Raw genomic sequence first — 40,961 nt, 5'->3', positions numbered from 1 at the left:
GGAGGGGGAGGGACCCGACGCTCCCGCGCCCGTCAGCCTCCTGCCCCTGTTCGCCTGGCTCACCCCGTCCTTCCCCGTGGGGGCCTATGCCTATTCCCACACCCTCGAATGGGCGGTGGAGGCTGGGGATATCCGGGACGAGGAGAGCCTCGGCGCCTTCCTGGGCGATCTGCTCGCTTTGGGATTCGGGCGGTCCGACGCCATCCTCGCCGCCCATGCCCACCGCGCCGCCGCGGGCGGGGATGGGGCAGCGCTGGCGGAGGTGAATGCCCTTGCGGTGGCGCTCGCCCCGTCCGCCGAACTGCGGCTGGAGACCTGCCAGCAGGGCCGCTCCTTCCTGGATGCGGTGCGTGCGGCCTGGCCTGCGCCGAGCTTCGAAAGCTGCGCGTCCGCGCTCGTGGGCGAAGTGGCCTATCCCGTTGCGGTGGGGCTCGCCGCCGGCGCCCATGGCCTGCCGCTGGCGCCCACGCTGGAAGCCTTCCTGCTGGCGAGCGTGCAGAATCTCGTCTCCGCCGCCGTGCGCCTTGCACCCATCGGGCAGACCGCGGGCACCCGCGTGGTGGCGCGGCTTGTCCCCACGGTTCACGCGCTGGCCGCGGAAATACCCGCGCTCACCCTCGACGATCTCGGCAGCGCCACCTTCCGCGCCGACCTCGGCAGCTTCCGCCACGAAACCCAGTACACGAGGCTGTTCCGCTCATGAGTTCCGGCAATTCTTCCAAAGGCGCCCCCCTGCGCGTGGGCATCGGCGGCCCGGTGGGCTCGGGCAAGACGGCGCTGATGGAGGCGCTCTGCAAGACGTTCCGGCAGCGCTACGACATCTGCGCCATCACCAACGACATCTACACCAAGGAGGATGCGCGCCTGCTCACCGTCGCCGGCGCGCTGGAGCCCGAGCGCATCCTGGGGGTGGAGACCGGCGGCTGCCCGCACACGGCCATCCGCGAGGATGCCTCCATCAACCTGCGTGCGGTGGCGGACATGAGCGCCCGCTTCCCAAACCTCGATCTGGTGCTGATCGAATCAGGCGGCGACAACCTCGCCGCCACCTTCTCCCCGGAGCTGGCGGACATCACCATCTACGTCATCGACGTGGCGGGCGGGGAGAAGATCCCGCGCAAGGGCGGGCCGGGCATCACCCGCTCCGACCTGCTGGTGGTGAACAAGACCGACCTCGCCCCCATGGTCGGCGCCGACCTCGCCATCATGGAGGCGGACACCATCCGCATGCGGGCCGGGCGGCCTTATGTGTTCGCCTCCATCCGCAACGGTGTGGGGGTGGATGTGGTGGCCCGCTTCATCGAGCAGGCGGGCGGGCTGGTGGCGGCGGCCTGAGGGCCGCCCGCTCGGCCCGTGGTCAGCTCTTTCTCAGCTCTTTTTCAGCTCTTTCTCAGCTCTTGGGCTTGCTGCAGGCGGTCTCGAACTTGGCGGCCGCCGGAGCGATGCCGGAGAGCGACACGCTGCGCTTGGCGCCCTTGACCTCGATGGTCAGGGTGCCGCCGGTTTTGGCGAGGGCCTTGAGGTCCGCAAGCTGGGCCGCGGCTTCCACGTCCACGGCGCCGCTTTCCTCATTGGCGATGCCCTTGCCGACGAGGCTCTTCTTGGTGCCGCCGGCGGTGAGGATGAGGCGCGTGTCGGCATCCTTCTCCAGCCCCTTCGAGCCGATCAGGGACTGCACCGTGAGGCCCGGCGTGCCGGGCTTGCACAGGAAGAAGATGGTCGCTTCGTCGGTTTCGGGCACGCCGAAGACAAGGGCGGCGCTGTCATCGGACTCCTGCGTATGCCAGGTCATCTTCTGCTGCGCGGCGGCAGGCGCTGCCAGAGCCAGAAGAGTTGCGATTGCGAGAGCGGGACGAAACATGGCGGGGGTCCTCGTTGCGGCGCGGATCATACCCACTGCGCGGCAAAGAGGAAGATGGGCGCACCGCACTGCGGGGTCGGGACGCAGGCAATCTTGCGGTTCAGTGAATCGAAACCGTCAAGTCATTGCGCTGTCGTGTATTTTGTACCGCCCTTGCCATGTGGGCGGGCAAGGGTGCCCACCGCCACCTTGGAGGCGAAGCCGCGTTCTATTGCCGTCTCGCAACGCAGACCCTGCGGAAGTCGCCCAGCTTGGCCTTGGCACCGGCGAGGGGATAGCTCTCGCTGGCGCCGGGCATGCGCACCACCAGCGTGTCGCCTTCGCCGAGGAGGTCGAGCACCCGGGCATCCAGCGAAACGGCCGCTTCCACCACCACGCGTCCCTCGGTCGCGGCCCGAAACGCCGAGGCGGCAAGCTCCAGTCGCCGCTTGCCGGCCACCAGGGTCAGGGCCACGCCGTCCCCGGCCTTGACCTTGCCCGACGCCGCCTCGACCGTGAACTGGATGAGCTGCGCGCCCGGCTGGCAGGCCATGGCGAACACCGGATCAGCCGCGCGCGGCAGGCCATAGCGCAGGACGAAGGTGTCCTCCGCCTTGGCCAGCACCCACACGCGCGGGTCGGGTTTCGCTTCCGGCTTCTTGGCTTCCGGCTTCTTGGTTTCGGGCTTTCTGGCCGTGGACCGGTTGTCATTCGGCGCGGCCGTCGCCGGCATCGCCGTCAAGGCGGCGAGCGCCATGGCCAGCGCCGTCGCCACCGCCACCCGCGAAACAAGCCAAGCGCCCATGGATCAGAGGTCCTTGCCCTTGAGACAGTGCCACCACGTTCAATCACGCACCGAGCCCACGGGATCGCAACAGACCTGAAAGCCGGTCCTGTCCAAGCGAAACCCCGCGGCCGCGGGGCGGCCGGTTGCCCATGGTTTCCGTGAAGACAGGTGTTTGCGTCCCCTGGAGCCTTCGCATATCACGGCCCCCGGCGGCCCGCGACCTTAGGCAAGGCGCCACACGGAAAAAATGGTGAAGACGCAACCCGATCCACAACACGGCAGCGCCGCTGCGTCCGCTTCCGGCGCGGCGCGGATGCGCATCGACCGCCTGCTGGTGGAGCGTGGCCTGTTCGAAAGCCGCGCCCGCGCGCAGGCGGCGCTGGCGGCGGGCCTCGTGCAGGTGGATGGCGTCGTGGTGGCGAAGCCGTCTGCCGAGGTGGCGGCCGACGCGCGGATCGAGGCGGCGGACATTCACGATTTCGTGTCCCGTGGCGCGCTCAAGCTCACGGCGGGGCTCGACGCGTTCGGCATTGATCCGGCGGGCAGGGTGGCGCTGGACGTGGGCGCCTCCACCGGCGGTTTCACCGAGGTGTTGCTGCGCCGGGGCGTTCGGCGGGTCTATGCGGTGGACGTGGGACGCGACCAGTTCCATCCCCGCCTCGCCGCCCGGCCGGAGGTCCACCTGATGGAGGGCACCGACATCCGCGCCCTCAGCCGCGACGGCGTCCCCGAGCCCGTCGATCTGGTGGTGGTGGACGTGAGTTTCATCTCGCTCGCGTTGGTTCTGCCCGCGGCGCTCGCCTTTGCCGGGAAAGAGGCGCATCTGGTGGCCCTGGTGAAACCGCAGTTCGAGGCGGGCCGCGCCGCCGTGCGCAAGGGCGTGGTGCGCGATGCCGCCGTGCACGAGGCCTGCTGCGTCCGGGTGGAAGGGGAGATCGCGGCGCTGGGCTGGCGTCTCCTCGGCCGCATTGCCTCCCCCATCGCGGGGGGAGACGGCAATCGCGAGTTTCTGGTGGGTGCAGTCCGGGAGAGCGGTGGGTTGTGACTGAATTTATGATTACCGGCATGGGCGCCCAGGGCGATGGCCTCGCCCAGGGTCCCGACGGCCCCCTGTTTGCCCCCTTTACGCTGGCCGGCGAGCGCGTGCGCGGGCACATCGACAAGGATCGCCTCGCCGTCGAGGCCATCCTGGCGCCGAGCCCCGAGCGGGCCGAGCCGTTCTGCCCCCATTTTGGAACCTGCGGGGGCTGCCTGCTCCAGCACTGGCAGCTTGAACCCTACTTCGCCTGGAAGCGGGCGCTGGTGGTGGAGGCGCTGGCGCGGGAGAGCATCGAGGCGGAGGTTCGCCCGCTGGTGGATGCCCACGGCGCCGGCCGGCGGCGCGTCATCTTCCATGCCCGCCAGCTGGGCGCGCGCACGGTGGTGGGGTTCGCCGAGCGCAAGTCCCACGCCATGGTGGCGCTCGATTCCTGCCCGGTGCTGGCGCCCAGCCTCGATATGGCCTTGCCGGCCGCGCGGGCGGTGGCGGCGGCTCTTGCGCCGCTGAAGAAGCCGCTGGACCTGCAGGTGGTGGCCACCGACACCGGGCTCGACATGGATGTGCGCGGCTCCGGCCCGCTGCCGCCGGCTTTGCTTTCGGAGGTGGCGGCCATGGCCGAGCGTTTCGGCCTTGCCCGCCTCACCCGCCACGGGGAGCTGGTGCTCCAGCGGGTGGCACCGATCCTCACCATGGGCCGGGCCAAGGTGGAGCTGCCGCCGGCTGCCTTCCTCCAGGCCACCGCCGAGGGCGAGCGCGTGCTGGCCGATGCCGTGCTGGCCGCCACCCAGGGTGCCCGCAAGGTGGCCGACCTGTTCGCCGGCTCCGGCACCTTCGCGCTGCGGCTTGCCGAGACCGCCCGCGTGTTCGCGGCCGAGAGCCATGCCGGCGCGCTCGCGGCGCTCACGAAGGCGTCGCGCGCCACCTCCGGCCTGAAGGCGGTGGACGGGGAGGCGCGGGACCTGTTCCGCCGCCCGCTCATGGCGGCCGAGCTTGCCGCCTTCGACGCGGTGGTGATCGACCCGCCCCGCCAGGGCGCGGAGGCGCAGGCGCGCGAGCTGGCGCAGGCGAAGCTGGCCCGTGTGGTCTATGTCTCCTGCAATGTGGCCACCTTCGCGCGGGATGCGCGCCTGCTGGTGGCCGGCGGCTTCCGCCTCGGCGCGGTGACGCCGGTGGACCAGTTCCGCTATTCGCCCCATGTGGAGCTGGTGGCCACGTTCGAGCGCGGCTGAGCGGGCCGGTTCTACCGCTGCGAAAGCTGGAGCGTTTTCGAGCGAAGTGGATTCCGGTTCGCGTGAAGAAAACGCGTTAAAACAAGAGTCTGGAGTGATTTCCGTGAGCCGGTGCGAACGGAAGGCGCTCTAGGCGTCGTGCCGGTTCTGCGGTTTAATGCGGTGCAGCATGGTGCTGGACCCGCCGGGGCTCGATGGCCCTGCGGGCCGGCCCGACCGTTTTCGAGGCTGCCCCGTGAAATCCCAATTGGACAAGGCCTTATCAGGAGTCGCCGGCGTGGATGAGCCCGCCGGCATCCGCGCCGTGGAGGCGCGTTCCCTCGAAGGGGCGCGCCTGCGCTATTACGATTACTGCATGGTGGCCTTTTCGGTCATCCTCATCTGCTCCAACCTCATCGGCGCCGCCAAGGTTTCGGTGGTTCAGGTGCCGTGGGTCGGGCCGGTGATCTTCGGCTCGGCGGTGCTGTTCTTCCCGCTGTCCTACGTGCTCGGCGACGTGCTCACCGAGGTCTACGGCTATGCCCGGGCGCGGCGCGTGGTGTGGGTGGGCTTCTTTGCCTCGGTCTATGCGGCGGCCATGGCGGTGGCCGTGGTGGCCATGCCGCCGGCCCCCGGCTGGCCGGCGCAGGAGGCCCTGACCACCGTATTCGGCCAGACGCCCCGCATCTTCGCCGCCTCCATCCTCGCCTTCTGGTGCGGCGAATTCGCCAACGCCTATGTGCTGGCGTGGATGAAGATCCTCACCGGCGGGCGGCACCTGTGGACGCGCACCATCGGCTCGACGGTGGTGGGGCAGGCGGTGGACAGCCTCATCTTCTACCCGCTCGCCTTCCTTGGCGTGTGGGAGACCCATCTGGTGGTGATGGTGATGATCTCCAACTACCTGATGAAAGTGGGCTGGGAGGTGATCCTGACCCCGGTGACCTACAGGATCGTCGGCTTCATGAAGCGTCGCGAGGGCATCGACGTGTATGACGTGGGAACGGATTTCACCCCGTTCCGGACCAAGGTGTGATCGGTTGCCCTTGCGGGTGAGGTATGCAGGGCACACCAGGCTTTATTTCAGCCACAGGCGCCGGTAACCATGACCGCCGTTCGGGCCGATCTCCGCCGCATTTTCAAGAGGGGCGAACGGTGGGGAGGGGCCGGATGGGTCGGCATGGTGCCGGTCCAGGAGCGGGAAGGTTCTGTCGGGAGACGCCGGCTCAATGGACAAACAGGTATCCGGCCGTGCCGAGCAGCCTCCGGCCGCCGTGCGTCGCAGCTGGCGTTCAAGACTGATTCCGGGTGTCGTTGCGATCCTCGCCATCGGTGGCCTCGGCGCCCTCTATTGGCGAGGCGGGCCATCCGCTCCAGCAGGTCCGGCGGGCCGGATGCCGCCACCGCAGGCCAGCGTTTCTGTCGGCACGGTGGAGCGCGGGGACATCATGGTCACCGTTCAGGCGCTCGGTACGGTGACCTCGACCTCCACCGTGACGGTGCGGCCGCAGGTCAGCGGGCAGCTCCTGAGCGTGAATTTCAAGGAAGGCCAGAGCGTCAGGCGCGGCGACCTCATCGCCCAGATCGATCCGCGCCCGTTCCAGGCCACCCTCGACCAGGCCAAGGCCCAGGTGGACCGCGACCAGGCCCTGCTGGAAGGCGCCAAGGTCGATCTCCAGCGCTACCAGGGCCTCTCCGCGCAGAATGCCGTGCCGCGCCAGACCCTCGACACCCAGAAGGCCCTTGTGGCGCAATATACGGCGACCATCGAGGCGGACAAGGCGCAGGTCCAGACCGCCGCCATCAACCTCGATTTCACCCAGATCCGCGCCCCGGTGGACGGGCGGACGGGATTGCGCCTCGTGGACCAGGGCAATTACGTCACGCCCGGCGACGCCAGCGGCATCGTGGTGCTCACCCAGCTCCAGCCCATCAGCGTGGTGTTTTCCGTGCCGGAGGATCGCCTGGCGGAGATTTCCCAACGCCTCAAGGCCGGCGCGAAACTCGCGGTGCATGCCTTCGACCGCACCGGCCAGAACCGGATCGCCGAAGGGCTGCTGGAGACCTTCGACAGCCAGATCGACCAGACCACGGGCACCATCAAGCTGCGCGCCAGCTTCCCCAATGAAGACCAGCGGCTCTACCCGAACCAGTTCGTCAACGTGACGCTGGATGTGGACACCCATGCGGGCGTCGCCATCGCCCCGACCTCCGGCATCCAGCGCGGCGTGCCGGGCACCTTCGCCTATCTGCTCAATGGGGACCAGACGGTGTCGGTGCGGCCCATCACCCTCGGCGTCACCACGGGCGAGAAGGTGGAGATCCTCTCCGGCCTCGCGCCCGGCGACCAGATCGTGGTGGAGGGGGCCGACCGGCTGCGCGACGGGGTCCATGTCACGGTGCGCCCGGGTGTCGCCCGCACGCCGCCCGCGGCTGGCGCGCCGCCGGGGCAACCGGGAGCACAGCAGGGCCGCCAGCCGGACCGCGCGGCGGCGCAATGAACCCGTCGCGCCCGTTCATCCTGCGGCCGGTGGCCACCACGCTGGCGATGGTGGCCATCCTGCTCTCGGGCGCCATCGCGCTGCTGTTCCTGCCGGTCTCCGCCTTGCCGCAGGTGGATTATCCCACCATCCAGGTGCAGACCTTCTACCCCGGCGCCAGCCCGGACGTGATGACCTCGTCCGTCACCGCGCCGCTGGAGGTGCAGCTCGGCCAGATTCCCAACCTCGCGCAGATGGCCTCCACCAGTTCGGCCGGCGCTTCCATGATCACGCTCCAGTTCAACCTCGCCGTGCCGCTGGATGTGGCCGAGCAGCAGGTGCAGGCGGCGTTGAACGCGGCCGGCAATCTCCTGCCCTCCGACCTTCCGACCCCGCCCATCTACGCCAAGGTCAATCCCGCCGACGCGCCGGTGCTGACCCTGGCCCTGACCTCGAAGACCATGAACCTGCGGGAGATCCAGGCGCTGGCCGACACACGGCTGGCGCAGAAGATCTCGCAGTTGCCCGGCGTCGGGCTGGTGAGCATCAGCGGGGGCCAGCGGCCGGCGGTGCGGGTGCGGGCTGACCCGCGTCGCCTCGCCGCCTATGGCCTGAACCTCGACGACCTGCGCTCCACCCTCGGCAACGCCAACGTCAACACCCCAAAGGGCGGCTTTGATGGGCCGACCCGCGCCTCCACCATCAATGCCAATGACCAGCTGCAGAGCGCCGCGCAATACGAGGATGTCATCGTCGCCTACCGCAACGGCGCGGCGGTGCGGTTGCGCGAGGTCGCGAGCGTGGTGGACGGGGTCGAGAACGACAAGCTCGCCGGCTGGATGAACGATGCCCCGGCCATCATCCTCAACATCCAGCGCCAGCCCGGCGCCAATGTCATCAATGTGGTGGACCGGGTGAAGGCGCTGCTGCCGCAGCTTCAGGCCGCCCTTCCCGCGCAGATCGACGTGGCGGTGCTCACCGACCGCACCACCACCATCCGCGCCTCGGTGCGCGATGTGGGCTACGAGCTGGCGCTGGCGGTCATGCTGGTGATCCTCGTCATCTTCGCCTTCCTGCGCAATGCGCGGGCAACCTTGATCCCCAGCCTGTCGGTGCCGCTCTCCCTCGTGGGGACGCTGGGGGTGATGTACCTGTTCGGCTACAGCCTCAACAACCTGACCCTGATGGCGCTGACCATCGCCACCGGCTTCGTGGTGGACGACGCCATCGTGGTGATCGAGAACATCACCCGCTACATCGAGGACGGCGAAAGCCCGCTTGAGGCGGCGCTGAAGGGATCGGAGCAGATCGGCTTCACCATCATCTCGCTCACCGTGTCGCTGATCGCGGTGATGATCCCGCTCTTGTTCATGAGCGATGTGGTGGGGCGGCTGTTCCGCGAGTTCGCGGTCACCCTCTCCACCACTATCCTGGTGTCTGGCGTGGTGTCGCTCACCCTCGTGCCCATGGCCTGCGCCAAGCTGCTGCGGCCTTACGCCGAGGCCCACGAGAACCGCTTCCAGCGGGCGAGCCGTCTCTTTTTCGATGGCATCATCCGCGTGTACGCCCGCGCGCTCGACGTGGTGCTGGCGCGGCAGGGCCTGACGCTGGCGGTCTTCTTCGGCACGGTGGTCCTCACCGGCTATCTCTATGTGATCATTCCCAAGGGGTTCTTTCCCCAGCAGGACACCGGCGTGATCCAGGCCATGACGCAGGCGTCCCAGTCGGTCTCGTTCGCGCGGATGGCGGATTTGCAGCGCGAGGTCGCCCGCATCGTCCTCGCCGACCGCGATGTGGAGAGCCTGTCCTCTTTCATCGGCGTGGACGGCGCCAATACCACGCCGAACATCGGCCGCATGCTCATCAACCTGAAGCCCCACGAGGTGCGCTCGTCCTCGGTCGAGACCGTCATCGCTCGGCTGAAGCATGCCGCGGCCGTGGTGCCGGGCATGGAGCTGTTCCTGCAGCCGGTGCAGGACCTCACCATCGACGGCGGCGTCAGCCGGACCCAGTATCAATTCGTGCTGCAGGACGCCAACGCGGCGGAGCTTGCGGAATGGACGCCGAAGCTCCTCGCCCGGCTCGCCAGCCTCCCGGTGCTCGCCGACGTGGCGAGCGACCTGTCGCAGACCGGGCTGGCGGTGCGGCTCGACATCGACCGTGACCGTGCGGCCCGCTTCGGCATCACCCCCGCCACCATCGACAACGTGCTGTACGACGCCTTCGGCCAGCGCATCGTCTCCACCATCTTCACCACGTCGAGCCAGCAACGGGTGATCCTGGAGGCGGACCCGGCGCTGAAGACCTCGCTTGAGGCGCTCTCCTCGCTCTACCTGCCGTCCGCCTCGGGCACGCAGGTGCCCCTGTCCGTGCTCACCACCACCCATGTGGAGACCGCCCCGCTTCTGGTCTCCCATCTCGGGCAGTTCCCGGCGACGACCATCTCCTTCAACCTCGCCCCCGGCGCTTCTCTGGGCGAGGCCATCGCCGCCATCCGCAAGACCAGCGAAGAGATGGGCATGCCGGCGAGCATCGTGGCGAGCTTCCAGGGAGCGGCCCGGGCGTTCGAGGCCTCGCTCGCCAACCAGCTGCTGCTGGTGCTGGCGGCACTGGTCACCGTCTACATCGTGCTGGGGGTGCTCTACGAGAGCTTCGTCCACCCGCTGACGATCCTCTCCACCCTGCCGTCCGCCGGCATCGGCGCGCTGATTGCCCTGATGATGGCGGGGGAGGAGCTGACCATCATCGCCATCATCGGGCTCATCCTGCTCATCGGCATCGTGAAGAAGAACGCGATCATGATGATCGACTTCGCCCTCGATGCGCAGCGCCGCGAGGGCATAACGGCGGAGGCGGCCATCCGCGCCGCCTGCCTGCTGCGCTTCCGACCGATCCTGATGACGACGCTCGCCGCCATCCTCGGCGCCCTGCCGCTGATGGTGGGCACCGGGGTGGGCTCGGAGCTGCGCCATCCGCTCGGCGTCTCCATCGTCGGCGGCCTGCTGCTCAGCCAGCTTTTGACCCTGTTCACCACGCCGGTGATCTATCTGTGGTTCGACCGGCGCCGTGGCCGTGCGCCCGCGCCGGACGGCCTCGCCATCACGCCGCCGGGCGTGGCGCCATGAGCCTGTCCGCGCCCTTCATCCGCCGGCCGGTGGCGACGACGCTGATCACCTTCTGGGTGTTCGCGGCCGGCCTCGTGGCCTATCCCCTGCTGCCGGTGGGGCCGCTGCCGGCGGTGGACTTCCCGGTGATCTCGGTGTCGGCGAGCCTGCCCGGCGCCAGCCCGCAGGTGGTGGCCGACACGGTGGCAAGCCCGCTGGAGCGCCATCTCGGCACCATCGCCGATGTCACCGAGATGACCTCGTCGAGCACCAACGGCTCGGCCCGCATCACCCTGCAATTCGGCCTGTCCCGCGACATCAACGGCGCCGCCCGCGATGTGCAGGCGGCGATCAACGCGGCCCGCGCCGACCTGCCGTCGAGCCTGCGCTCCAACCCCACCTACCGCAAGGCCAACCCAGCCGACGCGCCCATCATGATCCTGTCGCTCACCTCCGACACGCTGTCGCGCGGCCAGATCTATGATGCGGCGAGCACCGTGCTGGCGCAGCGGCTGTTCCAGGTGGACGGCATCGGCGACGTGACGGTGGGCGGCGGGTCGCTGCCGGCGGTGCGGGTGGAGCTGAACCCCAACGCGCTCTACAAATACGGCATCGGGCTGGAGGACGTGCGCGCGGCGCTGGCCTCCGCCAACGCCCACGCCCCCAAGGGCGCCATCGACGGCGACAGCCTGCGGTTCCAGATCTATGCCAACGACCAGGCCCTGAAGGCCGAGGACTACCGCAACCTCATCGTCGCCTATCGCTCCGGCGCGCCGGTGCGCCTGTCGGACATCGGCGAGACGGTGGATTCCATCGAGAACATCCGCTCCGCGGGCCTCGCCAACGGCAAGCCGGCGACCCTCCTCATCCTGTTCCGCTCGCCCAACGCCAACATCATCGCCACCGTGGACCGGGTGCGCGCGCTGCTGCCGTCGCTTTCCGCCTCCATCTCGCCGGCCATCGACCTCAACGTGGTGATGGACCGGTCTGCCACCATCCGCGCCTCGCTGGCGGATGTGGCGCTCACCCTCGCCATCTCCGTGGTGCTGGTGATCGTGGTGGTGTTCGCCTTCCTGCGCGACTGGCGCGCCGCGCTGGTGCCCATCGTGGCGGTACCGGTCTCCCTCGTGGGCACCCTCGCGGTGATGTATCTGTGCGGCTTCAGCATCAACAACCTGTCGCTGATGGCCCTGACCATCGCCACCGGCTTCGTGGTGGACGATGCCATCGTGGTGCTGGAGAACATCGCGCGCCATCGCGCCGCCGGGCTCTCCGGCGTGGATGCGGCCCTGAAGGGGGCAGGGGAGGTGAGCTTCACCGTGGTGGCCATGAGCGTGTCGCTCATCGCCGTCTTCATCCCCATTCTGCTCATGGGCGGGCTGATCGGGAAGATCTTCCGCGAGTTCGCCCTCACCATCACCGCGACCATCATGGTGTCGCTCTTCGTGTCGCTCACCACCACGCCGATGATGTGCGCCCTGCTCCTCCGCAACGAGGAAGGCCGCCCGCACGGCCGCCTGTTCCGCGCCAGCGAGCGGGTGTTCGAGGCGGTGCTCTCCGCCTACCGGCGCTCGCTGTCCTTCAGCCTGGACCGGCCGCGCATCCTGCTCGCGGTGTTTTTCGCCACGCTGGCGCTGACGGTCCATCTCTACATCATCATCCCCAAGGGCTTCCTGCCCCAGCAGGACACCGGCCGCATCACCGGCATGATCCAGGCCGACCAGTCCATCTCGTTCCAGGCCATGTCGGCGAAGCTGAAGAGCTTCGTGGACATCGTGCGGGCCGACCCGGCGGTGGCGTCCGTGGTCGGCTTCACCGGGGGCGGGCAGGGCAATTCCGGCTTCGTCTTCGCTTCCCTGAAGCCGCTCGCCCAGCGGGGCGTCGCGGCGGACGAGGTGATCGTGCGCCTGCGCCGCGCGCTGGCGGTGGTGCCCGGCGCCAACCTGTTCCTGCAGGCGGCGCAGGACATCCAGGTGGGCGGACGGCCGGCCAATGCCCAGTTCCAGTACACGCTGGAAGGCGACAGCTTCCAGGAGCTGGCCGAATGGGTGCCCAAGCTGCTGGCGGCGCTGCAGCGCGACCCGCGCGTTACCCAGGCCAACAGCGACCAGCAGTCCCGCGGCATCCAGACCGAGATCGTCATCGACCGCGACACCGCCGCCCGGCTGGGCATTTCGGTGGGGCAGATCGACAACACGCTCTACGACGCCTTCGGCCAGCGGCAGGTGTCCACCATCTATGTGGCGCGCAACCAGTATCATGTGGTGATGGAGGTGGCGCCGCGCTTCTCCCAGCACCCCGAGGTGCTGAACGACGTTTTCATCAGCACGTCCGGCGGCGCGGTGGGCGGTTCGCAGGGGACCGGCGCCGTGGCCGGCACCTTCTCCGCCCCGGGAGCCACAACGACCGCCAGCACTGCCGACAGCGCCGCACGCAACGCCCAGACCAACGCCATCGGCGCCACCGGGCGCGCCTCGGCCTCCACCGGCGCGGCGGTGAGCACCAGCGCCGCGCCCATGATCCCGCTGTCGAGCGTGGCGCGGTTCGGCACCGGCTCCACGCCGCTGGCGGTGAACCACCAGGGGCTGTTCGTCGCGGCGACGCTGTCCTTCAACCTGGCGCCCGGCGCGGCGCTCAGCGACGCGGTGGTGGCGGTGGATGCCGCCAAGGAGCAGGTCGGCCTTCCGGCCTCGATCCACGGCAGCTTCCAGGGCACGGCCCGCGCCTTCCAGCAATCCCTGTCCAGCCAGCCGCTGCTGATCCTCGCGGCCCTGGTGGCCGTCTATCTGGTGCTCGGCATGCTCTATGAGAGCTTCGTCCACCCCCTGACCATCCTGTCCACCCTGCCGTCGGCCGGCGTCGGCGCGCTGCTGGCGCTCATGGCGTTTGGCGGCGAGTTCAACGTCATGGCGCTGATCGGAGTGATCCTGCTCATCGGCATCGTGAAGAAGAACGCCATCATGATGATCGACGTCGCCCTCGATGCCGAGCGCAATGGTGGCATGGCGCCGCGCGAGGCCATCTTCCACGCCTGCCTGCTGCGGTTCCGGCCTATCCTGATGACCACGACGGCGGCGCTGTTCGGCGCCATTCCGCTGATGGTGGGTTTCGGGGAAGGCAGCGAGCTGCGCCGTCCGCTGGGCGTGGCCGTGGTCGGCGGCCTGCTGTTCAGCCAGCTTCTCACGCTCTATACGACGCCGGTGGTCTATCTCTACATCGACCGGCTGCGCCGCAGGCGCCTCGATTCGGACCGGCGTGCCCGTCTGGGGCCGCCGCCAGCGCCGGCCGCATAGATGCAGTCTTTCAGCACATCCGGTCGCCCCCCGCGCGGGGCGCTTCTGGCGGCGGGCGCCCTCGCGCTGCTGCTCGCCGGCTGCCTGCCCGAAGCGCCGGCGCCGGAGATCGGGATCGCCACGCCCACCCATTATGTGGAAGGGCCGGCCAACCCCAATGCGCATCTGCCGCCGCCCGAATGGTGGCGGAGCTTTCGCTCCAGCGACCTCAGCCGCTTCGTGGCGGAAGCCAACATCGACAATCTCGACATCGCCGTCGCAACGGCTGAAATCGTGCAGGCCGATGCCCAGGTGGGCATCTCGGGCGCGCCGCTCTACCCCAACCTCACCTTTGCGGGCTCCGCCGCGCAGATCCGCTCCAGCGGCGGCAGCGGCAATCCGGGCAACACCAGCGGCCAGTATATTCTCGGCCTGTCGGCCGGATACATGGTGGATTTCTGGGGTAAGAACCGCTCCGGCCTGCTCGCCGCGGAGGAGAACGCGGCGGCGGCGCGGTTCAATCGCGATGTGGTGACCCTGTCGACCCAGGTGGCGGTGGCCAACACCTATTTCCAGATCCTCGGCGCCCGCGACCAGCTGCGCATCGCGCAGAACAGCCTCGCCGCCGCAACCCGCATCCTCGACATCGTGAAGCGGCAGTTCGCGGGCGGCACCGTCTCGCAGCTCGACGTGTCGCAGCAGGAGGCGCTGGTGGCGCAGGTGCGGGCCTCGATCCCGCCCATCGAGATCACCCTGCGCCAGAACTGGGCGGCCCTGGCCGTGCTGCTGGCGCGCACCCCCGTCGCGCTCGACCCGCCGCAGGGGAGCCTCGCGCAGATCACCGTGCCGCGCATCACCCCGGGACTGCCGTCCGAGCTGCTTACCCGCCGGCCCGATATCGCCCTCGCCGAGGCCCAGCTCCTGGCCGGCGGCTACAATGTGGAAGCCGCACGGGCGGCGATGCTGCCGCAGATCCAGCTGACCGGCACAGGCGGGGTGCAGAGCGCGGCGCTCCAGGCGCTGTTCGCTCCCGGTGCGTGGTACTACACGCTGGTTGCGGGGCTGACCCAGCCCATCTTCGACGGCTATCTGCTCCAGAGCCAGCTGGACCAGGCCAAGGGCGTGCAGGTGCAGGACCTGCAGGTTTATCGCAAGGCCATCCTGTCGGCCTTCGCCGATGTGGAGAAGGCGCTGGTGGCGCTGGACCAGACCAACAAGCAGGTGAAGCTGCAGGCCGCCGTGGTGGACAGCTCCCGCACCGCCTTTCGCGTGGCCGAGTCCCAGCTGGCGGGCGGCACCACCACCCTCGTCGCCGTGCTGCAGGCGCAGCAGACCTATTTCACCGCGGAAAACGGGTTGGCGCAGGTGCGGCTGGCGCGGCTGCTGGCCGCCACCAGCCTGTTCCAGGCGCTCGGCGGCGGCTGGGGCCCCTGAGCGGACGGAGCGGGCTCTGAACTTCGGGAAAGAGCGCGCGGCGGGTCAGCCCGGCGCGCAAGGACGTGGTGGCAAGGACGTGGTGAACGTGGTGCGCGAAGCGCAAGGAAATCACGAGAATCAAGACGAACGAAGCGTTTCGGCCTCATTGAAGAGATCGCTTCGCATCTCGAAAAGCATGCCGGCTTCGCCGGCGGCGAAATCCACAGAAGGTCACCGCAGGATATTCGGCGGATAGACAACCATACGGCCGCGACGTCGTCTCGCCATTGAGATATTCTGGCGCGTCAGTCTGGATGAAATTGAGAACTCTCCTATAACTGAAATCAATCATATAATTCAGTTTAAGAGTTTTTTGGGCGCTGCCGGGCCTCGCGGCCGGCTCGCTCGCGTAGATCGGAGCCGGCGCTGGTCCGAACACCGCCCGCAGCGCTCCGCGAAAGGGCGTCGGATCGGGGTGCTGGCCCGCTCAGGCCGCCGCTTTCCGTGTCACAACACCGAATTATTTGTTTGCCATAGATCATCCCGGCGCTGGAGCGGCCGGTGACTTGCATTTGCCGCGCGGAACGAACGGCCCCAGGCCATCCATTCGCAGGGCGCCATCAACCGGCGCGGCGGGAAGGTGAAGCAGCACGCTCTTCATAGCTTCCCGGGGGATACGAGGCCATGGTGAACGTCTTTGATCTGTTCGATCCGCGTCGGCAGCCTGCCATTCCGCGCGTGGAGAGCGATGCGCTCGACGTGGTGCGCGGCAGCGTGGACGGGGGGCGCACCGAGATCGACGCCATCGCCCGCACCGCCAATATCGTGGCAACGGCTGCGGCGCGCCATTCCCGGCGCATCGAGACCACCCATTCCGAGCGCGTCCGCGGCCTGATCGATGATGCCGGCGCCATGGTCACGGGCCTTCATCGCGAGTACGGCATGGGCCGGCTGGCCCAATCCTGGCTGGACTACCAGCGCGACGCCGCCGAGCGCCTCGTGCTGACGATGGACACCCTGCGCAAGCGCGGCGACATCTTCCTGGAGCACGAGGCGGCGAACTGCCCGCCGGTGCTGATCTACGACTACGAGGTCATCGTCGACGGGCACGATCTGCCCTATCCCTGCAACTATATGCTGCTGCGCATCCTGCCGCCCGAGGGTGTGCACATCGACGACACCAGGCGCCCCTACATCATCATCGACCCGCGGGCCGGCCATGGCCCCGGCATCGGCGGCTTCAAGGCCGACAGCCAGGTGGGCGTGGCGCTGCGCGAGAGCCATCCGGTTTACTTCGTCGCCTTCCGCAGCCAGCCCGAGCCCGGGCAGTTCCTGTCCTATGTCACCCGCGCCGAGGCCACCTTCGTGCGCGAGGTGATGCGCCGCCATCCGAAGGCGCCCAAGCCCGTGGTGACCGGCAACTGCCAGGGCGGCTGGGCGACGTTGCTGCTCGCTGCCACCAATCCCGACATCACCGGTCCGATCGTGGTCAATGGCTCGCCGGTGGCGCCCTGGGCCGGCGTCGTCGGCGAGAACCCCATGCGCTATAATGCGGGTGTGCTCGGCGGCACCTGGATCCCCATGTTCCTCTCGGACATCGGGGGCGGCATCTTCGACGGCGCGCACCTGGTGATGAACTTCCAGCTGCTCAATCCGGGTCGCACCCTGTTCCGCAAGTATACCGACATTTTCCGCGACATCGACAAGGGCGACAAGACCTTCCTGGAATTCGAGAAATGGTGGGGCGGATTCTTCCTGCTCACGGAGCCGGAAATCCGCTGGATCGTCGAGCAATTGTTCGTCGGTAACCGCCTCGCCAAGAACGAGGCGCGGATCGAGCCGGGCCGCCCGCTCGACCTCAAGGCGATCCGCTCGCCCATCATCGTCTTCGCCAGCCACGGCGACAACATCACGCCGCCCCAGCAAGCGCTGAACTGGATCGCCGAGACCTACGCCAGCGTCACGGAAATCCGCATCCGCGGCCAGCGCATCATCTACATGGTGCATGACCAGGTCGGCCACCTCGGCATCTTCGTCTCCTCGCAGATCGCCAACAAGGAGCACTCCGAGGTCGCCTCCACCTTGGAGACCATCGAGGCGCTCGCCCCAGGGCTCTATGAGATGCGCATCGAGGACGTGCAGGAGGAGAACGGCCGCAAGACTTTCACGGTCGGCTTCATCGAGCGCACGCTGGACGACATCCGGGCGCTCGACGACGGCCTCGATGACGAGCGCCCGTTCGCCGCCGTGGCCCGCGCCTCGGAAGTGCAGTCACAGATGTACGACGCACTGGTGCGTCCGTTCGTAAAGCCGCTGGTGACCAAGACCACGGCGGAGATGAGCCGGGCGCTGCACCCCGAGCGTTTGCAGCGGGCGCTGATGTCGTCGCGGAACCCGGTCATGCCGGCCCTGGCCCGGGCAGCGGAGAGCGTGCGCCAAAGCCGCGCCAAGGCCAACCCCGACAACCCCTTCCTCGCCGCCGAAGCGCTGTGGGCGGACGCCACCGAGCAGACCATCGACCTCATCCGCGATTACCGCGACATGATGTACGAGATCGTTTTCCACACCGTCTGGGGCACGCCCTGGGCGCGGACCTTCGGCCGCACCCACGAGGCGCGGCGCGCGCTGAAGAACACCGACGAACTCAGGGCCCTGCCGGAGGTGGCGGCGGCACTCTACAACATCGACCGGGGCGGCTTCGTCGAGGCGGTGATCCGCATGCTGATCCTGCTGGCGGACAATCGCGGGACCGTGCGCCGCGACCGTCTCGAGCGCTCCAGCCGGGTGCTGACCCAGGACGAGCCGTTCCGCTCCCTCGGCGCCGCGCGGCGTGCGATGATCATCCACGAGCAGACGGTGATCGCCACCTACGAGCCCGAGCATGCGATCGAGACGCTCGCGGTGCTGCTGCCCGACCCGAAGGAGCGGGAGCTGGCGGCGCGCGTCGTGCGCTACGTGCCGGGCGAGACCGCCGACATGTCGGCGCAGACTCTCGCGCTGCTGCAACGTTTCCATCAGGTGCTGGGCCTGCCGGCCTTCACCGGCGACGTCCTCAGCGATCCGCTGGAGGAACCCGGCGTCGCCGAGGCCCTGGCGGACACGGTGGCCGCCAACCTGGCCATCGCCACGGCGGCCGTCGAGACGCGCCACCCGTTCGGCAACCGGGCCACCAAGGGCCGGGGAGCCTAGGGCAGTTTCAGCAAAAGCGTGAAACGGCTTTGCATCCGAAACGGCTTTAAAACAACAAGCGAGAGCCTGTTTCGCGAACTGGAGCGCGCGAAACAGGCTCTCGGGGTTCGACCGCGACAGGTGGATCCGCCCTGTCCCGCTGCTCACGCAGATGGTCCATGCCGGCCATCTTGGGCGCAAAGCGGGCCGCGGCTTCTACGAATATGTCGGATGATGATCGCGGTGCAGCCAAGAAATCGGGGCGGCCTCAGGAAGCCATGATCAGGGACAGGTTTCAGACGCAGGACGGCGCCAGCCTTGCCTTCTCGGACATCGGGACGGGACGGCCGGTGCTGGCGCTCGCCGGCTTCACCCGCAACAGACGCGATTTCGACTATTTGGCTCGGCATCTGAGGGACGTGCGGCTGATACGGCTGGATAGCCGCGGCCGGGGCGAATCCGACTGGACCGGGGCCGACACCTACAATGCGGTTCAGGAAAGCAAAGACGCGCTCGCCTTGCTCGACCATCTCGGAATCGAGCGCGCCGCCGTCATCGGCTCCTCCCGCGGCGGGATTTTGGGAATGCTCATGGCTACGACCTCCCGTGAGCGCCTGGCTGGCCTCTGCCTCAATGACGTGGGGCCAGTGATGGAGCGTCCCGGCCTGGAGCGGATCGGCGCCTATATCGGCATCGAGCCCGCCGTCGCCACCCTGGAGGAGATCGCCGACCGCATGCCACAGGCCATGCCGGGCTTCTACAACGTGCCGGAACTGCGGTGGGAGGAGGAAGCCATCCGCCGCTACGTCCAGACATCAGAAGGCGTGACGCTGCCCTATGATCCTGATCTGCGCCAGGCTTTCCAGAAGGCGCTGGCGGCTCCGGCGACGGACGCCTGGCCGTTGTTCGACGCTTGCGCGGGGCTTCCGCTGGCGCTGATCCACGGCGCCAATTCTGACGTGGTGAGCCGGGCCGCGGCCGAGGCGATGGCGGCCCGACGCCCCGACATGATCTATGCCGAGGTGCCCGACCGCGGCCACACGCCGTTCCTGGACGAGCCGGAGGCCCTGGCCGCCATCCATGAGTGGCTTGATCGCTGCTTCTCGGCAGACGATGCCCAGGCGCTGCCAGAGCGGGGAGCCGGCGAGCGGCTGCCGTCGCGCGCGGGCGGAAGCGGATCGTGACTGGACCTCTTTCGCGATCCCGCCGCGAGGCGGCTCGCCCTGCACCGCGCCCGACGATGTGTCCACCCAAGGCTGTATGGAGACTGAGGACAGACTACCTTCGAGAATTGAATCTCTATAAATCACCGCCGCAGAGATGAGTTTTAATACAGATCAATTATAATACAGACACGAATATTTCGCAAAACTTATGCAAACATCATTTAGCGTCTCACGGGAACGGACTTTGGGCCGTCGTGCGAAGGTCCGCACGCTCTTGGGGGGCGCATGTTCAAGCTTCACGATCACAAGGCGCTCGTGGTTGGCGTCGCCAATGACCAGTCCATCGCCTGGGGCTGCGCGAAGGCCTTCCACGACCAGGGCGCAAAGCTGGCCATCACCTATCTCAACGAACGGGCGGAGCCCCATGTCCGCCCTCTCGCCGAATCCATCGGCGCCGAGCTGATCCTGCCCCTCGACGTCAGCATTCCTGGCCAGCTTGAGCTTGTGTTCGAAGAGATTACGGCCCGCTGGGGGCGGCTCGACACGCTGCTCCACTCCATCGCCTTCTGCCCGAAGGACGACCTGCACGGCCGCGTGGTCGACTGCTCGGCGGAGGGCTTCGCCACGGCCATGGACGTCTCGGTCCACTCCTTCCTGCGCATGATCCGCCTCGCCGAACCGCTGATGCGAGAAGGCGGCACCTGCATGACCGTTTCGTTCTACGGCGCCGAGAAGGTCGTCGAGCATTACAACGTCATGGGTCCCGTGAAGTCCGCGCTCGAGTCGGTGGTGCGTTACGCCGCTGCGGAGCTGGGCGAGAAGCGCATTTCCGTCCATGCGCTTTCGCCCGGCCCCCTGAAGACCCGCGCCGCCTCCGGCATCGGCCATTTCGATGACCTCCTCGCCGCCGCCGCCGAACGCGCGCCGACCCACCTCCTCGCCTCCATCGAGGACGTGGGCGCCTTCGCCGCCTTCCTCGCCAGCCGCGAGGCGGCGAACGTCACCGGCGGTGTCCACCAGATCGACGGCGGCTACAGCATCATCGGCTGATATGGCGGCACCGATTGTCCGCCACTTTCATCGTCCCGGCGCCGTCCCAGGGGCGGCTCACAGAAGGCGCCCAGAGCATGAAGCGTGAGAACAGGACGTTCAGCGAGCTCCAGGTGGGCGACACTGCCGAGTTGCGCCGCATCTGTACGGCGGACGACCTCTTCGTGTTCGCGACCGCCTCCGGCAACCACAACCCCCTTCACCTGCCGGGTTACGACCTCAACCATGACGGCAAGCACGACGAGGTGACCGCCCCGGCCATGTGGGTCGGCTCGCTCATCTCCGCGGTGCTCGGCAACATCCTGCCCGGAGCCGGCACGCGCTACCGCTCGCAGAATTTCGAGTTCCTCCACCGCGCCAAGGCCGGCGACGATCTGGTGGTGCATGTCCGCATCACCGAGAAGCGGGACGACGGCGATGTCGTGCTGGCCACCTCTGTCTCTCGCGAAAATCCGCAGGAGGTGCTGCTGCGGGGCGAGGCGGTGGTGACGGCTCCGCGGACCAAGATCGCATACGAGGAGCAGGACATTCCGGGCCTGCTGGTTCAGCGTCACCGCCACTTCGATGCGCTCGTGGCCCAGGCCGAGACGCTGGAACCGCTCACCGTCGCAGTCGTGGCGCCGGAGGAGGCGAACTCCCTCGGCGGCGCCCTGCTGGCTGCCCGCCATCGTCTCATCATACCCATCCTCATCGGCGCCCGCGACAAGATTGAGGCGGCGGCACGCGAGTGCGGCGAGAGCCTCGACGGCATCGAGATCCTCGACGTGGCCGATCACGCCGCGGCCTCCCACACGGCGGTGGACCTCGTTGCCCAGCACCGCGCCAGCGCGCTCATGAAGGGCCACCTGCACACCGACGAACTGCTGCACGCCGCATTGCGCAAGGAGAACGGCCTGCGCGGCGGGCGGCGGTTCACCCATATCTTCGTCATGGACGTGCCGGGCCTCGCCCATCCGCTGCTGGTGACGGACGCCGCCATCAACATCCAGCCGGATCTCGCAACCAAGATCGACATCGTGCAGAACGCCATCGACCTTGCCATCTCGCTGGGCATCGCCCAGCCGAAGGTCGGCGTTCTGTCCGCGGTGGAGACGGTGAACCCGCAGATCGCCTCGTCCGTGGATGCCGCCCTGCTCTCCAAGATGGCCGAGCGCGGCCAGATCACCGGCGGGCTGGTGGACGGGCCCCTGGCCATGGACAATGCCATCGACGTCGCCGCCGCCCGCACCAAGGGCATCGTTTCCCCCGTGGCCGGCCATGCCGATATCCTGGTGGTGCCGAACCTCGATGCCGGCAACATGGTGGCCAAGCAGCTGACCTATGTCTCCCATGCGGAGGGGGCGGGGCTGGTGATGGGGGCCAAGGTGCCGATCATTCTCACCTCGCGCGCCGACAGCGCCAAGGCGCGCCTCGCCTCCTGCGCCGTCGCCGCCATCCACCACGCGCGCATCAGCGCCCTGAAGGCCGCCGTGAAGGATGGTGCCCGATGACCATGCTGCCGGTCACCCTCACCCTCAACGCCGGCTCGTCCTCGCTGAAGTTCAGCCTGTTCGACATCTCCGGCGAGCCGGCGCAGATGGCCATCGGCCTCGTGGAGAACATCGGCGGGCAGCCCCGGCTGAAAGCCAATCTCGGTGACCGGCTGGCCCGCGTGGAGCGGGAACTGCCCGCAACCGAAGCCGCCGATCACACCAGCGCGCTCGCCACCGTGCTCGCCTTGCTGCGTTCGAGCTTTCCCGGTGCCAAGGCATCGGTGGTCGGCCACCGCGTGGTGCATGGCGGCCCCCATTATACCGCGCCGATGGTGGTGACCGGCCAGGTGATGGCGGAGCTGAAGCGCCTGTCGCCCTTCGCCCCCATCCACCAGCCGCACAACATCGCCGGCATCGAGGCGGCGCAGGCCGCCTTCCCCGAGGCGCTGCAGGTGGCCTGCTTCGATACCGCCTTCCATCGTCACCACCCCAAGGCCAATGACGTCTTCGCCCTGCCGCGCGAGTATTACGACAAGGGCATCCGCCGCTATGGCTTCCATGGCCTCAGCTATGAATATGTGTCAGAGGAGCTGAAGCGGACCGCGCCGCTGATCCATGCCGGCCGGGTGGTGGTTGCCCATCTCGGCAACGGGGCCTCCATGTGCGGCATCCTCGGCGGACGCTCGGTGGCGTCCACCATGGGATTTACCGCCCTCGACGGCCTGCCCATGGGCACCCGCTGCGGCCAGGTGGATCCCGGCGTCATCTTCTACATGGTCCAGCAGGAAGGCCGCAGCATCGACGAGGTGCGGGACATCTTCTACACCAAGTCGGGGCTGCTCGGCCTGTCGGGCATCTCCAACGACATGCGTGTGCTGGAGAGCGCGGGCGTGCCGGAGGCCAACGAGGCCATCGACTACTTCGTCTTCCGCATCCGCCGCGAGCTGGGCGGCCTGGCTGCGGCCCTTGGCGGGCTCGATGCCCTCGTCTTCTGCGGCGGGATCGGCGAGAATTCACGCAAGATCCGCCGGCGCATCTGCGACGGGCTGGACTGGATCGGGCTGGAACTGGACCACGACCGCAATGACAGCAACACCCGCGTGATCTCGACCGATTTCAGCCGGGCGCGGATCATGGTGGTTCCGACCAACGAGGAAATCGTCATCGCCCGCGCAGCCAAACGGCTGTCGTCGGGCACCGAGGCGGCGGCGGGCTGAAGGAGAGGGACATGAGGAAGGCGATCAGACCGGAGGAGGCGGCGGAACTCGTTCCGGACGGAGCGGTCGTGCTCATCGGCGGTTTCATGGGCGTGGGGACTCCCGAACGCATGATCGACGCCCTGGTGGCGCGCGGCGTGAAGAACCTCACCGTGGTGGCCAACGACGCCGCCCTGCCGGGCCGCGGCATCGGCAAGCTGGTCAGCGCCGGCGCGATCTCCCGGGCGATCATGTCCCACATCGGCCTCAACCCGGAGATCCAGCAGAAGATGATCGCCGGGGAGGTTGAGATCGAGCTGGTGCCGCAGGGGACCCTGGTGGAGCGCATCCGCGCCGCGGGTGTCGGACTGGGCGCGGTTGTCACCGCCACCGGCATCGGCACGCCCGTGGAAGAGGGCAAGCAGGTCCTGGAGATCGACGGCAAGCGCTATCTGGTGGAGAAGCCCATCCACGGCGACTTCGCCCTGATTGCCGCCCAGCAGGCCGACTATGCCGGCAACCTCATGTATTCGCTGACCGCCCACAATTTCAATCCGATCATGGCGCTGGCTGGCCGCACTGTGATCGTGGAGCCGGAAATGATCGTGCCGATCGGTGTCATCCCGCCTGACGCGGTGAAGACGCCGGGCGTGCTCGTCGACCACTTGCTCGCGAGGGCCGCGTGATGGATGCCAAGGTGATGGGTCGCCCGCGCGCGGGCATGAGCGCCAAGGAAGTGATCGCCCGCCGCGTGGCGCAGGAGATCAAGCCGGGCATGCTGGTCAACCTCGGCATCGGCCTGCCGAGCATGGTGGCGAACTACTTGCCGCACGATTCCGGTGTCTATTTCCAGGCTGAGAACGGCGTGATCGGCCTCGGCGCCCGCCCGCCGGAAGGCATGGAGGACCCGCACCTCACGGACGCCGGCGGCGGATTCGTCACGGCGTTGCCGGGCGCGGCCTCCATCGACAGCGCCATGAGCTTCGGCCTCATCCGCGGCGGCCATCTCGACATGACCGTACTCGGCGGCCTGCAGGTGGATGAACGCGGCTACCTCGCCAACTGGATGGTGCCCGGCAAGATGGTGCCGGGCATGGGCGGCGCCATGGATCTCGTCGCCGGCGCAAAGCGCGTGGTGGTCGCCATGGTCCACTCCGCCAAGGGCGAGGCCAAGATCGTGCCGGAATGCTCTCTGCCCCTGACCGCCATGCGCCGCATCAGCCTCATCGTCACCGAGCTTGCGGTGATCGAGCCGACCCACGAGGGCCTTCTGCTGCGGGAGCGCGGGCCGGACGTGAGCATCGACCAGATCCTCGCCCAGACCTCCGCGCGCCTCATTGTCGACGGTGACGTCCCCGAGATGCGGATCGGCTGATGATGGCCATCACCGAGCTGACGCGCGCTTTGGCCTTCGCGGCCGAGGCGCACGCCAACCAGCGCCGCAAGGGCGCGGCTCAGGAGCCTTACATCAACCACCTGATCGAGGTGCTGGATCTCGTCGCCCGTGCCACCGGGGGCGCGGACGTGGAGCTCCTGATTGCCGCCCTGCTCCACGACGTGGTGGAGGACACGGCCCATTCCGCGGATGATGTGGCGCAGGCGTTCGGTGCCCGGGTGGCCACCATCGTCACCGAAAACTCCGACGACATGTCGCTTCCCAAGGACGCACGGCGGCGCCATCGCATCGCCGTCATGGCGGCGAAATCCCCGGATGCGCGCATCGTCAAGATGGCCGATGTCATCTCCAACCTGCGCGCCATCGTCGTGTCGCCGCCCGCCGGCTGGAGCGCGGACCGCAAGCTCGGCTATCTGGACGGGTGCCGCCAGCTCATCGACGCCGGTCGCGGCGCCAATGCCATGCTGGAGGAGGTATTCGACAAGACCGCCCGCGACGTGGAACATGCGATCCGCGAAGCCGCCGCCTTCGAGATCGAAGGCCACGCGGTCGCTGTCCGGCACCTTGAACATGCGGTCGGGCAGCAGGTGCATCTCATCTATCTGCCCAACACCAGTTGCCGCGCCCTGAGCGATGGGGACGTGGACGCCTTCTGCCTCACGCTGGCGCGCAGCTTTCCCTCCGCCACCGTGCAGCAGGCGGATGCGATCTATGAGGGGCGGCGGCGTCCGATCCTGCTCGCCCGCATCCGCACCGACAGCACCGATGCCATCGTGGCGACGGCCCAGCGCCTGTGCATCCAGTTCGACCAGCGTTTCGTGGGGGTAGAGGTCGATGGGCGCTACGTGCGCATCTATGCGGACGACACCGCCTGAAGGACCCTCCGGGCGGCACCACACCGCGCTGTGCCGCGCCGGCCGCTGTCCCCCCAGCCCACGGAGAACCACCGCAGCCCCCGATCGGATTACGACGCGGACCGATCAGCGATGGCAGCGCCCCGAGGATTGAAGCCCGGCGCCCGTCGCCGCGAAGGAGGCGCGAGCCGGGTGCAGGATGGGGTACGCACTGCGATTGTGCGTTGCAGTAAACTGTTGGATTTCTTGATGAAAAATAGACAAAAATGCTACTGGCGCGCCCTAGGGGAGTCGAACCCCTCTCTCCACCGTGAAAGGGTTCTGAAATTTCACTTTATGCGTGTGCGGGTGTTCATTCATATTCAGGTATATCAAATAGTTAGTTCATTCATGCCAGCCGTTGTGCAGAGCCATACACCCCCATATATTGGACACTTATTGGACACAGCAATAAGGTTGTGCGATCATGGCAAAGCGCGTCAGGGATGCGGTTCTAGACAGCAGGGCGGCCCGCGCCAAGCTGAAGCCGCAGAGGAAGCCCTATTTCCGCGCCCTTGATCGCGGGCTTCACCTTGGCTACCGGCGAGGGAAGAACGGTGGAACATGGGTCGTGCGCCGCTATGTGGGTGACGAGCAATACACCGTCGAAGCCCTCGGGACCGCAGATGACAGCCAAGATGCGGACGGGACCTCAATTTTGACGTTCCACCAAGCGCAGGTGCTTGCCCGAGGCCGTGCTGCCGACATGGCCGTTCAGGAACGTGAGGCTGCACTCGGTCCGTCACCTACCGTGAAGGACGCGGTTGACGCTTACGTGGAGGCATATGAGCGCCGCACCGGGGCGCAGGGCGGTAGGAAGCCCGCACGCGGACAACTCACCAAGCACGTCCTCGCGGATGAAATCCACGATAAGAAACTGCACGAGATTACGCGGGATAGCCTAAAGGAATGGCGGAGGCGTGTCGCCGACAAGGGGCTTGCTGTCGATACGGTGCGGCGCATCTGTAATGACTTCCGCGCGGCCCTAAACGCCGCCGCAGAGGAACATCACAAGCGTCTCCCTGCGCACTTCGTGTTGGAAGTGAAGGCCGGTCTTGCCGCTACAGAACGAGGACATTCGCCCGTTGCTCGCGAGGCGCAGGTGCTCCCGGACGCCGATGTTCGCCGCATCATCGCGGCCGCGTGGGAGGTGGACCGGGAAGGGGGCTGGGAGGGCGATCTGGCCCGTTTGGTGCTGGTGCTCGCAGCCACTGGTGCTCGGTTCTCACAGGTCGCACGGCTCATGGTCGGCGACGTGCAATCGGCGCAAGGGCGCATCATGGTGCCCGCGAGCCGCAAGGGCAGGGGTGCGAAGAAGGTTGCTAAGGTGGGCGTTCCGGTAGGCGAGGACGTGATTGAGGCCCTGCGCCCCGCGATGGCGGGGCGCGTCGGCACGGAGCCGCTCCTTGTGCGTTGGAAGCACCAGCAGGTGGCGCCAATGAAGTGGGAGCGCGTAGCACGCACCCCATGGACCTACTCAAAGGAGTTTGACGCGCCATGGCACGAGATCACCAAGCGGGCGGGGTTGCCGGCTGGCGTTGTTCCTTATGCGCTGCGGCATAGCTCCATCGTGCGCGGCCTGCGACAGATGCTTCCGGTGCGTCTGGTCGCAGCGCTGCACGACACCTCGTCGGCGATGATCGAGGCGCATTATTCGGCCTTCATCGTCTCTGCCCTCGACGAGCTGGCAGCGAAAGCTGTGGTCCCACTAGCACCTCACGGAGCTAGCGTCACAAAGCTGAGAAGCGCGTGAATGCGATTTTTGATTGCAAAAATGACTAATACACCCATTGAAAACGGATCGCTCAGTGGGTTCGATCAAATGTTCGTGATATGATCTGCCCCGACAACCTATAAGGCATTGTAAATTAAGGACATACAGTTTCGTTAACTTTTGATCGCGTACAGAAAGTGAGGTTGCATTATGGGGAATATGCGTTAAATTCTCGCGTGTGTAGGGACGATTTGCGTCTTGCAAAATCGCGAGTGCGGCGTCTCCTTAATCAACAACCCGCTGAAATGGCGGGTTTTTTTGTGCCCGCACCATCCGTGGGCCTAACTCCACAACCACACCACACAACCACCGAAGCCCGCCCCGTGCGGGCTTTTTTCGCTTGGAGAACACCCATGACCGATGCCCTCCTGACGTTGGACGAGGCGGCCTCTATGCTGCGGATTTGCAAGGTGACTCTGTACAAACATATCCGCGCGGGTCGTCTTTCGCTGCGCAAGCTCGGCCGCCGGTCATTTATCCTGCGGAGCGAGGTAGAGATTTTCTTGACGAACCTGCCTGCTATCGCGTTGCAGGCGAAATGATCGATCCAAAAAACTCCATCCAAAAGCAACCCCGCTCCGGCGGGGTTTTTTTATGGGAACTCGCCCATGGCGCCCCGCCTAGCCCCTCACGTCATGAACGCTTTGCGGCTCCGGAAGGAAGTCGCCGCCCTGGTCCGTTCCCGCGTGGAAAACGGCAAGGAACTGCCACCGCCCGCAGGCCTCGCACATGTCCTTGCCCGGCTTGGTGTTGTTCTGGATCGCGACGGCCCCACGGTGCCGGGCGTGAGGCGGGCCGCCCGCGCGCTGGGCGCGGGCGATCTTCCGGCGGCGATGGTCCTCCAGGAGACCCGAAGGGCCGCAGCCGAGGGCCGGCTCGGGCACGAGTGGCGACTTCCGGCCGCCGACGCACTGGGCGTGCTCCTTAACGTCTCGGAGACCGAGCGCGCGGGGCTTGGGCTCAAGCTGGTTGGCTCTCGGGACTTGCCCGCCGGTGACCGGCGGCGCGCAGCCGAGCGCGCCCGCAAGGCTCGGACAAGGGCGGAGGCCGGAGCGACGCCCCGCCATGCAGCCCTCAGTTCGACCAAACCATGGGAGGCCGCGGGTGTCTCTCGTGCCACATACTTCCGGAAACAGAAGATGAATGAGACTAATTCGTCCGCGTCTCCTTCTATCATATATAGGCGTGCGGACGAAACAGTCTCACACGCCGTGCAAATCGCGGCGGCGGCGCCCGACATGTCGCCCCCAGGGCGCGGCATCCGCACCTTCGAGCCGGCCCCTCCGGCCCCGCCGATCCGGCCGGGCGGCATTCGCGACCTCGCGAGGCGGGCCGCGATCATTCCCCATCCTCGCATCCTCGCAGCTCTCAAGGCCGCGCGCGAACCGTTGACCATCTCGACCATTGCAGATGTCGCAGACATGCGGCGCGACGCGGTCCGGCATGCCGTGGCCGAAATGGCAGCCGCAGGTCTTATCGCTCTCAGGGGCGAACTGGCCGAGGTCTCTCCGGCCCTCACGGCGCTCCACGGCCGAGCTGCCCACATGCCCGAGCCGTCCCACGAGATCGGATGAGCGGCATAATGGCCTACGAGGCCGCCTGGAGGCACACCATCCCAGAGCCAGCTATATAGCCTGCGGACACGAATACCCGCCAGCGGCCTCTACAATCGATCTGGCGGGTCATCCAAGGCTGCGAGGGGGTGGCGGTGCGTGGGTCCTCCGGAGGCCCGCCCCCTCCGCGCTGATCGAGCAGCGCTGATTTCAAGCGTATCTGGTCCGTGAAAAACCCATTTTCCGTTTCCCAAATGGAGAATACATGAAAGCAACTATCTTTTCCGAGGAGGTAAGCGCAGATGATCTGGCTTCGCTCCTCGAAGTCACCAGCAAAACTATTCGGAACCTTGCCGACCGTGGCGTGATCGTCCGGGCCTCGCGCGGGAAATACTTGCTCGCCGAGTCGATCCGCAACCTTTTGGCCGATGCCCGAAAGGCCAGCCGTAGCAACGATTTGGACAAGGAGCAGCTCGCCCTCGTGAGGGAAAAGCGCCGTGCAGCGGAGCTGCGTAACGCCGAGACCGAGGGCCGATTGATCGAACTCGACGAAGCTTTTGCGGTGCTCGATCAGATCATCGCGACCTACCGCATCGGTCTCGATGGGCTTCCGGCCCGCATCACACGAGATGTGACCTTGCGAAAGCAAATCAAGGCGGAGTGCGACGCCACGCTCATTGAGGCCAGCAAGAAGTTTCAGGACTTCGCCCATAACCCGCCCACCACCAACCCGACCCACAAGGAGAATAAGAGCGATGACTGACGACGACCCGAAGACCAGTAACGAAGCACTGGCGGCGCTCTTCGAGCACGCCGCCGAACTGAGCCGCGAACCGATCAATTTCGACACCGATGTATCCACGGAAACCACTGAGAGCTAAGGAAAAGACCATGAGCATTTTCAACGATATCGCGCGCGCGTTCGGCCCCAAGGCCGCCAAGGCGCCCAGCATCACGGCTTTGGAAAAGTTGGAAGCGGAAGCCAGCGCGGCCGTCGAGGCCGAACGCGGTCGCCTGGAGGGCCTGGAGGCAAAGCGTCCTGAGGCGCTTCTCGGAGGTGACGAAGCCCGCCTTGCTCACCGGAGCCAGCTCAACACCGCCCGCGCCGACCTTGAGGACGCCGAGGCGGCCCGGACGGCCGTCAGGGAGCGGCTGGAGGCTGCCCGTCTGGAGGAGGCCGAGAAGGCCCGCCGGGCGGCGTACAGCAAGGCCGATGCCGCCCAGCGCACCGCCCAGACCGAGTTGCTGGCGAAGTATCCCATCGTTATCGGGGAGCTGCTGCGCCTGCGTGAGCTGGTCGCCGACGCCGAGCGCCTCCGCGAGATCGCGAATGGAGATTTGCCTGAGGGCGCCTCTCCGCTCCCTGAAACCGAATCCGTGCGCGACCTGCCGGGCCAGCCGCGCTCTGTGGTGTCCTCTGAGATTGAGGAGCTTTGGGTGGGCGAAGGCGGAGCGCCGGTTGATCAGGCTGCGGTCCGGAGCCGCGATGGTCGGACTGGCCACGTGACCGTGCAGACCGGTTTCGGCAGCCACGCCATCCCCGTCACCCGCCAGACCTTCGAGAAGCGCCGCGTCCGCCCGTGGCAGGCGCCGATTTATGGCGAGCGGCTTAGCGACTTGAGCATTCCGCCCCTCCGCCCCGAAGCCCCGCCGGCCGTCTCGGAGGTTGAAGAGCTGATCCCCATCACCCCGCCGGCCGAGGCCGCCGAATAATCTGCTGCCAAATACCATTCACTCACAAAACAGCTAAACGAGGATTCGACGATGGACTTTTTCGTTGAGTGCGAAATCAGCTTTGACCGCGCGATGCCCGTTTCCGGCGCGCCGCAGATTTCGGAAGCGCTTTTCTGGTCCGAGGTATGCTCGGGCGATTCCGGCGTTACTGTCAACAGTGCGCCTTTTGATGACGGAGTGCGCGACGCGAATGCGGTCTTCCTGATTCATACTTTCGCTCGGCCGGCCTTCATCTCGATCGGTCCGAACCCGAACGCAGCCACTGGCAACCGCCGGTTCCTTCGCGGCGGGGAGTCGCGCAGGATCGTCGTTCGGCCGGGCGACAAATTGGCTTGGATGTGCGTCTGAGGCGCGAAAACCGGCCGGCGCCCAACGCGCCGGCCGCCCCATCCACACAACTGGAGACACGCGAATGAACGGACCCAAAACTCTGGCCGCCGCCCTAGCGCAGGTTCGCGGCACCCCTGCCGCCGAGAAGCCGCAGCCCCCCGCGAACCTTCCGGAGGCCCTCGTGGCCGTGCGTGGCCCCAGGCCCGTGACCGAGGTCTCGACGCCCCCGAAGGCCGCCGGCAGGATCGCCGAGGGCGATGGCCTCCCCGGTCTCCGGGCCTTTCTGGAGGAGCGCCGCCATGGCCGCTCCTGATCTCGCCGCCGCGCTCGCGGCCGTTCGCGCCCGCCACCGCGCTGATAAGGATGATGAAGGTCCGATTGACCTCCGGGACGCGGGCGAGAAGGAAGACGAGGCCGCCGAACAGCGGGACCGCGAAGACGCCGCCCGCCGAAGCCGCGACGCCAGCATGAGCCGTGCTCAGCTTGTCGATTTCGCGGCACAGCGCGGTGTCCGGCTATCTCGGCAAGAAGAGGTGGCTCCGATGGACGCTCTCCGGAAAGTCATACTGGACCGCATCGCAGGTCTTGCAGTTAGCCAGTGAAGGCGCTATATTGAAATAGGCTAGTGATGCAGCCGATGTCGAGCAATTGGCATCCGAAAAACCCCGCGATTGGTCTCGCGGGGTTTTTTGTTTTCTGGAGGTGCTATGCCGCCTACTCGCTGGAATGCCGCACGATGGGCTTCTGAGATCACCCCAGAGGCCCCTCAGGAGCCGAAGCGCCCCCCGAAGCGCAAGCACCGCCGGAAGCGTCGCACGGGCTCCCTAAGGGGTGAGACACGCGCCGAGATGATTGCCAGATTCCAGTCGCATGGAATGGTGTTCACCCCTGCCGACCTTGCTCTCAACACGCCTGTCCTCCGGAAGCCCGGCGGCCTGAGCCAAACCGCCCGTGACCTAGGGATGCCACGCAACACCGTCGAACGCCATCTCCGTGTCGCGTCCCTCTCCCCGGAGGGACTAGCGCTCCCGACGCCGCACCTCCGCGCCGTGGCGGTGGTGGCTGGGGGAGAAGCAGTAGCGGAACAAGCCGAACTTTGATGGACTGCTCTATATGGGGAAACCTGCTCACCTTGAGCAGGTTTCTGCCGGAGGCCACCTAAGAGCGGTGCCGTTCTGCCGCAGGCGACTTTCGGTGTCGCCCGAGCGGGAGCGCAACGCCGTCCTACGGACCCTCATTCGGTCAGGGTTGGCGGCAATATGACTTCCGCGTAATATCGACCCTTAAAGGATTCGTTCGTAATGAAGCTCGAAGGCAAGGTGTTTGAAGCACGTCTGGATGCGCCGTCGCAGGGCGACGAGCATATCGGCGCGCGCCTGCGCGAGATTCGCAAGCTGGCGGGGATAACTCAGGCAGACCTCGCCGCCCGGCTCAACATCGGCCAGGGTGCCTTATCCCGCGTCGAGGGCCGCAAGGACATCCTAGTCTCGACCCTGCGTGATTATCTCGCCGCCCTTGGTGCCACCTTGCGGATTGACGCCCAGTTCAGCGACGCGGCTGCGCTGGTGACAAGCATGCGAGAGGCGGCCTTCCAATTCGATCCTGTCGACGAGAAGCAGCTGCTTCTACCAATCATCGGCGAGGCCACCTTTCCACGGCGCCGGGACGTGGTGTTCAGCATCAAGCCTGAATATTGCGACGCGATCATCGAGGGCCGCAAGACCGTCGAGTTGCGCCGCCGATTTCCTGCGACCGCGCCGGTTGGAGCCATAGCGTTCATCTATGCCACCAGCCCAACCCGCGCCCTGCTCGGTCTGGCCGAGATCGGCGAGGTGCACTGCCGCACGCCGCGCGACATTTGGGACCGCTTTTCTGATCGCGCCTGCATCGCGCGTGAGGACTTTGATCGTTACTTCGAGGGTGTTGACAGCGGGGTCGCTATCGAACTCAAGCATGCCCGCCGTCTGCGCCGCCCGCTCGAACTGAGCGAGTTGCGCGAGCGATTTGGTTTCGAGCCTCCGCAGTCCTACCTCTACGCGACACCCAAGATGCGGGAAGCGCTGCATTATGAGTGCTCCGAAATACCTCATTGATACGAATGTCTTCATCGGCCTTGAGGATCACGCCGAGGTTGTGCCCGTCTTCGCTGCCCTTCAACAGGAAGCGGCACGGTATGGCGTCGGCATCTGCGTCCACGCGGCATCCGTAGACGACATCCAACGCGACAAGGACGCCGCCCGCCGCCGCGTCTCGCTGAGCAAGATTCAGAAGTTCCCGGTCATCGCCAGGGTGATCGGCCTCGACAATGCGACCCTCGAAGCGCGCTACGGCGCGCTGCGCAAACCCAACGACATCGTAGACGCCACCCTGCTGCACGCCCTGGATATTGGGGTGGTAGACTTTCTGGTTACTCAGGACCAGGGTCTGCACGATCGGGCGCTCCGAGCCTCGGCGGCCTTAGCCAGCCGAGTGCTGCACGTCGCCGACGCTGTCTCCTTGCTGCGCAGCACCTATGCGACGGTTAACGTCAACCTCCCGGCTGTGCAGGAGGTCGACGCCCACACCATCCCCATCGATGACCCGATCTTTGCGACCTTGCGCGCCGATTATCCGCCGTTCGACACTTGGTGGCGCGACAAGTGTGTCCGGCCGATGCGAAAGTGCTGGGTGGTGTTTGACCGCGGCCGCATCGCCGGCCTTGTTGTTCGTAAGGACGAGGGTCCGGGCGACACAGAAGCCCACCTGCCGGGCGGCAAGATTCTGAAGGTCTGTACCTTTAAGGTTCGCCCTGAGAGCCGAGGGGTGAAACTTGGCGAGCTGCTGTTGAAACAGGTGCTCTGGTATGCCCAATCGAACAAGCACGACGTCGTTTATCTGACGACCTACCCCAGCCAGTCGACCCTGATCGGCCTTCTCGAATACTATGGCTTCGCCCACACCTACGACAAACCCAATGGTGAGCGGGTTTATGAGAAGGCCCTACCGCGCGAGCGCCTGAAGGTGGCCGACGGCGGATCGCTGTTCGACCTCGCTCGGCTGAACTACCCGCGGTTCGCCGCAGGCGCGGGCGTCGAGGCATACGCCATTCCGATCAAGGAGGATTTCCACCGGGTGCTGTTCCCAGAGTTGTTCGAGCAACCGCAGATGAACCTATTCCCAACCTCGGCCGACGTCGGTCTTCACCGGCCCGGCAACACCATCCGCAAGGTCTACCTCTGCCGAGCCCAGGCCTGGATCGCCCAGCCCGGTGCTCTGCTTTTCTTCTATAAAGGTAAGCGGCGCTGCCGCCGTCCCAGGCGATCACCACCGTCGGCGTATTCGAGGAGATGACCCTGGCGCATTCTACCGAGGACTTGCGGCGACTGGCCGGGGGACGGTCTGTCTATACCGACGCCCAGTTGACGGCCATGGACGCCTCCGCCCAGCGGCCGATGAAGGTCATCAACTTCCTCCTGGCCGGGCATTTCGAGCCGCCGGTCGGACTGGCGGCGCTCAAGCGCGACAAGGTGTTTGCTGGACACCCGCCGCAGTCGATCAAGCACCTTGAGCCCAACCAGGTGGCGTCGGTGCTCAAACAAGTCGATCTAGGGTTCGCGGTGTGACACGCCGGGTAGCACTGCTTGGCCTCTCGGGGGTTGGCAAATCGACGCTCATAGGCCGAGTAGCGGTGCACACACCGCTACTCCACCTACAGGCCAGCAGCCTGATCAAGGCTGAGCAGCAATATCGCGCCCAAGCGCCCGACACCTCCGAAGCTCTACGCACCGGACCAGTGCTCGACAACCAGGCCCTGATGATCGCCGCCTTCGAGCGGTTGACCCGGACGACCACCCTGCCGGTCGTGTTTGACGGGCACAGTCTCATAGACGGCCGCGATGGCCTGCTCGAAATCCCCAGCACGGTGTTCGCAGCCCTGAGCCTAGACGCCATCGCCTTCCTGGCCGCCGATCCTGCCGCGATCTTCGAGCGCCGCCGTCTCGACGCCGGACGCGAACGTCCGGCTCGGGACTTGGCGACCCTCGCGCAGCAACAGAGCCTCGCCGAGGCCGCCGCACGGCGGATCGCCGACGACATCGGCCGGCCGTTTCATCCGCTCGTTGGCGATCCGACAGGACGCCTCACTTCGCTACTCGCCGATTAGACGGCAATGCGAGCCGCGTACCGATCCAGCCGGCGAATTAGCACAGGCGAGCCCATCGGGCGCTATGGGTGGCAGAGTCCTGATAAGTGGCATCCTTGATCGCATGGGGCAGCCCCTGCCACTTCGCAACGCCGTGCCCAGGCCCACCTAACCCTTCGGCTTCCTCTTCGCGGCATTCTCTCTGCCGAGGTCCGGCACCGATGATGCGAGTCGGGGCTTCGACGACAGGTGCATGTCGGCACGCCTCAGGCGCGTACTATTGCCCTTTCCGACTGGTGGAGCGCTGCCAACCCGCTGCCGAGGCGGCTGCACCACCAAATGTGGCGTCTTGTTCTCTCTTCGTTCTCATGGGATCGTACTGGCATCAACACCGGAGACGCCCATGTCGAGCGAGCCGCCGCCCGCCGAGCGGACACGTATTGCCGTCTCGGACCATGACATTGACGACGCCATAGAGGCATGCGGAGGCGACGCAAGGGAGACCATCCGGGCGCTCCTGGTGGGGCAGCAGCTCCTTGAGGAGCTGCTAAACGCCGCTCGCCATGAACTGTCGTGGGGCTACGTCCGAGGTCGGCCTTCTCGGGGCATCCGAGATGCGCAGGAAAGGTGAAATCGGCCCTGGCGCTATCCGGCGCGGCTTCCGCTTTCAGGTGTGGTTCCCCGCCGAATATGCGGACGACCTTCACCGGGGAGCTTCCTTCTATCCCTCCGCGGCACCTCGCCCGCTCGCCGAGCGGCGAGGCAAGATGAACTATGTGGTCATCTGCTTTGCCGATGAGTCGGACGCGAGGGCCTTCATGCGCCATGCTGGTGGGGAACTGGTGGGCGGCTCGTGATAGCCACAGCCCACGAGGCGAGTCAGCCCTTTGCCAGCTTCGCCGCGGCCTTCGCGCGCGGTGGTGCCACCATCTCCCCGGCGGCATCACACGCATAGGACCGATTGCCCGCGGTTGACCGATTCACCTTGGCGTTGCACCAACCCCTAGCTAGCAAGGTCGCTGATTGGGGAAGCACCTAGAATGTTCGCCCTCGATGAAAATGCCGTGTCTCAGGCCGTTGTCCGGTGGCTAGAAGATCAAGGCTACCAAGCGCGCGCAATCCGTGCTGGGCAACATGGGATCGACGTGGCAGCGTGGCATCCTGAGACGCGCCACCGTTGGGCCATTGAGGCGAAAGGAGCAGCCAGCTCGAAGAAGGGCAGCCGTCGAATCGATCGCCCCTTATCGGATGGAGCCGCCTATGGTGCCGTCTCCAAAGCGCTGCTCAACACCATCTTCTGGACCGGAATCACGACGATGCGGGACACCAGCATCGGGCTGGCCTGTCCAAGCGATCGGTATTTCGACATGTGGCTTGATCGGATTGAGCCCGCCTGCGCGGTGCTGGGGATCTCGATTTTTCGCGTAGGCACTGACGGTGAGGTGAAGTGCTCGCCAAAGCACCCCGTGGACCGCCCGGCGCCTCTTCTGACGCCCCAGTGGCCGATGCCGAGGTCCCTCCAACGTAACTTCGAGCTGCCACCATACGAGGACTAATCCGGCTCGGTTCCGTCTGGCCTGCATTGAAAATGCTGCACGGGGCGCTCCACTTCGTTCCCACCGTGAAGGCGCAAGCCCATCGCTGCCTGAACTACGCCCACGTGCGCGCTCATTCAGCCCCGTATATTGGACATTTATTGGACACCGAGTTGGTGTTTGTCAGATAAGTGGTTGATTTTTCTGGCGCGCCCTAGGGGAGTCGAACCCCTCTCTCCACCGTGAAAGGGTGGCGTCCTAACCGATAGACGAAGGGCGCGCGTCGCTTCGGTCCGGCGTGGGATCGAAGTGCGCGTCGTTATAGGGGGAGGCCCCTGGGTCCGCAAGGGTCGCAGGGGAGATTTCCAAAGCCGACTTTGGCGCACCCGCGGCAGGGCGTTGCGATGCCTGTGGCGCCGCGTGTTCCGGTCAGTCCGAAGCGGCGGGTGAAAGGGCCCTCGGCACCGGAGGAGACGGCTTCAGCGGCGCGCGGCCGGACTCACCACTTGCCGGTGTTGGCCATGGAGGCCCATGGCTCGGCCGGGGCCTTGGGGCCGCCCCTCTGCAACAGCTCCACCGAGACGTTATCGGGCGAGCGGACAAAGGCCATGTAGCCGTCGCGCGGCGGACGGTTGATGGTGACGCCGCCCGCCAGCAGGCGCTCGCAGGTGGCGTAGATATCCTCCACCTCGAAGGCGAGATGGCCGAAATTGCGGCCCTCGCCATAGGGTTCCTTGTCCCAATTGTAGGTCAGCTCGATCTCCGCCACGTCCTCCTGGCCGGGCGCCGCGAGGAAGACGAGGGTAAAGCGCCCCTGCGGCACCTCCTTGCGGCGGACCTCCTTCAGCCCCAGCTTGTTGCAGTAGAAATCCAGCGACTGGTCGATATCGGTCACGCGGACCATGGTGTGCAGAAAGCGCATGGGCGGTCTCGTCGTTCAGAGGGAGCGCGGCGCTCCGGATGGGGATAATACCCGCGGGCGATAAGTTTAGCTCATCACCCGCGCGTACAAGCCTGCGCGGCGCTTGAGCGACACCCCCTCGGCACCGGTCAAAGACCGGGGACGTTGGTAAGTCCGCGCGGGCCGGGAAAGCCAGCGCCGTTTGGGCAAGTGGAGGGTGCCGGTGGACCGGCACTGCTGAGGTATGATCTTCGACACCGATCTCAAGGGCGCCCAGGTGCGCCTTGCCGAACTTCTCGACCAGGCGTCCTGCGCCGTCGCCTTTACCGGCGCCGGCCTGTCGACGGAATGCGGCATTCCCGATTTCCGGTCCCCCGGCGGGCTGTGGACCCAGAACAAGCCCATTCCGTTCGATGTGTTCGTCGCCCACAAGGCGGCGCGGAACGAGGCGTGGCGGCGCAAGTTCGCCATGGAGGAGGCCTTTGCCGTCGCCCGCCCCGGCCGCGGCCACAGGGCGCTCGCCCGGCTGCACGGACGCGGGCGGCTCAAAGGCATCATCACCCAGAACATCGACGGCCTGCACCAGGCCTCCGGCGTGCCCGACGCAGCGCTCATCGAACTGCATGGCAACGGCACCTACGCCACCTGCCTCGACTGCGGCACGCGGTATGAACTGGATTGGGTAAAGACGCGCTACGACGCCTCCGGCGGCTCCGCCCCCGATTGCCCCGCATGTGGCGGCCCCATCAAGGCCGCCACCATCTCCTTCGGCCAGGCCATGCCCGAGACGGAGATGGCGCGGGCGGACGATCTGACCCGCAAGTGCGATCTGTTCATCGTCATCGGCTCGTCCCTGGTGGTGTTTCCGGCGGCCGGCTTTCCGCTGAAGGCCAAGAAAAAGGGGGCAAGGCTGGTGATCCTCAACCGCGAGCCCACGGATTTCGACGAAATGGCCGATCTTGTGGTGCGCACCGAGATCGGCGACCTGCTTGCGCCCTTTGCACAGGATGCATGACGCCGCAGGCTCTCGGGTAAGACCCTGCGTGTGAAGAGGGTGGGCGAAGGCCCGGCGAGTTGCTATCCTGAAACCGACGCGGCAAAGCGTGCGCGGCCGCGTGTAAGGTCGGGGTGGTCATGGGGTCTGACGCACTGGGGCTGGGGCCAGGGCCCGCCGGCTCATCGGAGGATGGCATCGAGGAGCCCGCGGGGCTCATCGAGGTTGTCGGCTCCATCAAATGGTTCGATGCCTCCAAGGGCTACGGCTTCATCGTCCCGGACGACGGCGGCCCCGACGTGCTCGTCCACGTCACCTGCCTGCGGCGCGACGGGTTCCAGACCGCCATGGAAGGCGCCCGCGTGGTCTGCGAGGCGGTGCAGCGGGCCAAGGGCCGGCAGGCTTTCCGGGTGATCTCCCTCGACCTGTCCACCGCGGTCCACACCGCGCCGCCCCAGCCGCGCATCCGCACCACGGTGGAGCCCACAGGCGGCTTCGAGCCCGCCACCGTGAAGTGGTTCAACCGGCTGCGCGGCTTCGGCTTCCTCACCCAGGGGGAGGGGACGCCGGACATCTTCGTCCACATGGAGACGCTGCGTCGCCATGGCCTCACCGAGCTTCGGCCCGGCCAGACGGTGATGGTGCGCTATGGCGATGGCGACAAGGGCCTCATGGCCGCCGAAGTGAAGGCCGATACCGGTCCCAGCGGGAACAACTGATCATGCCATTCGCCATCGTGAACACCGGCGCGGCCCCCGCGCCGACGGGTCGTGGATTTCTGGGTCGCGCGGGTCTCGGCCGTGTGAGCGTCGGCCGTCTGAGTCTTGGCCGTGTGTGTCTTGGCCTTGCGCTCGCGCTCGCCCCCGTTGCACCCGGGCTGGCGGCTCCCGCGCTGGCGGGGCCGGCCGCGGCCGAGCAGGCCGTCAGCCTGGAGGCGCTGGAGATCACGTCGGCCAAGGGCGTGGTGACATTCGAGGTGGAGGTGGCTCGCACCGACGAGCAGCGCACCATCGGCCTCATGTATCGCAAGGCGCTGGGCGAGCGGGCGGGCATGCTGTTCGACTTCAAGGTGGACCAGCCCGTCTACATGTGGATGAAGAACACCTACATCCCCCTCGACATGCTGTTCATCCGGGCCGACGGGAGCATCGCCCGCATCGCCGCCATGACCACCCCGCTGTCCACGCAGACCATCTCCTCCGGCGAGCCGGTGCGGGCGGTGCTGGAGATCGCGGGCGGCCAGGCGCGCAAGCTCGGCATCCAAGCCGGCGACCGGGTGGCGCACCCGGTGTTTTCCGGCAAGTAGCGCGGGTGGCCGGGCTGGCAGCCGACCCTATGAGAGCGTCAGGTAGCCCACCGCCCCGCCGGCGAGGATGAGCAGCGCCGGGTTGATCTTCGGCCCGAAATAGACGAGCGCGAATACCGCGACGGCCAGCAGCGTGGTCTCGATGCCGGTGATCGCGGTGCGGGCGATGGCGATCATGCCCGAGGCCATGAGGCCCACCACGATGGGCGCCAGCGCCTTCTGCAGGGCCAGCCGCCACGGCGATCCCTCGAAGTGGTTCCACAGGCGGGACGCCCCCAGGGCGAGGGTGGACGCCGGCAGGAAGAAGCCGGTGAAGGCGATGAGCGCCCCCGGCGTCCCGGCCACGTGATAGCCGATGACGATCACCATCAGCATGTTGGGACCCGGCGCCACCTGGCCGAGGCTGTAGATGTCGCGGAACTGGCTGTCGGTGATCCACTGGTGGGCGTCCACCGTGAGCGACTTCATCTCCGGCAGCACCGCCGTGCCGCCGCCGATGGCCAGCATGGACAACAGGGAGAAGACGCCAAGCAGGCTCAGGTCCGCATTGGACTGGCTCATGGGGCCTCCTCCCCTGTGATCTTGGGACCGTCGCCGCTGCGCGGCCGGTAGATGAACAAGGCGAGCGGCAGCACCGTGAGCAGCACCGCGAGCAGGGAGATGTGGAGGAAGCTCACCATCACCACCGTAATCACCACCAGGGCGATTTCGGTGAGGTGTTCCAACTGCTTGTGTCCGATCTGCAGGGTCACGGCGGCGAGCAGCCCCACGGAGGATGCGCCAATGCCGGCGAGCACGCTGTGCATGGCCGGGTTGCCGTGATTCGAGGCGTAGAAGACGCCGAGCGCGAACACCAGCAGGCCCCCCGGCAGGGTCATGCCGAGGAAGCCCGCGATGGCGCCCACGGGGCCGCGCAGCCGGTCGCCGACGATGACGCTCATGTTGGTGGCGTTGAGGCCGGGCAGGGCCTGCGAGATTTCAAGCGCGGTCATGAACTGCTCCTCGTCGAGCCAGCCTTTGGAGACCACGAGGGCGTTGCGCAGATAGGCCACCACGCCGCCGCCGAAGCTGGTGGCGCCGATGACGAGGAAGGTGACGAAGATCTCGACGATGGACACCTGCGGGCTGCCGGGAGCAGCCGGCGGCGCGGCTTCGGGTGAGACGGAGGGCTGTGGGGCGCTCATGGCGGCTCCGGCGCGATGGGGCAGGGCGAGGGCAGGGATGGCG

38 protein-coding genes, 1 tRNA gene and 1 pseudogene are annotated in these 40,961 nt (G+C 66.8%); 34 read left to right on the top strand and 6 right to left on the bottom strand.

The window, feature by feature from the left end:
• Nucleotides 1-703, top strand: a 703-nt coding sequence (locus K9U41_RS06330) for an urease accessory protein UreF (RefSeq protein ID WP_432715741.1), incomplete at its 5' end; no start/stop codon positions are given.
• Nucleotides 700-1,335 carry an urease accessory protein UreG gene (ureG, locus tag K9U41_RS06325; protein ID WP_282640008.1) on the top strand — a complete coding sequence of 212 codons (636 nt, stop codon included), beginning with the start codon at nucleotides 700-702 and terminating at the stop codon, nucleotides 1,333-1,335. The genes K9U41_RS06330 and ureG, both read left to right, overlap by 4 nt.
• A gap of 55 nt (nucleotides 1,336-1,390) precedes the next feature.
• Here ureG and K9U41_RS06320 read toward each other — a convergent pair whose 3' ends face one another.
• Both K9U41_RS06320 and K9U41_RS06315 read right to left on the bottom strand, forming a co-directional pair.
• Nucleotides 1,391-1,792: a hypothetical protein gene (locus K9U41_RS06320; protein ID WP_282640007.1), complete on the bottom strand. Its 402-nt coding sequence runs from the start codon at nucleotides 1,790-1,792 to the stop codon at nucleotides 1,391-1,393.
• Between the two features lie 277 nt (nucleotides 1,793-2,069).
• Nucleotides 2,070-2,645 carry a hypothetical protein gene (locus K9U41_RS06315; protein ID WP_282640006.1) on the bottom strand — a complete coding sequence of 192 codons (576 nt, stop codon included), beginning with the start codon at nucleotides 2,643-2,645 and terminating at the stop codon, nucleotides 2,070-2,072.
• Between the two features lie 229 nt (nucleotides 2,646-2,874).
• Here K9U41_RS06315 and K9U41_RS06310 point away from each other — a divergent pair, with 229 nt between their 5' ends.
• From K9U41_RS06310 to K9U41_RS06160, 29 genes and pseudogenes are all read left to right on the top strand, one after another.
• Nucleotides 2,875-3,672, top strand: a complete 798-nt coding sequence (locus K9U41_RS06310; RefSeq protein WP_282640005.1) for a TlyA family RNA methyltransferase — start codon at nucleotides 2,875-2,877, stop codon at nucleotides 3,670-3,672.
• 8 nt (nucleotides 3,673-3,680) lie between these two features.
• Nucleotides 3,681-4,895, top strand: a complete 1,215-nt coding sequence (locus K9U41_RS06305; protein WP_432715743.1) for a class I SAM-dependent RNA methyltransferase — start codon at nucleotides 3,681-3,683, stop codon at nucleotides 4,893-4,895.
• Between the two features lie 277 nt (nucleotides 4,896-5,172).
• Entirely contained in the window at nucleotides 5,173-5,910 is a 738-nt protein-coding gene (locus K9U41_RS06300; RefSeq protein WP_282640003.1) for a queuosine precursor transporter, read from the top strand.
• A gap of 358 nt (nucleotides 5,911-6,268) precedes the next feature.
• Complete coding sequence (locus K9U41_RS06295) at nucleotides 6,269-7,375, top strand: efflux RND transporter periplasmic adaptor subunit (protein WP_282640002.1); 1,107 nt, start codon at nucleotides 6,269-6,271, stop codon at nucleotides 7,373-7,375.
• Nucleotides 7,372-10,479, top strand: coding sequence for a multidrug efflux RND transporter permease subunit (locus tag K9U41_RS06290; RefSeq protein ID WP_282640001.1), 3,108 nt, complete (start codon nucleotides 7,372-7,374; stop codon nucleotides 10,477-10,479). The genes K9U41_RS06295 and K9U41_RS06290 overlap by 4 nt, the downstream gene beginning before the upstream one ends.
• Nucleotides 10,476-13,751: an efflux RND transporter permease subunit gene (locus K9U41_RS06285; protein ID WP_282640000.1), complete on the top strand. Its 3,276-nt coding sequence runs from the start codon at nucleotides 10,476-10,478 to the stop codon at nucleotides 13,749-13,751. The genes K9U41_RS06290 and K9U41_RS06285 overlap by 4 nt, the downstream gene beginning before the upstream one ends.
• The gene (locus K9U41_RS06280; RefSeq protein WP_282639999.1) at nucleotides 13,752-15,164 is read left to right on the top strand and encodes an efflux transporter outer membrane subunit; all 1,413 of its coding nucleotides are present in this window, start codon (nucleotides 13,752-13,754) and stop codon (nucleotides 15,162-15,164) included.
• 666 nt (nucleotides 15,165-15,830) lie between these two features.
• Entirely contained in the window at nucleotides 15,831-18,335 is a 2,505-nt protein-coding gene (locus K9U41_RS06275) for a DUF3141 domain-containing protein (protein ID WP_282639998.1), read from the top strand.
• A gap of 158 nt (nucleotides 18,336-18,493) precedes the next feature.
• Nucleotides 18,494-19,498 (top strand): alpha/beta fold hydrolase, encoded by a 1,005-nt coding sequence (locus K9U41_RS06265; RefSeq protein WP_432715740.1) that lies wholly within the window; start codon nucleotides 18,494-18,496, stop codon nucleotides 19,496-19,498.
• A gap of 267 nt (nucleotides 19,499-19,765) precedes the next feature.
• On the top strand, nucleotides 19,766-20,530 hold the full coding sequence (gene fabI / locus K9U41_RS06260) for an enoyl-ACP reductase FabI (protein ID WP_282639997.1): 765 nt from the start codon (nucleotides 19,766-19,768) through the stop codon (nucleotides 20,528-20,530).
• A gap of 77 nt (nucleotides 20,531-20,607) precedes the next feature.
• Nucleotides 20,608-22,020 (top strand): bifunctional enoyl-CoA hydratase/phosphate acetyltransferase, encoded by a 1,413-nt coding sequence (locus tag K9U41_RS06255; protein WP_282639996.1) that lies wholly within the window; start codon nucleotides 20,608-20,610, stop codon nucleotides 22,018-22,020.
• A 2-nt stretch (nucleotides 22,021-22,022) separates the two neighbouring features.
• Nucleotides 22,023-23,219, top strand: a complete 1,197-nt coding sequence (locus K9U41_RS06250) for an acetate/propionate family kinase (protein WP_432715742.1) — start codon at nucleotides 22,023-22,025, stop codon at nucleotides 23,217-23,219.
• Between the two features lie 11 nt (nucleotides 23,220-23,230).
• Nucleotides 23,231-23,884, top strand: coding sequence for a CoA transferase subunit A (locus K9U41_RS06245; protein WP_282639994.1), 654 nt, complete (start codon nucleotides 23,231-23,233; stop codon nucleotides 23,882-23,884).
• Between the two features lie 35 nt (nucleotides 23,885-23,919).
• On the top strand, nucleotides 23,920-24,573 hold the full coding sequence (locus tag K9U41_RS06240; RefSeq protein WP_282640010.1) for a 3-oxoacid CoA-transferase subunit B: 654 nt from the start codon (nucleotides 23,920-23,922) through the stop codon (nucleotides 24,571-24,573).
• Nucleotides 24,573-25,469, top strand: a complete 897-nt coding sequence (locus K9U41_RS06235; protein WP_282639993.1) for an HD domain-containing protein — start codon at nucleotides 24,573-24,575, stop codon at nucleotides 25,467-25,469. The genes K9U41_RS06240 and K9U41_RS06235 overlap by 1 nt, the downstream gene beginning before the upstream one ends.
• Before the next feature lie 445 nt (nucleotides 25,470-25,914).
• Complete coding sequence (locus tag K9U41_RS06230; RefSeq protein WP_282639992.1) at nucleotides 25,915-27,240, top strand: tyrosine-type recombinase/integrase; 1,326 nt, start codon at nucleotides 25,915-25,917, stop codon at nucleotides 27,238-27,240.
• A 374-nt stretch (nucleotides 27,241-27,614) separates the two neighbouring features.
• Nucleotides 27,615-27,803: a helix-turn-helix domain-containing protein gene (locus K9U41_RS06225; RefSeq protein WP_282639991.1), complete on the top strand. Its 189-nt coding sequence runs from the start codon at nucleotides 27,615-27,617 to the stop codon at nucleotides 27,801-27,803.
• A gap of 66 nt (nucleotides 27,804-27,869) precedes the next feature.
• Nucleotides 27,870-28,835 carry a hypothetical protein gene (locus tag K9U41_RS06220; RefSeq protein WP_282639990.1) on the top strand — a complete coding sequence of 322 codons (966 nt, stop codon included), beginning with the start codon at nucleotides 27,870-27,872 and terminating at the stop codon, nucleotides 28,833-28,835.
• 244 nt (nucleotides 28,836-29,079) lie between these two features.
• The gene (locus tag K9U41_RS06215) at nucleotides 29,080-29,577 is read left to right on the top strand and encodes a type IV toxin-antitoxin system AbiEi family antitoxin domain-containing protein (protein ID WP_282639989.1); all 498 of its coding nucleotides are present in this window, start codon (nucleotides 29,080-29,082) and stop codon (nucleotides 29,575-29,577) included.
• On the top strand, nucleotides 29,570-29,695 hold the full coding sequence (locus K9U41_RS06210) for a hypothetical protein (protein ID WP_282639988.1): 126 nt from the start codon (nucleotides 29,570-29,572) through the stop codon (nucleotides 29,693-29,695). Before K9U41_RS06215 ends, K9U41_RS06210 begins: the two co-directional genes overlap by 8 nt.
• 10 nt (nucleotides 29,696-29,705) lie before the next feature.
• Complete coding sequence (locus K9U41_RS06205; RefSeq protein WP_282639987.1) at nucleotides 29,706-30,527, top strand: hypothetical protein; 822 nt, start codon at nucleotides 29,706-29,708, stop codon at nucleotides 30,525-30,527.
• A gap of 51 nt (nucleotides 30,528-30,578) precedes the next feature.
• Nucleotides 30,579-30,896, top strand: a complete 318-nt coding sequence (locus K9U41_RS06200; RefSeq protein WP_282639986.1) for a hypothetical protein — start codon at nucleotides 30,579-30,581, stop codon at nucleotides 30,894-30,896.
• Between the two features lie 64 nt (nucleotides 30,897-30,960).
• The gene (locus K9U41_RS06195; protein WP_282639985.1) at nucleotides 30,961-31,191 is read left to right on the top strand and encodes a hypothetical protein; all 231 of its coding nucleotides are present in this window, start codon (nucleotides 30,961-30,963) and stop codon (nucleotides 31,189-31,191) included.
• Nucleotides 31,178-31,480: a hypothetical protein gene (locus K9U41_RS06190; protein WP_282639984.1), complete on the top strand. Its 303-nt coding sequence runs from the start codon at nucleotides 31,178-31,180 to the stop codon at nucleotides 31,478-31,480. Before K9U41_RS06195 ends, K9U41_RS06190 begins: the two co-directional genes overlap by 14 nt.
• A gap of 699 nt (nucleotides 31,481-32,179) precedes the next feature.
• Nucleotides 32,180-32,971: a helix-turn-helix domain-containing protein gene (locus tag K9U41_RS06185; RefSeq protein ID WP_282639983.1), complete on the top strand. Its 792-nt coding sequence runs from the start codon at nucleotides 32,180-32,182 to the stop codon at nucleotides 32,969-32,971.
• Nucleotides 32,946-34,480: pseudogene (locus tag K9U41_RS06180) on the top strand (GNAT family N-acetyltransferase). The gene K9U41_RS06185 and the pseudogene K9U41_RS06180 overlap by 26 nt, the downstream one beginning before the upstream one ends.
• Complete coding sequence (locus K9U41_RS06170) at nucleotides 34,477-35,019, top strand: ATP-binding protein (RefSeq protein WP_282639980.1); 543 nt, start codon at nucleotides 34,477-34,479, stop codon at nucleotides 35,017-35,019. The pseudogene K9U41_RS06180 and the gene K9U41_RS06170 overlap by 4 nt, the downstream one beginning before the upstream one ends.
• A 593-nt stretch (nucleotides 35,020-35,612) precedes the next feature.
• Nucleotides 35,613-35,855: a hypothetical protein gene (locus K9U41_RS06165; RefSeq protein ID WP_282639979.1), complete on the top strand. Its 243-nt coding sequence runs from the start codon at nucleotides 35,613-35,615 to the stop codon at nucleotides 35,853-35,855.
• A gap of 183 nt (nucleotides 35,856-36,038) precedes the next feature.
• Nucleotides 36,039-36,554, top strand: coding sequence for a restriction endonuclease (locus tag K9U41_RS06160; RefSeq protein ID WP_282639978.1), 516 nt, complete (start codon nucleotides 36,039-36,041; stop codon nucleotides 36,552-36,554).
• Nucleotides 36,555-36,738: 184 nt separating this feature from the next.
• Here K9U41_RS06160 and K9U41_RS06155 read toward each other — a convergent pair.
• Nucleotides 36,739-36,813 (bottom strand) — tRNA-Glu (locus K9U41_RS06155).
• Between the two features lie 219 nt (nucleotides 36,814-37,032).
• Complete coding sequence (locus tag K9U41_RS06150) at nucleotides 37,033-37,455, bottom strand: VOC family protein (protein ID WP_282639977.1); 423 nt, start codon at nucleotides 37,453-37,455, stop codon at nucleotides 37,033-37,035.
• Nucleotides 37,456-37,678: 223 nt separating this feature from the next.
• Between K9U41_RS06150 and K9U41_RS06145 the strand changes: the two genes are divergently transcribed.
• The 3 genes from K9U41_RS06145 (at nucleotide 37,679) to K9U41_RS06135 (ending at nucleotide 39,734) form a co-directional block, all read left to right on the top strand.
• Entirely contained in the window at nucleotides 37,679-38,449 is a 771-nt protein-coding gene (locus K9U41_RS06145; protein ID WP_282639976.1) for an SIR2 family NAD-dependent protein deacylase, read from the top strand.
• 119 nt (nucleotides 38,450-38,568) lie between these two features.
• Nucleotides 38,569-39,147 (top strand): cold-shock protein, encoded by a 579-nt coding sequence (locus tag K9U41_RS06140; protein ID WP_282639975.1) that lies wholly within the window; start codon nucleotides 38,569-38,571, stop codon nucleotides 39,145-39,147.
• 2 nt (nucleotides 39,148-39,149) lie between these two features.
• A complete protein-coding gene (locus K9U41_RS06135) occupies nucleotides 39,150-39,734 on the top strand; it encodes a DUF192 domain-containing protein (RefSeq protein WP_282639974.1) in 585 nt (194 codons plus the stop codon).
• A gap of 27 nt (nucleotides 39,735-39,761) precedes the next feature.
• On the opposite strand, the gene K9U41_RS06130 is transcribed toward K9U41_RS06135, so the two are convergent.
• Both K9U41_RS06130 and K9U41_RS06125 read right to left on the bottom strand, forming a co-directional pair.
• Nucleotides 39,762-40,295 (bottom strand): chromate transporter, encoded by a 534-nt coding sequence (locus K9U41_RS06130; RefSeq protein ID WP_282639973.1) that lies wholly within the window; start codon nucleotides 40,293-40,295, stop codon nucleotides 39,762-39,764.
• The coding region (locus tag K9U41_RS06125; RefSeq protein ID WP_349237836.1) for a chromate transporter at nucleotides 40,292-40,961 on the bottom strand (670 nt) is incomplete at its 5' end. The genes K9U41_RS06125 and K9U41_RS06130, both read right to left, overlap by 4 nt.

The organism is Xanthobacter autotrophicus, from assembly GCF_029991245.1.
Classification (GTDB): Bacteria; Pseudomonadota; Alphaproteobacteria; order Rhizobiales; family Xanthobacteraceae; genus Xanthobacter; species Xanthobacter autotrophicus_C.
This window is presented reverse-complemented; position numbering and strand designations above follow the sequence as displayed.

Bases quoted from the DNA above. Each gene is read 5' to 3' on its own strand.
- K9U41_RS06275 (WP_282639998.1), top strand. From the start codon at position 15,831: ATGGTGAACGTCTTTGATCTGTTCGATCCGCGTCGGCAGCCTGCCATT.
- K9U41_RS06130 (WP_282639973.1), bottom strand. From the start codon at position 40,295: ATGAGCCAGTCCAATGCGGACCTGAGCCTGCTTGGCGTCTTCTCCCTG.
- K9U41_RS06295 (WP_282640002.1), top strand. From the start codon at position 6,269: ATGCCGCCACCGCAGGCCAGCGTTTCTGTCGGCACGGTGGAGCGCGGG.
- K9U41_RS06195 (WP_282639985.1), top strand. From the start codon at position 30,961: ATGAACGGACCCAAAACTCTGGCCGCCGCCCTAGCGCAGGTTCGCGGC.
- K9U41_RS06250 (WP_432715742.1), top strand. From the start codon at position 22,023: ATGCTGCCGGTCACCCTCACCCTCAACGCCGGCTCGTCCTCGCTGAAG.
- K9U41_RS06210 (WP_282639988.1), top strand. From the start codon at position 29,570: ATGACTGACGACGACCCGAAGACCAGTAACGAAGCACTGGCGGCGCTC.
- K9U41_RS06150 (WP_282639977.1), bottom strand. From the start codon at position 37,455: ATGCGCTTTCTGCACACCATGGTCCGCGTGACCGATATCGACCAGTCG.
- fabI (WP_282639997.1), top strand. From the start codon at position 19,766: ATGTTCAAGCTTCACGATCACAAGGCGCTCGTGGTTGGCGTCGCCAAT.
- K9U41_RS06320 (WP_282640007.1), bottom strand. From the start codon at position 1,792: ATGACCTGGCATACGCAGGAGTCCGATGACAGCGCCGCCCTTGTCTTC.
- K9U41_RS06240 (WP_282640010.1), top strand. From the start codon at position 23,920: ATGAGCGCCAAGGAAGTGATCGCCCGCCGCGTGGCGCAGGAGATCAAG.
- K9U41_RS06205 (WP_282639987.1), top strand. From the start codon at position 29,706: ATGAGCATTTTCAACGATATCGCGCGCGCGTTCGGCCCCAAGGCCGCC.
- K9U41_RS06200 (WP_282639986.1), top strand. From the start codon at position 30,579: ATGGACTTTTTCGTTGAGTGCGAAATCAGCTTTGACCGCGCGATGCCC.
- K9U41_RS06165 (WP_282639979.1), top strand. From the start codon at position 35,613: ATGCGCAGGAAAGGTGAAATCGGCCCTGGCGCTATCCGGCGCGGCTTC.
- K9U41_RS06185 (WP_282639983.1), top strand. From the start codon at position 32,180: ATGAAGCTCGAAGGCAAGGTGTTTGAAGCACGTCTGGATGCGCCGTCG.
- ureG (WP_282640008.1), top strand. From the start codon at position 700: ATGAGTTCCGGCAATTCTTCCAAAGGCGCCCCCCTGCGCGTGGGCATC.
- K9U41_RS06315 (WP_282640006.1), bottom strand. From the start codon at position 2,645: ATGGGCGCTTGGCTTGTTTCGCGGGTGGCGGTGGCGACGGCGCTGGCC.
- K9U41_RS06285 (WP_282640000.1), top strand. From the start codon at position 10,476: ATGAGCCTGTCCGCGCCCTTCATCCGCCGGCCGGTGGCGACGACGCTG.
- K9U41_RS06135 (WP_282639974.1), top strand. From the start codon at position 39,150: ATGCCATTCGCCATCGTGAACACCGGCGCGGCCCCCGCGCCGACGGGT.
- K9U41_RS06265 (WP_432715740.1), top strand. From the start codon at position 18,494: ATGCCGGCCATCTTGGGCGCAAAGCGGGCCGCGGCTTCTACGAATATG.
- K9U41_RS06190 (WP_282639984.1), top strand. From the start codon at position 31,178: ATGGCCGCTCCTGATCTCGCCGCCGCGCTCGCGGCCGTTCGCGCCCGC.
- K9U41_RS06215 (WP_282639989.1), top strand. From the start codon at position 29,080: ATGAAAGCAACTATCTTTTCCGAGGAGGTAAGCGCAGATGATCTGGCT.
- K9U41_RS06220 (WP_282639990.1), top strand. From the start codon at position 27,870: ATGGCGCCCCGCCTAGCCCCTCACGTCATGAACGCTTTGCGGCTCCGG.
- K9U41_RS06145 (WP_282639976.1), top strand. From the start codon at position 37,679: ATGATCTTCGACACCGATCTCAAGGGCGCCCAGGTGCGCCTTGCCGAA.
- K9U41_RS06310 (WP_282640005.1), top strand. From the start codon at position 2,875: ATGGTGAAGACGCAACCCGATCCACAACACGGCAGCGCCGCTGCGTCC.
- K9U41_RS06225 (WP_282639991.1), top strand. From the start codon at position 27,615: ATGACCGATGCCCTCCTGACGTTGGACGAGGCGGCCTCTATGCTGCGG.
- K9U41_RS06140 (WP_282639975.1), top strand. From the start codon at position 38,569: ATGGGGTCTGACGCACTGGGGCTGGGGCCAGGGCCCGCCGGCTCATCG.
- K9U41_RS06235 (WP_282639993.1), top strand. From the start codon at position 24,573: ATGATGGCCATCACCGAGCTGACGCGCGCTTTGGCCTTCGCGGCCGAG.
- K9U41_RS06245 (WP_282639994.1), top strand. From the start codon at position 23,231: ATGAGGAAGGCGATCAGACCGGAGGAGGCGGCGGAACTCGTTCCGGAC.
- K9U41_RS06230 (WP_282639992.1), top strand. From the start codon at position 25,915: ATGGCAAAGCGCGTCAGGGATGCGGTTCTAGACAGCAGGGCGGCCCGC.
- K9U41_RS06255 (WP_282639996.1), top strand. From the start codon at position 20,608: ATGAAGCGTGAGAACAGGACGTTCAGCGAGCTCCAGGTGGGCGACACT.
- K9U41_RS06280 (WP_282639999.1), top strand. From the start codon at position 13,752: ATGCAGTCTTTCAGCACATCCGGTCGCCCCCCGCGCGGGGCGCTTCTG.
- K9U41_RS06290 (WP_282640001.1), top strand. From the start codon at position 7,372: ATGAACCCGTCGCGCCCGTTCATCCTGCGGCCGGTGGCCACCACGCTG.
- K9U41_RS06305 (WP_432715743.1), top strand. From the start codon at position 3,681: ATGATTACCGGCATGGGCGCCCAGGGCGATGGCCTCGCCCAGGGTCCC.
- K9U41_RS06160 (WP_282639978.1), top strand. From the start codon at position 36,039: ATGTTCGCCCTCGATGAAAATGCCGTGTCTCAGGCCGTTGTCCGGTGG.